The sequence below is a fragment of the Vibrio sp. 10N.222.55.C7 genome, assembly GCF_041473335.1.
Taxonomy (GTDB): Bacteria; Pseudomonadota; Gammaproteobacteria; order Enterobacterales; family Vibrionaceae; genus Vibrio; species Vibrio crassostreae_C.
In genome coordinates, this window is the sequence record NZ_JBFRSC010000003.1 from 55,118 (window position 1) to 108,393 (window position 53,276).

Consider the following 53,276-nt stretch of genomic DNA (forward strand, 5'->3'; position numbering starts at 1 on the left):
TACTGGCCGTATCAATGCGAGAGAGCATGAAACCTTACAGGCTTGGAACGTCTCCTTTGAGTTGCGAGAGCACAACAGTGTGGCAGAGCAAAAAGAGCAACGTGCCAAAGAGCAAACCAAACCAGAACAACGAGAAAATACACGACTAAAACAGGCACTGAATAACGCAGAGGAAGCAACGAAATGAAGCTAGAGAAACGCCTGTTTATCAGTGGTGAAGAAGTTAAATTGGTGAGCAACATGGTGAGCCTAAAGCTATCACTAGGCAGTGTTGCTATCTTCGAAGTTGAAAGCAAGGCAAAGCCAGAGCAGTTTGCGTCTGTACGTTTTGATATTGGTTATGAGAACAAAACCGCCCCTTGGTTTGAAGGGTACATCGACAAAGTTCAACCTGCGGCCAATGGCTACCATAAGATTACGGTTAAAGGATTGGCTGGCATTTTGTCTAAACGTTGGGCTGTCAGCTTAGAGCATCCAACCGCAGAGCAGGTGTTCGACACCCTTTCAGGTTTAACAGGGCTTGAGTTCAACTTGCCTGATGCGGATTACATCAAAACCACCATTCCAAACTTTGTTAGCCAGGGAACGGGCTATCAATGTTTAGAACAAGTCGCCAAGGCGTTCTCTATTCCTGATTGTGTTTGGTTTCAACATACTGATCAGGTGGTTTACTTCGGTTCGTATCAAGATAGTCACTTCCACAATAAACCGATGGCACTACCGGAAGAGTTCACCAGTCGTCAAAGTGGTAACAGTGTCACTTTTATTCCATTCCCAATGCTTAGGCCGGGTAGAGCCATGAACGATAAGCGCGTCAATCGAGTTGATTTAATTCAAGACGAAATGACCGCATATTGGAAGGCTGAGCAATCCGAAGTTCCACCAAAGAAACGTGAAACGCTGCAGAACTTCCCTGAGTTGGCGGCGGGATTTCATTTGCCAAAGTTTGGCCGTGTTGAGGCGGTAAGAGACACCGCAACAGCAGGGCAGGTCACAGACCCATTTCGCCCAAGGTATGCGGTAGATGTTCAGGTGTTAGATGAAGACTTAAATCCAGATAGTAACGTGCCTGTTTATCGCTCTATCCCATTGCCCGTTCACATGAGTGGACATGAATCCGGCTTGATGGCTTACCCACTTGAGGGAACGCTTGTCGAAATCGCCTTTGCATATGGCAGAAACGACAGGCCTATCATTCGTGGTATTTATGGCCGTGAATATGCGTTGCCGTCAATAGAACCTGGGGAACAACTGCAGCAGCAACGTGAAGAGGTTAGCAACCGAATTGATGCAGCAGGAAACACCACCCAGAAAACCGACCAAACGCAAAACCAAAAAGCATTCGAAAAGCTAGACCAAGCGGAGCGCTATCGCGGCGAATTTGGTCAGCAGCATATCTTGGTTGATGAGCACAGCATTGAAGAAGTAGTCGGCAAAAAGCTGATTGAAGCACTCGGCGCAATAAACCTAATTGCTGGTGATGACATCGTTCTCGGCAGCTTGGGCAACATGCAGACAGCTACCGCGGGCGAATTGGTGGAGACGATTGGTAAAGTCCGCCGAAGCATTGCTGCAGAACACCAATGGCTACAAGCGCCCAAAACATGGATTGGCTCAAAAGAAGAGAACGTGCTGATTTTGCTGTCTGAACTTATGCTGGTAGTGAAAGAACTCGCGGACACATTGGCCAGCCATACACATAGTGGTGTAATGGCTGGCCCTGCAACGACCAAAGCCCCAGTTCAAGCGAGTGATATTAGTGGTCATGGCTCGGACAGTTCAGTACTGAAGGGAAGGCTCAACCCAATTACACAAATAAGTTAATCAGTTTCTAGTTGCTTTTTAAGCTCTAGGACTAACTGCTCAATAGGCTTCTTATTGTTACCTTCCAATTTAGGCAAAACCGCTTGCAGTTTATCTATGGTTGTCACATATTTTTGGATAACATAGTCTCTATTACTAAGTTTCTCGAGAACATCAGTGCTTACATCTGGAAAGAATCGAGGTATGCCATCAACAATACTATCTTGAATACGTAGGTGGGCATCGTTTCCAATTTGGTAGACTTTTGAAAAAATGGCTAAGGAGTTTAGAGCACCTAGGTTTGTGTTATATATTGTGTTTTCACCTGTTAATAAGAATAAGTTGATGTAAAGGTCTTCCTTCATGAATATGCAGAATGCATCTCGAGAATCTTGAGTGAGCGGTTGTATGTTAGCAAAACGTCTGAGTTCATCGGTGATATCACATAAAGCTAATATACATGACAGCCCCCGAGATATGTTAAAGAAGCGGTAAGCAGCTATAGTACCCACGCCATAGCTCCCAGGAATATCGTTTTCTTTCAATCGTGAACCTAATGTATTGGCCCAAAGATTAAGGCATGCAGTGAACTTCAGCAAAGCATCTTTCTTATCTACTTTTTCAGTTGATAATACAGTCGCATATTTGACTACATCAGCCATAATTGATTCTATAGTTTGTAAGCTGTTGTGGTTCTCTGTTTGGGATGAAAAATCGAATTCGCAATGAGAAAGGTTATTATTTGGAAATAATGCAGCGTACGTGCGTGTGCGCTCGGGAAATACGTATATACCCCGGAATCGCTCTTCTGTTTCAATTCTGTCTAGTAACTTATTAAAAAGTTCAAAGTGGGCTTCATATTTTTGGAACGTAAGCATTTCATTTTGTTGTGCCCACATTTTTTGCTGCTTCTTTTCATGTTCTTCACGCTTTTTGCTTTCTTCAGCTAGTTCTTTTCGTTGTTTTGATTCTTCAACTTTCCGTTCTTCGTTCTCTTTTTTTTGTTCTGCACGAAGTTGGGTGTGTTGATTAATTAAGAAACCAAGAGTAAGAATGGTACCGGATGCTGCGAACCAAGTTGCTAAATCACCTGACTCATGTGTTTTAAGAATCAGTGCGTCGGCAGCGTGTAGAAGCCAATAACCTAGAAAAACACCTAGGATGCCAGCAGCCATAAAGAGTAAAGAATCTTTTAAGTTCATGGGAATAGAGAGATTGAGTTGAATAATTGGATATTACACTATATGCAACGATATTAAACGTTTGACACCGATCTTTCTCATCGTTAACCTGTAACTGCACTGGCAAAATCCAGTGTCGGGATTGAGACCCCGCTTTTGTATAGGGCACATTCGTGTCAGCTTTTGCTGGCCTTTTTTATGTGCGGCTTCGGCACACTTAAACATAGTGGTTTTGTTTATCTATTAGGCAAAATACTCTGAATTATGGTGGGCTGGGCAAGGCAGCTTCGGCTGGCCGTTCCTATGCGCGGTAGTCTCAACCTTGTTCAGTTCACCACCCGAAGATTGAGACCTTCTTGTGGTGATTTAGAAAATCGCATAGGAGGCCATCATGCCTAATACAACTTCCCTTACCCTGACTGTATCTGATCTTGTCTTTAACCAAGGCGAGCAAATCCGCACGACCTCGTTGAAAATCGCCGAGGCATTTAACAAGCAGCATAAAGACGTTTTAAAGAGGCTTGAATCCCTCGAATGTTCAGATGAATTTAACGGGCGCAATTTTGCGCTGGTTGATTATCGAGATAAAAAAGGGCAGCTTCGTAAAGCATATGAAATGACCAAAGACGGCTTCATGTTCTTGGTTATGGGTTTCACTGGTACAAAAGCTGCGCACATTAAAGAAGCATACATTAACGCATTCAACCAAATGGCTAGCCAACTCTGTAGCGCAATGCCAATACTTCCACCGTCTCAATATCAGCTGCCTGCAAGTCGATTACCAAACTTTTACGACTCGGGTTGGTTACCTGCAAAGTACGAACGCTGCCAATCAGAAACCCATTGGACTTATCACATCAAATTCCAAATTCGACCAACAGGCGGAAAGTACTGCGCTAAATTCGAACTAGGAGTAGGTGGGAAAGGTGAAACCCAACCGTGGTTCTCATCAAGCGGTGCTGAGTTTATTGATAGCGGTTTTTACCTAGAGTATCGAGACATCGAAGAGCTGTGGGAAAACGTAAGGCTAGTATTAGAAAAGTATCGAGCACATAGCCCGTATTGATAATAGGGCGGTCAAGTTCCCCCCGAACTTGACCTATCCAGACGCAGCAAGCAAAGGCGTTTGGGTTACGTGTTACTAATTAATTTACCTATTATGCATTTGCTGTGTAAACACATATTAAAGGGATGGTTATTAACTCGCTCGCAAAAAGTGGCGGCAAAAATGGCGGCATTCATTGTAGAACAACGTTATTTATGGGTATAAATCGCCACTTATTACTGTTTTTATATACATGAAAATTAGGGTAAGCTGTTGATTTGATTCTGATATTGCTTGTTTTTGTTAAGTTCTATGGAATGTCGTCACAGTCGGCTATGGACAAGCACTCAGGTGGTGTTGCTAAGTACCGTGCTGCTGAAGGTAAAACTGTTTTACTTCCGTTCCGTGGCTCTGTTCACAACACAATTTCTGACATCCTTGGTGGTGTACGTTCAACTTGTACATACGTAGGTGCAGCAAAGCTTAAAGAGCTAACTAAGCGTACGACTTTCATCCGTGTACAAGAGCAAGAGAACAACGTATTCGGTAAAGAGTAATCTGAACTGATTCGAATAGTTTGAAAATCAAGAGCCGCTAAAGCGGCTCTTTTTTTACGTGAAATTGATAAAATCAATGTCATTAAACCTGCGCGCTAATAATCTGTCTAATTTTCAGAAGACGCTGGATTTAGAATGTGACTAACAGATTTAATGATCGCAGGAACTATGATGGTTATTAGTACTAACGTGAATAATGATGCCTCAAACCAGTGCCAACCTAATATACTTGTAGTATAAAAGTAAGCGCCTAAAGAGAGTGGCAGCGTCAAATTAAACACGATTAAGACGATTAACGCAGCTCCTGCCCATACCATACCAAACTGATTCTCAAGTCCTGAAAAACCTATAGACAGATAGCACGTACCAGATATTGTAACAAGTAAAGCACTAAGGCAGCCTGATCTCATTTTGTTGCCTAGAATATTAACGAAAAAAGCAAAACTATCAGAACGCCTAATTATTTGAATTAGCATTCAAAAATTAATATTACTTTCAAATGCTATTAGTCTTTGTAAAACTCATTTATCGTCTCTTTAGTTGATTGTCACATGATTGTTTTTTCATTTGGTATCTTGAAAATAAGTTTATGCTTTGTAGTCGAAGTTTAATTCATGCCTAACATATGCTTTACAAATTCGCTGCGATCTAGAGTAACTGATTCAGGACTTTTCCCCGGCACGACCGACAGAGACACCATCGGATGTCGGTAAGGGTTCTTACAATAGCTATATCAATAGTATTGATATTTTAACTAGTGTGGTATAAGTTAATAGAAACAATACTATTGATTTTTAAATAGCTCGCCCAGTAATGAGCTTTCGCTCCACATCGTTTACTTCATGCTGAATTATTCGTTGATTGGGAAATTCGAAGGAAACAGTGCTCGTTTTGCTTCTTCATCACGTTCGGTTTTAAACTCAATGCCTTTGCCGATTTCGCGAGCACGCAGTGCAGCAGGGCGAGTGTTGATTGCGTTAAACCAGCGCTTCAAGTTCGGGTAGGGTTCTAAGCCTTCTTCACCAAGCACGACAGGTGCTTTATCAATCCAGCCCCATGCAGCGACATCGACAATCGTGTACTCATTTCCGACGATAAACTCACGACCTTCCATATGCTTCTCTAACACTTCGTAGTGACGTTGTGCTTCACGTAGGTATCGGTTCACAGCGTAGTCTAAGCCTGCTGGTGCAGCATGGCGGAAGTGTACCGATTGGCCTGAATATGGACCAAGGCCACTCGCGATAAACATCATCCAAGAGAGTAGTTCAGCTCTGTCTTCTGGCTGACCGCCAAGCTTGCCTGTTTTCTCTGAGAGATACAGAAGGATAGCGTTAGAGTCGAATACACGTTGTCCTTCATCTTCAATCGCAGGCGTTTTGCCATTTGGATTGATTAAACGATATTCCGGTGAATGCTGCTCACCCTTTAAGGTATCGACAGGAACAAGTTCAAAATCTAGGCCTGTCTCTTCCAAAAACAGAGCGATCTTCATTGGGTTTGGTGTTTGGTGAAAATAGAACTTAAGCATGGGGTAACTCCTTGTATTGGTCATTTATTAAAGCACCACTTGAACGATCGTTCAAGTGGTTGATTTTGAATTATTTGAAGATCTTCTGACTCGCATTCCAACTCTATGTGTTGAAGACCTCGTTATTTGAGCGAGGGGTAAAATCGCGCGATTCAGTGTGTTGGATTTTAAGTTGTTGAAAAAATGAGCTTAAAGTGGTTTTTTTGATTCGTTGCTTTATGCGGAGTTCGGATTTGTGATGGGTGGTTTTTGGCGGGATAGGGCGTATGAAATCCGCAGTCAGATATTCCAACAAAAACGTTGAGCACTGGTTCAAACCAGAATTATCTGGATGCACAGGCTTATTGGTAAGTTCAAAATCGTGATCTGCTGCCACACCTTATGCAACAAATGAATATAAACGTTAGAGATTAAGGTGTGCTTCACGGTTTTTTAATCTTAGGGACTTACATTGGTGAGCAAATCTGATGTGAACACTTAACGACACAGGATCTTTTCATGAAAAAGAACATTATCGCCCTCGCTCTTGGTGGCATGCTGGCTTTTGGCGCAACACCTTATTCTTTTGCTGCTAACGACGGCGCAGTACAGGCTTCTGCGGATTACGCGCAGTTGGTGACTAAGCGACAAGTTGTCGACCAATTACTTCTTGATGCGTTGCAGGCGTTTAAGTCTCCGGCAAGAATTTCTCACGCGGGCTTCACGGCTAAAATGCCAAGCAACATGGAAATTGTGACTAACCGATTGTTAGAAGCTTACCAACTAGAACCTTACCGTACTGATTTGCTTATCTCGGCAGCGAACGCTCAGATCTACAACAAGAATGCAGAGCGCGCTATTGAGCTGTTTGAGCAAGCGCTGACGGTTGCACCAGACGATGTTGATCTTCATGCTTACCTTGCGGTTTGGCAGCGATTTGAAGGCAATGAAAGTGAATCCAATAAGCACATGGAGAAACTGGAAAGCCTGAACAAAGGTAAAGCAGAAGACATCAAACGCATTTTTGCTACGGTCGACCGCGTGTTAGAAACACCGTTGAAAGAGTCTGCGGATAAAGGCTTGCTTGATCATCATGGCGCGATTGTCACTTTGGGCTATGCGCTTAATCCAGACGGCTCTATGCATCAAATTTTGATTGAGCGTCTTGAGACAACATTGGCGATGGCTAAGGCGAACTCAGATGCGATGATCGTGTTAACGGGTGGCGTGCCCAAGAACCACAAGACTGAAGGTAAGTTAATGGCGGATTGGCTTATCGAGAAAGGGGTAAGCAAAGATCGCATCATCGAAGAGAATTACGCGACCAGCACGGTAGGCAATGCCTTATTCAGTAGCTACGCACTTGCTCGCCATGATATTAAGCACGCGACCATTATTAGCTCGGCAAGCCATGTTCGTCGTGGTCAAACTCTGTTTGAAATCGCTAGCTGGCAAACCGGCCCTCAGGGCATTACTTTTGATACGGTTTCTTACCCAGACAAGCCACTCGCAGATCTTAAGAAGGCGAGCAGTGGTGAGCTACTAGGTATCTACCGAGATGCGCTTAGAACCTATGGTATGTGGAGCTACCGCTCTTACCCATTAGAGTCTCGCTAGGCTTAGGGTTACTTCACAGTAGGCAAAGTATAAGTTGCTAGTACAATCGAGCACAGCTAGATGGTATGCTGTGCTCCTACTTAATTTAGTGTTTCAAAGGCAAAAAAATGAACCCGATTTTAGCAATGTTGAAAGAGAACAATATTAGCGACGAGCAGATCAGCGAGCTATTCAAGACGTTGACCGAGAACCCTCTTGCAGCAATGGCGACGATCAGCCAACTTGGCTTACCACAAGATAAACTTCAAATGCTGATGGGCCAGGTAATGCAAAACCCTGCGCTAATCAAAGAAGCCGTTGAAGAGCTTGGCCTAGATTTCTCTAAGGTTGAAGCGGCTAAAGAACAACTTCAAAAATAAGCGAATTTGAATGAGCTAAGATCGAATTAGCTTAATCAAAATTCAATGAAAAGGTCGTTTAAGTTCAGCAACAGGCTGTCTTAACGGCCTTTTTTGATCTTGGTGGCGATTATTCACTTTGATCAAGTTGCTTTCAATCCCTGCTTCCCATTTTCTACTCAACGACTATTTCAACACAATTGACAGCACTTTTGCCAAACATGCGTTGCTACTGACAATTTACTTACTAGACTTAATTAACCTATGTGCGACTTGATATGTGCACCTTGATGAACAGTGTTTTTTGGATGAGGAATGCCCTGAATAGTAGGGATCATCAAACAATAGCGCTGTTTATTTATGGGTCACAACAAGAAAAAGAATAAGAGGGCACTCAAATAAGCCCTTTATTGAGCAGTGATTTTATAGGAAATGAGTTATGAAATATTTAAAGGAAACGGCTTTAGCTAGCCTTGTGTTGGCCGGGCTTGTTGGTTGTGGCGGAGACTCAGGATCATCAAGCAGTACGACACCCATTACCTTGAGTGTGAGTGATGCGCCCGTCGATGATGTTAAAGATGTGACGGTGACATTCAGCAAGGTAGCTTTACTTCCGATTCAGGGAGGTACAACGCTAGTGTATGACGTGTATAAAACGGACGAAAACGGTGATTACGTTGATGAAAATGGCGACCCGTTGCCAGACGGTGAAGATCCTATTCCATTAAGTGTCAATTTATTGGATTACCAAGGAAGCGATGCACTTCCTTTGATTGAAAACGAGGTAGTTCCAGTAGGTAGCTATAAACTATGTGTGTTTGCGAATGATGGCGATCACCCGACACATCCATCTTATGTTGTAGAAAACGATGACTCGATTCGTGAGTTAACGGTGAAAGGTAATGGCGCGTGCCCGCAAGGTGTTGGTAAAGAAGATAACGCTGGCGTGCTTTACTTTAATGATTCATTTAATGTGAACCAACAGAGTAACGATTTTGTTGTCGAGTTCGATCTTCGACGTGGCCTAAAGAACAGTTCGACTTTCCCTGATTACACTATTCAAAGAACGTCTGTAAGCCTTATCAATACGGTTGAGACAGGAAACATTGAAGGTACTGTTTCGAGTACCACTTTTGAAGCTTGTAACCCTACAAATGATAATACTTATGTTCAGTCGGTGTACTTGTATGAAGGTAATGTCGACAAAGCTGACATGGCGCCTATTGGCGGTTCCGATGAGGTGAAGCCGATTACTTCAGCATCAGTGGCAATGAATGAAGCACAGACTAACTATGAGTTCTCTCTGGGATTTATTGATCCAGGTACTTACTCATTGGGTTATACCTGTACCGCGCAACACGACAGTGATGAAGACAATGCTGATCCGGTTGCTGATGGTTTTGACATTTATGAAGTTCAAAATAGTGTTCAGGTAGTGGTTGGTCAGGATAACCAAGTATCGTTTTAAATCTTTGACGTGATTAAGCATTCGAATAAGAACGGCCTCTCATTTAGAGGCCGTTTTTGATCATGTCACCTAGTTAGCATGAATTTGATGATCATTGAGTGTGACTCTAGGGAAGTGATAATGTAACTTTGTATCTCTTACTTTAACCTAGCGAAATGTACTCCGGCGTTGCTCATGAAATCTAGCCTAAGCATTCGATCTTACACCAAGCAATTTAATACTCATGCCCATGATGGCTACCATCAACTCGTGCTGCCTATTCAAGGGAGTATTAGTATTGAAATGGTGGGATATGTCGGCAAGGTGGCCGTGGGCGAATGCGCGGTGATTCCGGTAACCACAGCGCATGCGTTTAAGGCGGATGAAGCAGCGCGGTTTATTGTCGCAGATATGGCAGAGTTACCGCAGCACTTGTTAGAGCATGAGCTCTCGGTGTTTACTATCACGCCACCCTTAATGAGCTTCTTGCTGTTTGTTGAAAAGCAGTTGGAATACCAAGTGGACAGTGGCATTGAATCATCCATCTTGGATGTGTTTTCACTGTTATTAGAGCAACAAAAAGTCAGCAAGAGCATCGACCCTCGTATTCGAGCGGTCCAAAGGCTCATTGCGGATAATTACGCCCAGCCTCTCTCTATTTCTCAGCTTGCAGAAACGGCTTGCTTGAGCCCCACTCAATTTAAGAAGCGCTTTAAAGAGTGCATTGGAATCAGTGCGCTTAAGTACATCACTCGCTATCGTATGGAGAAAGCTCAAGCCTTGCTTAGCCATACCGATTTACCCGTTCAATTGGTCGCAGAAAATGTGGGTTATAGTGACTTGTCTGCATTCAGTCGACGCTTCTCTCAGCACTTTGGCATGTCTCCAAGGGCGTTTTTGGGCTCGATGAAAGAGAGTCTTCCAAAACAAGAATAGCGTCCTTTTGGCAAACTCAACTTAGTATATGTTCACTATTATCTATTTCAGAAATGAAAATAGACTAGGTAATAGAAATGAATCTTGCCATCAATCGCGTTAACGAATTCCAAACGGGCACTTTAGCCATCGTGTTTGCTTCTGTTTTATGGGGCACGACAGGCACCGCCGCAAGCTTTGCGCCTGATCTCAGCCCATTAGCGATTGGTGCTTTTTCAATGGGCGTCGGCGGCTTAATGCAAGCAGTCTTGGCGTATCGAAAGATCTTATCTTCACTTGATAAGCTTTTGCTCAACAAAAAGTTGTTAGCGGCGAGTGCGCTGGCTTTGGCGATCTATCCTCTGGCTTTTTACTCTTCGATGAAGTTATCGGGTGTCGCAATGGGCACAGTGGTGTCGATAGCTACTGCTCCTTTCTTTTCTGCACTTTTAGAGTGTCTTATTAGCAAAAAGAATAATATCAACAAACGTTGGTTAACGAGCTTTGCCATTGGCGTGGTTGGTATTGGGCTACTGGTATTTTCAGAATCATCATCAGCGAATGATTCTGGTGACGATCTGAAGCTTTTGGGCATTGGATTAGGGTTGATTGCTGGGTTGTGTTACGCCATTTATTCATGGGCGACAAAAGCTCTGATAGACGAAGGCATTAAGTCGCAAGCAGCGATGGGCAGCATATTTGGTTTAGGTGCAATGTTGTTATTACCAACGCTGTGGTTCACTGGTGACAATCTATTCGCTTCAAGTACTAATATATTCGTGGTGAGTTACTTGGTGTTACTTCCTCAATGTTTGGGTTATATCGCGTTCAGTTTCGGGTTAAGACATGTCACGGCAAGTAGTGCGAATTTGATTACTTTGCTTGAGCCAGTTGTTGCCGCTGTATTGGCTGTCTGGATTGTGGGGGAGCGCATACCTTTAGTCGGTTGGATTGGTATGTTGTTGATAGTCATGTGTTTATTCATCCAATCACAACCAAATGTTCAGCGAAACTAAGTGCTTGTTAACAAAGCTAAATTGAATTTTATTCATGCTTGTATCTTATAAATGAATAAAATGAGTATCTCAGTTGCAAGAGTGCTGTTACTATCGTTATCAATAGTCGGGGGGCATCTACCTTAAGTGGTATTTGCTGAGATCGTTATTCGAGACCCGTTGAACCTGATTCAGTTAACACTGGCGTAGGGAACTATGATGACTTTGTCTATGTGGTCTAACAATGATCTCTCATTGGTTTCATTTCCACACTCTCTTTACGGCCAAAGTTCGGTTCTCTTACGTCTTTTAGATAGTAGGAGCGACCATGACGCAGCATTCCAACACTCAAGCGCCACTCAAGAATACTCAAACACCACACAACCAATCTTCGGTGGTCAATACTCCGATTGTTTTAACCATAGCAGGCTCTGACAGTGGCGGCGGCGCTGGTATTCAAGCGGATATTAAAGCCATGTCTGCAACGGGTAGCTTCGCTTGTTCGGTAATTACTGCCATTACCTCTCAGAATACCCAAGGCGTGTCAGCCATTTTTCCAATCCCACTTGAGCATGTTGCCAGCCAATTAGATGCGGTGTTCACCGATCTGAACATAGTGGCAGTAAAAGTTGGTATGTTGGCGGATTCGCAAATCATCGAAGTCGTTGCAGACAAAATAAAACAATACCAGCCAAAACACTTAGTGATTGATCCTGTAATGGTCGCGACAAGTGGCGACCTTCTTCTAGAAAACTCAGCTATCACCACGCTAAAACAAGAGCTGATTCCGCTTGCCGATATCATTACCCCTAACTTGCCGGAAGGCGCAGCACTTACAGGCAAAGCCGTGCCTGAAAGCGAAGCTGAAATGCAGGACATGATTGAAGACCTGCGTGCTTTAGGTGCTAAAGCAGTCCTGCTAAAAGGCGGTCACTTGGAGAAAGATGAAAACAGTAACGATTTACTGATTCTGCCAACCACATCTGCTTTGATTAGCGCGAAGCGTTTCCCTACCAAAAACACCCATGGCACGGGTTGTACGCTATCTTCTGCCATTGCTTCTTTCTTAGCTCAAGGTAATACGCTGTCAGAGGCTGTTGAGCTAGGCAAACAATACATTTCGCGCGCTATTGCTCATGCTGACGAATTGAAAGTCGGTCAAGGTCATGGCCCGGTAAACCACTTCTTCGCTGGACACGGTAATGTCCGTTAATACGGTGGGTGTTCAACTCAGCAATGCCTCCTTACGCTATAACGACAGTGAGCACGCGACCTTGTCTGGGTTGTCGCTTAGCTTAAGCGCAGGTAAGTGGACGGTATTGCTAGGTCGAAGTGGCTGCGGGAAAACCACGGTATTACGTTATCTGGCAGGCTTGTTGGACGACAAGGTGGAGTGGCAGGGAACATTGACAACCTCTGATGGATTGCCTGTAACGGATCGCATCGCTTACATGGCGCAGCAGGATTTGTTACTGCCGTGGCTGTCGGTTATCGACAATGTATGTCTGAGTCATCGTTTTCAAAATTCAGCTTCTGACAAAGCACTGCAAACCAATCAAGCACTCGAGTTGCTCGCTGCGGTTGGTTTGGCTGATTATGCGAATGCGATGCCGGATCAGTTGTCTGGTGGTATGCGTCAACGTGTCGCTTTGGCTCGAACTTTAATGCAAGACAAGCCAGTGGTGCTGATGGATGAGCCGTTCTCTGCGCTGGATGCGGTAACGAGACACAAACTACAGAGCTTAGCGTGTGAGCTGTTGAGAGATAAAACCGTTGTGTTGATCACCCATGACCCACAAGAAGCGGTGCGTTTGGCGGACAATTTGTATGTGTTGCAAGGCTCGCCTGCGAGTGCTCACTCTTTACCTGTGCCTCACACCTCAACGCCACGAGTACTCAATGGTGAGTGTGCCGAGTTGCAACAGGCGATCTTAGATCAGTTGGAGCGTGATTATGAATGATTTAACGCGAAGTGAAGCTGTGGCTCATTCAACTAACGCACAGACTATCACTGCACGCCCTCGTCAGATGAATCCTGTTGTTCGTTTGATTATCAGCAGTGTTGTGATTCTAGGTTTATGGCAGTTAGTTGTGGTTGTCTTCGAGATGCCAAGCTTCATTCTGCCAGCGCCTGCAGAAGTCTTTATTAAGCTAATCGAACGCTACGATGTATTGCTCAAACATACATGGGTGACTGCGCAAGAGATCTTACTTGGTCTATTGCTCGGTTTATCCATGGGGCTGTTTTTCGCCTTGCAGATGTTGATGTTTGATCCGTTGAAACGTTGGCTGTTGCCTATCTTGATTGCTAGCCAAGCGATTCCTGTATTTGCGATCGCGCCAGTACTGATGCTGTGGCTTGGTTATGGCATCGCCTCAAAAGTGGTGATGGCGGCGATCATTATCTTCTTCCCAGTAACCACTTGTTGTTACGACGGTCTGCGCAATACACCGACAGGCTATCTTGACCTTGCCAAGACGATGGGCGCATCGAAATGGCAACTGCTCCGCCACATTCAACTTCCTGCTGCACTGCCAACATTGGCGTCGGGTATTCGTGTGGCTGTGGTTATCGCCCCAATTGGCGCAGTTGTTGGCGAGTGGGTAGGTTCGAGTGAAGGGCTGGGTTATCTAATGCTGCAAGCCAATGCACGAATGATCATTGATGAGATGTTTGCTGCCTTGTTTATCTTGGCGGTGCTCTCTATCTCGCTCTACTTCATCACAGACAAATTACTCAAGAAAGCTATCCCTTGGGAGAACCAGTAATGGCTTGCTCAATAACACTTTGTTTAATAAGGCTTCGCTCAACGCTATTTATCTCAACAATAGCTCGTTAAAAATGAGCTCTATAAACACAATAATAATATTCAAAAGGAAAGGTTAACTATGAAAAATACCAAATTGGTAGGTGCAGTGGCACTGCTTGCTTCGCTAGTTTCAGGTCATGCATTGGCGGATTCTGAACGAAAGAAACTGACATTGATGTTGGATTGGTTTGTGAACCCGAACCACGGCCCAATTGTGATTGCTCAAGAGCGTGGCTACTTCGCTGACCAAGGCTTAGAGGTTGAAATCCAAGAACCAGCAGACCCAAGCACGCCAGCGAAACTTGTCGCAGCAGGTAAGGTCGATTTAGCGGTAACTTACCAACCAAGTTTAACCATGGATGTGGCAGCGGGTCTTCCTTTAGTTCGTGCATCAACCCTTATCGCGACGCCACTAAACACGCTAATGGTACTGGATAACGGCAAGAACGATTCATTAGCGGATCTGAAAGGCAAGAAGATCGGTATTGCGATTGCGGGTAACGAAGAAGCGACCATCGGCACCATGCTAGCTCAAGAAAATGTTGCGTTTACAGACGTGCAAACCATCAATGTCGGTTGGGCACTGTCGTCTTCATTGGCATCAGGCAAGGTAGATGCAATCTGGGGTGGCCTACGTAACTTCGAAACTAACCAGCTAGCCCTTGAAGGCTTTAAAGCCAAAGCATTCTTCCCAGAAGAGCACGGTGTGCCAGCTTACGATGAGCTTATCTTTGTTGCGAACGCAAAGCAGCACGATGATGAAGCGATCAAAGCGTTCAACAAAGCATTGGAACAAGCAACAACTTACATTGTGAACCACCCACAAGAATCATGGAGCGAGTTTGTTGCGTACTCTCCAGATACGTTGAACAACGAACTTAACCAACGAGCATGGAATGACACGCTGACTCGTTTTGCGCTTCGCCCTTCTGCTGTTGACCTAAAACGTTACGACAATTACGCACAGTTCATGTTCGACAAAGGCATTATCAAATCACTACCAAAAGCCGCTGACTACGTACCGACTTTTGATTAAGGGATCTCATGAAATACCAAGACTTAATCCAAGCCTGTCAACAAGATTGGCAAGACTACACAGAGCATGATTTTGTTAAAACGCTAGCAAACGGCACGCTCGCTCAACCATGTTTTCTGCATTATCTGAAGCAAGATTTTCTGTTCTTAAAACAGTATGCTCGCGCTTATGCATTGGCGATTTACAAGGCAAAAACCTTGGCTGATATGCGTCGTGCACTGCCAAGTGTTCATGCTCTGCTAGATTCTGAAATCTCTCACCACGTGACTTACTGTGGTCAGTGGGGTTTAACCGAATCTGACCTAGAAAATGAGCCGGAAGATTTCGGTACAGTTGCTTACACGCGCTACGTTCTGGATGCAGGCATGACGGGTGATCTTGTCGATCTTTATGCGGCACTGGCTCCGTGTTCCATTGGTTACGCTGTGATCGGTAAAGCGTTGTTAGAAAGCAGCGATACTGTTTTAGAAGGCAACCCATACGCGAGCTGGCTTCAGCTTTACGGCGGAGAAGAGTTCCAATCTGGCGTGGCAACGGGCGCAGAATACTTCAATCAGCTGCTTGCTGAAATTGATATCAACAGCGAGCGCGGTCAGAACATCGTTCATATCTTCAAAACCGCAACGCGTATGGAAGTGGCTTTTTGGCAGCAAGGGCTGAATGCACTTAATGACTCAACTTCGGCTTAAAAGCGACTTTTACGAATAAGGATTTATCCATGCTAACTGAACAAATCATCCAATCGTTGCGCGCAGTACGAGAGCAAAAGCCACTGGTTGTGAACATCACTAACTACGTTGTGATGAACAATACGGCCAATGCGTTATTAGCGATTGGCGCTTCGCCTATCATGGCGCACTCACAACAAGAACTGGCTGAGATGATGTCTTTCTCTGGCGCGCTTGTGATTAACATTGGCACGTTAGACAGTGTTTGGACGCCGAGAATGCGTTTCGCGGTTGAACAAGCCAACGCGAACAACAAGGTTGTGGTGCTTGATCCAGTAGGTTGTGGCGCAAGCACGCTGCGTACCGAGACTTCTCGAGAAATTGCACGCTTAGCTGATAAGCTAATCATTCGTGGTAATGCGTCTGAGATTATCGCGTTAGCGGGCGAACAAGCGCAGAGCAAAGGCGTTGATGCGCTTGATAGCAGTGATGCTGCGTTAGGTGCTGCACAGTGCTTAGTGGCTGAATACGGTGCAAATGTGGTGATATCTGGTGAGACAGATTACGTTGTCACCAAAGACAGCGTGGTGACGTTAAACAATGGACACCAAATGATGCCGTATGTGACGGGTATGGGGTGTACTTTAACTGCATTGACGGGTGCTTTCGCGGCTGTTGGTGATGATAGTGGTTTAGCTGCAGCAGCGGTATTAGGCGTGGTTGGTGAAATCGCGGCTGAAAACTCTCGCGGCCCAGGTAGCTTGCAAATTAACTTGCTTGATGAGTTGTATCAGTTAGACGAAGAGACTCTGATTCAACGCTTGAAGATTCAGTAGGGCTAATCTAACTCTAAGCCACAAGTTAGAGTTAGATTAACTTAAAAAAGCCCCCGACACTTATGTGTAGGGGGCTTTTTATTACTGGTTTGGAACTGTGTCAGCTGTGTATAGACTGGCTGGCTAGGTTCTAAATCGGTTAACTTGGCTCTCTAGGTGATGAGCAACCTCGGTTAAGTCGCTCGCTGCACCTGAAATGCTGCTTACCGACTCTTGGTTGCTTTGAGCAATAGTGTTTGCACCTTGCGCGTTTTCACCCAGTGATTTGGTAAGACGATCCTGCTCATCAACCGACACCGCGATTTGGCTGTTGGCTTGGTTCAGATCTTGGATGTGTTGATTAATCACATGTAAGTTCTGAGAAGCTTGCTGCGCCTGCGTTGAAGCGTCTGAAACCGTGCTGTGGCTCTCTTTGATAGACTCTAACGCATCTTTAGCGCCACGTTGTAGTGAGGTGATGAGCTCATCAATCTGGCTAGCAGAGTCTTGGGTACGTTTAGCGAGCGTTCTTACTTCATCGGCTACTACTGCAAATCCGCGACCTTGTTCACCTGCGCGCGCAGCTTCAATAGCCGCATTCAATGCCAACAGGTTGGTCTGCTCAGAAACGCCTTTGATTACTTCAAGAATGGCACCAATGTTCATCGACTCTTTGTGTAGGTCAGTCACTTTCTGGCTGCTGACCTGCATGCTTTCATCGGCGCTGCCAATTTCATGCAGTGTCTTATCTACTTCTTTCAGTCCCATCGCCACATTCTCGGTGGCTTGGTTGGCAACTTGAGACGCGTGGTTAGCACTTGCCGCAATTTCTGATGTGCTGGAAGCTAATTGATCAACGGCAGAAGAGATATTGATCATTTCACTGTTCAATTGTGTTGCGTTGGTCGAGCTGTTATTTGTCACTTGATTGAGTGACTCCGACATCTCACCAATACGCACGCTAGAACGGTTCACTTGGCCAACAATATCGCGCAGAGATTCAATGGTGATCTCCATATTAGTCAGCAGTTCGCCAATCTCATTTTTGCTCTCAATGTTCACTTCCACATTCAGGTTGCCCTGAGAAAGCTCGTTGGTGATCTGTTTAACTTGTGCGATGCCTTTAGTAATAGAGCGAGTCACCAACACGGCGCTCGTCATGCCAATAACTAAAGCCACACCCGTCAGCAATATGATGATTTGAATCGAGCGCTTTTCGCTGGCTTGCAGTTCTGGTGTTAATGCTTGTTTCTGTTGTTCTAGAATGCTCTGAGCATCAGCTACCGAAATCGCTAAGCTGTCACCAATAGAGGCGAGGGTAGCGGTTCTTTGCGTGTTCTCAATCATCTGTTGATGAACTTGCTCAAAGCCTTTCGCGTACGCTTCCCGTTGGTTAGAGAAATCTTCAATCAATTCACTTTGATAAGGAGATGATTTAAGAGATTCAATATCGCCTTCTATACCTGGCAGAGCATATTCAAAAATGTCTTTACCAGCTTCATAGGTTTTGAGGTCGTTGTTGTTTGAGTAACTCAGCACTGTGATCTTGGCTGCGAGGAAGTTCTCCATCAACATGCCTGCGTATAAGCTCGCGTTTGGATCATTGTTATTGTAAGACTCATACAATAAGCTCTGAGCCGCTTTCAGTGCGTTGGTTTCTCGTGTGACCATCTCCACGTTCACTAACTGGTCAATGAGCAGTTGGCTCTGTTTCATTGATCCATAAGCCGCATCAAAAGCTGCAACGCTGTCTTGCACTAATTGCAGGCTCGACAAGCTATCAGTATTGGTGGTGGTTTGGATTAAGTTGTTCAGCAGTTCATCAATCGCAAGTTTGCTCGATTGATAATTCGCTTCGTATTGATCATCCAATGACTCTAAGTAACGTTCAGAAGCTAAACGCATCTGAAGAAAGTGCACTTGAATGTTGCCTGACAATGTCGCCTTGTGGCTGAGGTCACTGTACTGGCTAAAGCCGTTCGACAAGGTTTGAATACCTTTGTAACTCACAAGGCCTGAAATGACGAAAAAGAGCAAGCAGATGGCATAACCCAGCTTGATCTTGAGCGCTATAGAAAGGTGGCGCATAACTATCCCTATATTTACCTGATTCCTTCATAGGGGAGTATTTCATAAAACAGCATTCTGGGCATGCTAAAGCGAATAGTTTGTGTAATAAGTAACGCTTTTGTTAGAAAAATCGGGTTTTTCGACATGCTTTCAACGAGTTGCGTATTTGAATTCAACCGCCTAACTTAAGGAATTAAGTGCTAACTTCCATGCATAGGATGTGATTTGTCGGTAAAATGGCAGAAAACCAATTTTAGAAATCGACTTCAAAGGTACGCGATGAACCCTTATAAACTTTATCTGGTGACTGACGACCAACAAGATCTAGAAACGCTTAAATTCGTGGTTGAACAAGCGGTTGCTGGTGGCGTCACTATGGTTCAAGTAAGAGAAAAACATGGGGACGTAAGAGCCTTCATTGAACGAGCACAAGCGGTTAAGTCGATTCTGGCTGGCTCAGGTGTTCCGCTGATCATCAATGACCGAGTGGACGTTGCATTGACTGTCGACGCCGATGGTTTGCATCTGGGGCAATCGGATATGCCTGCAGAGTTAGCACGCCAGTTGATTGGTCCAGATAAGATTCTTGGGTTATCAATTGAAACTGAACAGCAGCTACAACAAGCCGATAGTTTGCCGATTGATTACATTGGCCTCAGTGCGCTTTTTGCCACACCAACCAAGACGAATCTAAAGAAACATTGGGGTTATGAAGGCATTCAAATGGCTTTGGAGACAACGAAGTTGCCGATTGTGGGTATCGGTGGAATTAACGAGTCGAACATTCCGCAGTTGGTCAAGACAGGTATTCATGGGTTGGCTTTGGTGTCAGCGATATGTCACGCTGAAAGCCCAAAACAAGCGACGCAGGATTTGCTATCTCTAATGGGAGAGTGAGTGTAGAGAAGCTAGAAAACAAATGAAATGAGTCATTTGTTTTCTAGTTAGAGCGCATTAAAGCACTCGCAGTAGTAGCCAATAAAATACGTGCCTATCTTACTGAATACAAAGAGTAACCGTGCCGATAATCATCAGAGCGATCGCAGCGTACCAACCGTATTGTGCGGTCTTATCAGCAACAAACACCTTAATATAGTTGAGCTCTTCATGCGCCATTGCAATGAAGTCTGTGTAGTTAATCGATAACTCACGGCTCGCTTCTTTCAAGTCATGCTGAAGTTTGTTGAAAGCCTCATCGATGAAGCCTTTTGTTTCTGAAACAGACGGAGTAGCAACCAAAGTTAAGCTATTCCAAACTGCCATACGCGATTCATACTCGCTTTCACTGACACAATTAAGTACGCGTAAATCATACTCTCGTTTGTTACGCTCTTTACCCATTTTCTCAGGGCAAATATTTCTTAAAACGTTCACGACAAATTTTCCAAAAGGTTCATTTAGATATAAAAAAGCACTCGAAGAGCGCTCATAAACTGGGTACGAATCAATATTCAAAAGTGATCTATTTGAAACCGGCATAAGCGACTGCAAGACAGAGCGTTTATCTGGGAGATTTGAAGTTGGGTCAGTGGTGTTAAAGAGCGATTTGGGTCTGTCTAAATTCGTTTGAAAAGACACACCCGGTTGGGATCGCAGTGTAGTTAGGTCACTTTTGGACATCAACTAAGGTGTTTTATCCACACGACAAAGATATTTATCGGCACGACAAGCGGAAATGAGGTAGTGCTGGAGAAAACACCACCGTCATTGACTTAGGATTCAGTTGCTAAAATAGGCTGAACTCAAGAATTGGGGGAGATTAGTTGGCTTGCCATTGATTGTTCTCTAATGAGTGGCCTTTTAGTTTTTCAAGTAAACTTGTTAACACTGGGCCATTGATATGGCTGCGAGACACTAAGCAACCCACTGGAGTAATCCAACCACCATGCTCGTGTGCCACTGGCAGTGCTACGAGATCGCCTTTCTGAATCCCTTCCAGCACCATCATTTCAGGCACATTTGCCCACCCTACGTTCTGTTCAACGAGATCGATGATCGTTTTGTGGTTGTTGGCATACCAAAGCATCGAGCTAATACCGTAGGTGAACCACAGTTCGCGCTGCTTTGAACTGCGATGCACACATTGGCGATAACGCTTTAGATCTGAGTCTTGTACTACCGACATTTGGCTGAGTTCGTGAGTGGCGGAGCTAACTGTAAGAAAGCGGGCTTGGCCCAGTAAGAAGAAGTCCATATCCACTTTAAGTTCACCATCCGCATAGATGATGCCAATCTGCGCTTTGCCGCGTCTTACGAGGTCTTCCACATCGAAGGTTGAGGCCGTAATAATATCGAAGTGCGTGATTGGGAACTGATCGGCCAGTGAGCTGATTATCTTAATGAAATTCTTATCTATGATGCTTTCATCAACCGCAATGATCAGTTCGTGCTCATCTTCTTGTGTGAGCGATTCTACTTTTTGGTCGAAGTACTTTTGTTGGTCGAGAATCGACTTAGCGACAGGTAATAACGCTTTACCTGTGTTGGTCAAAACGGGGATGTTTTTCTCTCGGTTAAATAGCTCTTGGTCGATGGCAATTTCTAGGTTGGCGATCGACTGGCTGACTCCAGACTGAGCGCGTTTCAGTTTGCGAGCGGCGGCAGAGAAAGAGCCACTTTCACACACAGTGACGAAGACTTTTAATTGCTCAAAACTGTACATGTTATCTCTCGCTCAATACCAAAGGGGGTACTTATACTTAAGCTATCACTAAACGTGATGGCTGTTAACTTTCTCTTATTGTTTTCGGTGACATAATTTCGGTAAGTCCACCATGTTATAAATTGCTATAGGAATGTATGAGTACGTTAGAGAGAGTTTTCCACTCGGTGTTGTTTGAAGTATTGGCCGTCACACTGTCAATTATAGGTTTAGCGATATTTACTGATCACGATGTGAATGCCTTATCAGGAACCATGATAGTTGTTGCGACTATCGCGATGATTTGGAACTACTGTTTCAACCGCATTTTTGATCGCTACTTCACGGGTGAAAAATCAAAGCGTTCGCTCAAGTTACGTGTTTTTCATGTCGTGCTATTTGAGGCAGGCTTGCTGGTGGCGACGATCCCAGTTATGGCTTACTTACTTGATGTGGGGATTTGGCAGGCATTCTTAATGGATATCGGCGTGACCATTTTTATTACCATTTACGCGTTTGTGTTTAATCTGATTTATGATCATATACGAGCATTCTGGGTACGCAGAGCGGACTTAGCCGTTCAGTAATCTACCAAGTCAGTAAACACGAGTTTGGCTACTAACCGTTTGTTTATTAGTTATTTTGACGGAGACATCCGGTTAGTAGGTCTAGGTAACGCGGCGTTTGTTCTGCTATCTTAAAAAAGGTGATAATTTGAGTTCGTGAACGAATAGATAAGGGAAAGGATGCCAAATACCCCTCAGATAATGACAGTTGTCGATAAGAAAGAAGTCGAATTGTTCGCGGAACTGTTCAAACATATTGATGGTGAAATCTACACCTTACTACGCAGTGCCCAAATCCCTAATGATATTCTCACCAGTAATGACCATTACGATTATCTCCCTGAGACAACGGTTAAGAACGTGGTCAAGATTATGGGGGAATCTGCGTCGAGAGAAGAGTTTTCGCTGTTTATGTGGAGTTTTTGCAAGCAAACCTATGTGCCAAGGTTTGTGGCTAAGCTAAGCCAGCAGGATTCATTGAAAAACGCGCTAGACCAATTTGGTGAGCAATTGAAGCTCGTATCCAATGGTGCGAATGTCTATACCAAGCAATCCGGAGGCAAGTGGTGGTTGGTTCGCGAGAAGCCGTTTACTAACGCACCGTGGTTTAAGTTCGCTGAACTGTTCTCTGTTATTTTCATCAACGAGCTACTTTCAGTATTAACACAAGGTCGTTGGAAGCCGTCTGAGGTCGGAATTCAAAATGGCGATCTCGAATGTTTTCAATCTCTACCACAAATGGGCAGTGCTCAGTTTTATACGCATAGACCGGTCACTGCCTTTGAGATCCCTGAAGACATCATGCTTGCACCGATTGTTTTACCCAAAATTGCTCAAGTATCAGATCTCACTAAGCCTTTACCTAGCTCATTCTTGAGCGCTTTTAAGCTTGTTATTAAACCTTATCTCACGATGGGGAAACTCCCAATTAGCTTAGCTTCTGAGATTCTGAATATTCATATCAGAACAATCCAGCGTCGGTTGGAAAGTGAAGGGGTGGTCTACAAAACCTTGATTGAAGAGATGGTTCTTGAGCAGGTTTTAGAATTGCTTAAGCAGTCAGATCTATCGATCACGCAAGTAGGTGCGAAAATGGGCTATTCCGATTCTTCCCACTTTACCCGAGCCTTTAAACGACAGATGAACATGACGCCAAGACAGTATCGAAAAGAGCACAGCTAACCTCGGTAAGCAGCAGTACAAAGCTACCAGTAAGAGCTTCGGCAATAACAGCTCCGCAGCGAAACTCTAGCCAGTAAGTAAAAACTCCAGCCAGTAAGCAGAAACCGGAGCCTGAACGCATAATTATTTATTGTCACCAAATGGCCATTTATCAACCTTGAACACTGGCAGTATCACTACTAAGTTATTGAATGTTGATGAGTTGTTTTTGCCTCGATTTTTTCCCGGAATTTTGATTAGATTTTTGTGATTATCGCGGCTGACAAAAACACCTTTGAAACCTCATGACACTCATTAGTAGTTACGGAATCGTTATGGGAAGTGGACTCCACTCATAAACGGAATCAAGGTGTATAAATGAAAAATGCAGGCTTAAAACTCTCTGTTGTTGCTCTTTCGTGTTCATTTGCTCTTTCTGCAAATGCTGCATCAACGCTATTTACTAACGTCGATGTATTCAATGGTACTGAAAACAAATTGTACGAAGACCATCATGTATTAGTCGAAGATAATCTTATCAAACAAATCTCTGCAAGCCCGATAGAGGCTGGTGATGCTGTAGTGATTGACGGCGAAGGCAAAACGTTAATGCCGGGTTTAATCGAAGGCCATGGTCACTTGTTGCTGAATGGCGGTAATCTAAGTGACCACGAAAACAACCGTACGATTGAAGAACTGGCTGCTCGAGCAACAGTGAACGCGAACGCCGCGTTTCAATCAGGTTTCACCACGTGGCGTGATGCTGGTGGCTTGAATACTGGCTTACGTAAAACAATCGATTCTGGCATGTTGCCGGGCCCACGACTTTACACATCAGGCGCATTTATTGGCCCGACGGGTTCGCATGCCGATTTCAGTAACCTAACCACGGCTAACCAACACTTCTTTGGTTCATCGACCAGTATGGCTCGAAATAGCGTGAGCTTTAATGCCGATGGTATTACAGAAATCAAAGCCGCTGCTCGTCAAAACTTCAAGCAAGGCAATACTCAAATTAAGATCATGTCTTCGGGTGGTGTGGCTTCAACATTTGACCCTTGGCAGCTGAATGCGATGTCTGCGGAAGAAATTGAAGCTGCCGTGGAAATTGCTGATGCGTATGGCTCTTACGTGATGTCGCACGCCTACAGTAAAAAAGCGATCATGCGTAACTTGGATGCGGGTGTTAAAACAATCGAACACGGTTTCATGTTCGATGGCGATATCGCCGACAAGATGGAAGATAAAGACGCTTACATCACAACTAACATGACCGCGTTTTCACCTTACCTGACGCAGATCGAAGCGATCAACTCGAACCCTGCCTCTAAGCGTAAAGCGGAGTCGGCAACCAAAGCATTCAAAGACTACATCTCGAATGTAAACAAGTACCAACCGAAATGGGGTTTCCACACAGACTGTGTCGGTGACGTGGTTTCTTGTATCAAACAAACCGACCACACGATCTTCCTTGCAGGTAAAGAGTTAGGCAACTTCTTCACTTTGAAAGGGATGACATCGGTAAACGGTGAGATCGTTAAGTTATCTGGCGTGATGGACCCATACCCAGAGGGTAAGTTAGGCGTGATTGAAGCGGGCGCATACGCCGATATCATTATTGTTGAAGGCAACCCACTTGAAGACTTGTCAGTGATTGGGGCAAACGAAAAATGGTTTGATGCAGAGCCGCGCAGCCCTGAAATCGATACCATCAAAGTCATCATGAAAGACGGCAAAGTCTACAAAAACACGCTGTAACTCAGTTCGACAACTCAGTTAAAAATTAAGCTTTAATGGGTGACCTATTTGGGTAGGTCACCCCTCTTCAAGGTGTTCTATATGCAAAAAATGCTATCTCTTATCCTGTCGGTGGCATCACTTACGGCCGTTGCTTTACCTACTTTTGCTGAAACAGCGATGAATCTTGAGTGGCAAGATCTGAACTCAGAGTCTCACGAAATGAAAGTAGAAATGCCGGATCTAACCGATCAACAAATGCGTCTATTACAAGGTGTGATAGCAATGAGTGCATCAGAGGAAGAGCAAGCTCAACAACAGGCTTTATTATTTAAACAAACGCTAAAAGAGCAAGGCGTGGACGCAGACGAAATGATCGCACTGCGTGATGAATACATGCAAACCATGAAAGCAAACGCCGAAGCTATTACGACAGAGTTTGATGGCAAGAAAGTACGAGTTCCCGGTTTCATCGTTCCACTGGAATTCTCAGAGGGAATGACAGCAACAGAGTTTCTGTTAGTGCCTGTGGCGGGTGCGTGCATCCACATGCCACCGCCTCCTGCAAACCAGATTGTGCGCGTGTCTTTTCCTGAAGGCTTTCAGGTACAGAACGTTCAGTATCCAGTGTGGGTAGAAGGTGACTTTAGCTCCAACAAAGTGACTGAAGAGGTCTTCCTAGTCGATGGTAAAAGTAACCTCACCATGGGTTATGAAATGAAAGCTTCGATGATCGAAGACTATTATGAAAAAGAAAATTAATGGTTGTCATCAAATGACAATTTTCAATGTGAGTAATAACTAAAATAAAACTAACTTAAAAAGCACTGGTGACATGATGAACTCAAGATTTTCTAAAGTAAGTATCGCAATTGTGATGGCGGCTAGCCCAATGAGCGGCGTTGTTTACGGCGCTAACTTTGAAGGCCCAGATTCTGTTGAAAATACAATTGCAGAGCAGAAAGCACAAAAGAAATCTTGGAGGGAGTCATTAGCTGAGGATGGTTTTACATTTGGTGCAGATTACTTTGCTTTGGGGCTGACCTCAGGAGATGGGGTTGGCGGCGATAGCGTTGATGCATCGTCGGGTGTGGCTCGATTATACGGTTCATGGCATCTATACGGAAAGGACACACAGAACTCAGGTAGCTTAGTTTGGAAGGTGGAACATAGACATGCCTATGGTGATACTGCGCCAAAAGACTATTCATTCGGCCCACTTGGCTATGTCGGTTCAATTGGCCCTGCATACAGTGACCAAGGGTTTCGTGTTACGGACTTAAATTGGAAGCAAAAAATTAACGATGGCAAAGGCACTATTGTTGTCGGTTGGCAGGATGTAACTAACTATGCGGATGTTTACGCTCTAGCAAGCCCATGGTCTGGCTTTACTAATTTGGCATTCTCGACAGGCTCTGGTGCGATGGGCTTACCTGATGATGGTGTACTTGCGCTTTCTGCTGGTCATATGTTGGGTGAGAATTTTTATGTGGTCGGTGGTATCGCGGACGCAAAGGGTAAATCAGATGACATTTTTGATGGCTTTGATACCGCTTTTGGCAGCGATGCCTCTTACTTCACCACACTGGAGTTAGGCTGGACGGCTTCGCAAGAGCAGATCTACACCGATAACTTCCATGTGACTTTCTGGGACTTTGGTGACGATACTCGTCATAGTAATAGCCTTGCTGCGGAAGGTGGCTCGGGCGTTAACTTCTCATGGAGCCAGTTCATGACTGATCAAGTGATGCCGTTTGTGCGAGGTGGTTTCTCTGAAGGGGATGTTGCCCTTTACGATAAGTCGATTTCTGTTGGTATGGGGTACTTTGGATTAGGAAAACCGACCAACAACCTTGGTGTAGCGCTAAACTGGGCGGAAGTGAATGGTGATTCTTTTGCAGCTGATGCGAAAGCTATAAGCGGTAGTACAGAGCAGTGGACAGCAGAGATCTACTACAACATGCAGTTTGGTGACCATTTCCAAGTAACGCCTGACATCCAGTACATAAAGGATCCTGCATTCTCCAATGAAAGCAGCGCTTGGGTATTCGGTGTTAGAGCGAGAGTCTTTATCTAACAGCTCTGCTTGTTAATCGCTGAAACGTAAAGAATAGATGTAAAAAGTGAGCCTTGATAGGCTCACTTTTTTGTCTTAGATGTGAAAGAAAAGCGGCTATGCTTTTTCGGCTTTGGGCGTATCATCGAGTGCGAAGTAGATCTTTGAAACAACAATCTCTGCGACCAAAATCGTGAATACCACAGCGAAGAACGCTACCACACCATTCCATGGGCCTGTGAAATCTACCTTGTCTCCAAATAAGATATTGATGGCTTCCAACATCACAAACTTAGAGCCCACCAAAATCACGTAACTGGATAAACCGCGATAAATCTTAGGTGCAGTCCCCGGTTTAGATTTGAAGTAATCCGCCAGCTTATGTTCTAAGCCTATAGACAATTTGAGTAATAGCTGCAGCAAAATCGCAGCTGCAAATGAGATGGTGAATGACTCGATATTGACGAAGTCCCAGTATTCATCAAAAAAATTAAGAACGGTTAAATCGACGAGTACCGCAAGGGTGTATCCGACAAAGAGTCGTTGGGGCGTATTAAATCCATATACTTTTTCTATATTGCTCATCTACTTCTTCCTGAGTAAAGGGTTATAAAAAACTTAGGAGTTAATCTTATAATTTTCAAACGCTTATTGTTTTATATGCGAAACAGGTCTTAAAGTCGGCTTGGCGTATTATGGTAAGTAAGGGTTTTAAGAATGATCCAAGATAAGACTCCAATTTAGACAGAGGCACATATGATTATTCATTTTAGAATCCAAGACGTAGAAGAGCTTTGGGGAGCCATCGATTTGGCAACGCTCTTGCAGTTGGAACTGAGAGCAGTATCAACCACACCGTTAACTCTCTGATTGAAATAGTTAAGTTACCAATTACACTTGAAGCATAAGTTTGAATGGAGTCAACTTAATGCTTTCACCCCAATCGCTGTATTCCTCTTCTATTGCTCTGATCTTAACTGGCCTTTTTTCATCCTCGGCCTATGCCTCAAATGAAGCGATTCAAAATCGTTTAGAGAAGATATTCGCGGCTTCTATAGCGTTGACTGACAGTGATGCGGTTTCTATTGGCTTTGTTGATTTTGACCCAAATTCATTTATCAATTTGAACGACAATGGTTTTGGCTCCGATAAAACCATCGATACTCGAAGCCAAGTGAGTGTGGGCTCCATTCCTTATTCTTCGGTGATTAACACCGATGATCCTGATCTTGACCTTATTTGGTCTGTGCGAGGGTCTTATGCGCTTTCTGAACAGGATATTGAAATCTCACCGGAAGTGACCTCTGACCGTCGTGTGAATCCGAATAAAGACTCAGTATTGGGCCTGTATGGCTTTTTCGGGGTTCAAAACCATTTAACCCAACGTTGGTCTATCGCGTATGGCTTAGGCACTCACTTGCTCTATTACCGCAATAAATATAAATACAACAACAGCTACTCTCAAGCATTTCAGTCTCAGCTAGACGGCTACGCGCTAAATACCTCAGCATGGGCATTGGTAGGTGAGCCGTCGGTCAAACTCAAGTATTTAAAGCAGCAAGAGTGGGGAAGCTGGAATGTCTCTTCTAGAGTGCGTTATTTTTATGGGGCTGGATGGGGTGAAGCGAACGATGGTGATATCGGTAACCCTGAAGGGATGCGATTTATTAATGAACTAGAGTTTAGGCAAAATGTCGCGCTCGATGCTTGGTCGTTAAACAACCCTCAGGTCCACTATAACTTTAGAAGAATCGATATAGCGGGGGATTTAACGGATCCTTTAGACACACACTATTACTATGAATTCGGCGCTGGGTTGGTGTTCGATGTCCCTTACGACTCTTACTTCTTTGATAACTTCGGTGTCGGGATTAACTTCAATTATGGCAGCTCACTCAGCGGTGGTAGTTTGCTCTTCTTACTCAATAATTAGCATAAGTTGTTGATCTTCAAAGTACCCATATAATTTGAATTTGTATGTGTCGTAAAATGGTAAATATCTTAATCAAAACTTAGCCATCATAGTCATTCGCCCATCACCAGAGCAAACTATGAACAAGTTAAGTTATGACCGAAAAATGCCGCTATACGTGGTGTCTGCACTTGTCCTCAATATGGCATTTAGCTTGTGGTTGCTGAGTATTGCTTCTACGCCAGCCATGTTTTTTTCGGTGTGTGCGTTGTTTTTACTTAGCACTCTTATTACCGCACGCCTTTATCGACATGAAATGGCTCAAAGCAAGAATAACTTGTCGGAAGCGATCATTGATGGTGTCGCAGGTTTTATTGTCCTCGATAGTCAATTGAGGGTCATACAAGTGAATCAACAATTCTCTCGGGTTTCAGGTTATGCCTTTGACCAAGTCGAATCTCGTCCGATTTCTGATCTCTGTTTTATGAATAACAGCAGCCTAATCACGACCATTACTCGCTCACTGAAGGAAAACCAGAGATGGAAAGGTGAGTTGAGTGGCGTCAGTCGACTTGGTGAGCAGTTTACCGTAAACGTTGTGGTGGAAAAGCTAACTGAAATTCTGCCGCACAATAACAAGTACGTGGTGACCTTTACGGATATTAGCCGACGCAAGATATTGGAGCGTCGATTAAGAATGCTGGTGGAAACGGATTCACTGACAGGGTGCTGGAATCGACGCCGCTTTGATAACGACTTAAAACATTATTCTAACCTGGCAGAGCGTTATGGTTACACACATTCCTGTTTGGCGTTGATCGATTTAGATCACTTCAAGGCTATCAATGATAATCACGGTCATGACCAAGGTGATTCAGCGCTGAAAGAGGTCGCTGAACTGTTGAGAAACAACAGCCGAGACACTGATATCGTCGCGCGAGTAGGCGGAGAAGAGTTCGCTATCTTGATGCCTGAAACCAATTTGGCAGAAGCGTTTGAGGCGATGTATCGACTGAAAGAAGTGATTACCAAAGGGACAACATTGAACCTGACCGTGAGCAGTGGTGTGTCTGAAATACAGGCGCAAGCCGAAGCGACCTATCGCAGTGCAGATAAGGCACTTTACCGCGCTAAAGGTAACGGGCGAAATAGAGTGTGTAGCTCTAGCCCAGGCTGTGCTACTCCAATTGCCCTTGGTTAGATGTAGGCCGTGCTTGGTTAATCAATCGAGCGAAGCCTAAGCCGAGATTGAGCGTTGGTAAATCTTCGGCGTAAGGCCAGACACACGCTTAAACGCACGAGAAAAATGCGAGATGTTGGTGTAACCGAGTTGGCTAGAAATGTAGGTCAGTGTGTGGCCTTCTTCCATCAGTTCACAGGCGACAGAAAACATCAGGTTCTCTTTGACCTTTCGGTAGGTGGTATTTTCGTTTTTAAGCTTACGTTGAAACGTTCTCACTGAAAAATTAAGCAGCTCTGCGGCCTCTTCAAGTGAGAGGTCTTGCTCTTTCATGTAGGGCTTGAGTAACTCGTAGACGCTATCAGTAAAGCTAGTGTGCCATTCAATAAGCGCAGGTTTTGCGCTTAGATCTTTAGAAGATAAGCGTATTGGTTGTTGCAAAATCTCATTTGGAATAAGTACGGCAGTGGACGGTTGGTCGATGAACAGTTGGCAGTTGCTTGGAAGGATCGTTTTGATTACATCGATGTCGTGACCTTGCAAGCGCACTTTATTGGGCTGCCAAGGTGATTGAGTCAAAATTGACATCAATTCAACGATATACGTTACAGCAAAGGCTTCACCCCATTGGAACATTGGTGATGAATCTTCTGGTGCAGTTCGGCAAAACCAGCTTTGACCATGCTCTTGAATGAACTCAACTTTACTCCCCGGAGAGTCGTAGGAAAAAATCTTATCGATATGTTTGAGCGAATCTCCAATAGTTTCAAACTCGGTAAATTGATGCAAGACATGTGGGATTATTCGACGTCTAAATGCGAGACCAAGGACATCGGTAAACCGAGAGACACCCAGTTGAGATGAGGTCAAATAAATCAAACGCTTAATCGATTCTGATGGTACGAAATCGCTTTCTGATTCGATGAGATCGGGCGGCAAACCAGAATCTTTGAGCAAAAGGTGAAGGTCGAGACCATAGTCAGAAAAAACCTGAACCAGAATTTTGGCGTAGTTCGTTTGAATTACCGGGACTTGGTAGTGACTAGAGCTCATTAGAATACAATCCTGTATATATTGTCGCATTATTAGACGTGCATATCATTTGCAACGTTTTGTTTACTAAATCTAACCCTATTTACTTGAGTTTTCCATTACCGGGTTTATTTTTAAAGTATTAATTTTGTTGATGTTAGTTATCTAGAAGGGAGTCCCATGTCAGAAGTCAACGGGAATACGCAAGAAGCCAAGGAAGAAGTTGGCCAGCAAGAAAATGGAAAAGACAAAGTAAGAAAGGTCACCAACTACTTACTGTTGTTCGTGGCGTTCATGTTGATCTTCAGTATTATTTCAGACCGCATCATTCCTATTACTGATAATGCTCGTGTAAAAGGTTATATCGTTCCAATCAAGCCTGAGGTGTCGGGTAAAGTACTCGATATTCTTGTTCAACCTAACCAACTCGTTAATCAGGGCGACAAGTTAGCCATTTTAGACGAGTCTGATTACCAAATAGCCGTCCAACAAGCCGAGCAAAATTTAGAGATTGCAGGCCAAAATGTTGGTGCGCAAACCGCGAGCATTGCTTCAGCCCAAGCGAAACTCACTTCAGCGATTGTTGAAAGACAAAACACCAAACTGCAAGCTAAGCGTGTTTTAGAGATGGCCGATAAAGGTGTCGTTTCTAAATCAGATGCAGATAAAGCGCGAGCAGCATTAGCAACGTCTCGTGCAGCGGTTGTGAATGCAGAAGCTGACCTTGACCGTGCTAAGAAACAAATGGGTAAAGAAGGCGAAGAAAATAGCCAAGTGAAAGCGGCGTTGCTGGCACTTGAACAAGCTCAATTGAATCTAGAACGCACCGTGATTACTGCACCGACACAAGGTGGTGTCTCTAACTTTAGCCTGTCTGAAGGTTTCTATGCATCAGCAGGGCAAGCAATCATGACCTTTGTTTCAACCGAAGATATTTGGATTGAAGCTTATTATCGAGAGAACAGCCTAGGTAATGTAACGGTCGGTGATGAAGTTGAAGTGGCGTTAGATTTCGCACCGGGCAAAGTGGTAAAAGGGCGCGTAAGTAGTATCGATTGGGGTGTTGATTGGGGGCAAAATGACCAAGCAGGTAAGCTTGCTCAAGCTAGCCAACAAACGGGTTGGTTGCGCCAAACACAGATGCTTCCCATAACCATTGAATTTGATAATGAAGAAGTGACAGGCATGCTCCGAGTGGGTGGCCAAGCGGATGTGATTGTTTATAGCGGCGATAACTTTGTATTCAACGCGATAGGCAAATTGTGGATTCGATTTATAAGCGTATTGTCTTATGTCCGATAAGCCCATTCTCGACCAACAAACAGAGCAACGGATCCTGCGTTACACGGTCGGGGTTACGTTGGCTGTATTTTTGGCGGCGTGGATAAACTGGCCGCTTGCGTTTGTGGCGCCAGTGTTCACAGCTAAGTTCTTAATTGATAAACCAAATTTCCATAAAGAAACGGTCTACGAATTGCTCTTGGCCGTTGTGGTGACAATGGGGTTAGGTTTATTACTGTCGCGAGGAATTACCCATTATCCAATCCCATTGCTGATTTTAGTGGGGTTAATGATGCTGTGGGGTTACTACTTGTTTGTCGACCCTAAATGGAACTTGTTCGCGACGATTCTGTTGATCGCAGTGCTCATGTTGCCGTTCATGGCCATTTCTAATCCGGGTGTTTCCGTATTATTAGCGTCGGGCTTGGCAACATCAGGTGTGGTTTCGGTGACGATTTTTGCACTCGTACATTTCTTTTTTCCGGAACCTAAATCTGAATTCTCAGGGTTCGCCGCTGCTCCCCTAGAAAAGAAACAGCGTTGGTATGCGGCCTTTAGGGCGATGATTATCTCTTATCCAGTAGTTTGTTTTTTCTTTATTTTTCAAATATCTGAAGCTTTACTGACAATGATGTTCATTGCGTTGTTATCGTTGATGATTACGTCAGAGAAGTCGATAAAGTTGAGCGCTTTTCTGGTGATAAGTAACGGTATCGGAGGATTGCTGGCGATTGCTGCTTTTTCAATTCTTTCCATAGTACCCAACATTGTCTTCTATTCTTTGTTTATAGGACTTATTGCCATTCTTATGGCTACCAAGATCTACACGGTTCCCGAAAAAGCACCTATTTTCGCCACTGCATTTAGTACGTTGCTCGTACTTGTTGGTAGCACATTGATGAGCTCCGGTGACATCGATAGCAACACCCTTATACGCATATTCCAATTAGTGTTAATTGGCATATATATGATTTTGGCTTCTCTATTCCTAGAAACACGGAATTGGAAGTTCCTACAAAATCAGCCTTAATTTTGTTTAACAAGGACGTCTCATGAAGTTAACCGATGATTTTTCAAAACAGGCGATAGACGCTGCCATCAAGATCGCAGCGATTGCCATGCTCGTGTATTGGTGTTTTTCGATTTTGCGCCCATTCATTCTTTTGGTGATATGGGGGGCGATCATTGCGACTGCGTTGTATCCAGTGGCGGTCGCAATTTCAAATAAAACCGGGATGTCGAAAGGTAAAGCCAGTGCATTGCTGAGCTTTATTGGTGTGATTCTTCTATTTATTCCTTTGGCGGCGCTTTCTTCTGGTATCTACACCAGCGCGACTGACCTGATGACAGGGCTTCAAGATGGCACATTGTCATTGCCTAAACCGAAAGAGTCCTTACAAGATATTCCATTCATAGGTGAGAAGGTTTATTCAACCTTGGTTGCCGCCTCCAACAATATTGAAGGCACTTTCATAAAGTATGCGGATGAACTTAAACAGTTTGCGACGAAAGCGGCTTCTGTTCTTGGCTCGTTAGGTGGCGGCTTTATTCAGTTCATCATCTCTACCATCATTGCGGGTGCATTCATGAGTAATGCCGATAAATGCAAAACCGGCGTGACTCACTTAGTGGCGCGTTTAACGGGCGGTAAAGGTGAAGAGTTGGTAGAGCTCTCTAAATCGACCGTGCGAAGCGTTGTGCAAGGAGTGATTGGTGTGGCTGTGATTCAATCCATGATGTCGGCAATCGGTTTGGTGATTGCAGGCGTTCCAGCAGCTGCGTTTTGGGCGCTAGCTGTGCTGCTCATTGCGATAATCCAACTTCCACCGATTCTCGCTCTATTACCGGCGATCATCTACATGTTCAGCGTTGAATCGACACTGGCGGCGAGCTTGTTCTTAGTGTGGTGTATTTTGGTGAGCGGCAGTGACGCTATCTTAAAGCCAGTATTGCTGAGCCGTGGCTCTCACATTCCAATGTTGGTAATTCTATTGGGTGCACTGGGCGGAATGGCGATGTCAGGCATCGTCGGTCTGTTTGTCGGTGCTGTGATACTGAGTTTAAGCTATGAGCTGATGATGGCGTGGCTTGGACTTGAAGAGAAAAACCAACAAGAAACTGAGAAAAAACCTGCAGAGGTCGAGGGAAAATAGATGAAGCCAGTCTCTAAAGACGACAACTTCTACTTCTTATTCTATGCACTGTTGGTGTTGTTTCTTGGTTGCGCGGTGATGCAGCAGTTTTATCCGCAAGGCCAGAAAACAATCCTATTTCTTATCATTATTACGTTGGCGAGTTCAATTGCCGGTATTCATAAAGAGCGAGCCTTGTATCGCTCTTGGTATGGGCTGTTATTGATTACGGCGCTCGTGTCTGGCGTGTTTTCATTTTTGGAAGGCTATAACCTGTCGATAGTGACGCTATCGGCGTTGGCTGTGTTCTTGTTTTCACACATTTACTCGGCGTTGAAGCAGGTGATGAAAGCCAAAACGGTGACACCCAATCACATCATCGGCTCCATCTGTATTTACTTGTTGCTAGGGTTTGCTTGGTCGACCATCTACTTGTTAATTTTAGAGATATTTCCTAATGCCTTTAACGGGTTAGAAGAGCAAGTCTGGCTGACGAACTTGTTTAATGCGATGTACTTTAGCTTTATCACCTTGACTACGGTTGGTTACGGCGACATATCACCAGCTCTGCCTATTGCTCAATTCTTTGTGTTTATGGAATCCATTATCGGCAGCTTTTACTTAGCTATCATGGTGGCGAGTTTGGTGAGCATTCGACTTGCACAGTCTCAGTCCCAATAGAGCATTTACAAATAATAGAGCACATACAAACAAGCCCGGCAATCGCCGGGCTTGTTCTATTTTATGAGCTCAAAAGTCTCTTTAAGTTTGAACTCTGTGTGGGCGATGAACCTTAAGCTTCAGTGCCTTGAATCTTCTCTAATTCAGCGATAGTTGTTTGCGATACAAGCTGACCATCCATGTAATAGGTAACGTTTTGACCGTCTTTGATGCCCGTTAGAGTCGCTGTTTCACCAGATGTATAGACGATGTCCATTTGAATCGTGTTTTCGTCGATCTTAATCATCTCACCCGTTTCAATGGTGCGATTGTTAGAAATTGGGCCGACAGGGGCTTCTTTCAGGCTTGGGTCCAGATCATCGTTCACTTTGAAGTGCGTGTCTGTTTTTGTATCAAATACGTGTGGTGAACCGCTGATAGGGTTTTTACCTGTCCAGAATTCAAGTGAGTTGAATACCACATAGTCTGCTGCGGTAGTAATACCGTATACAGGCGCTAATAAGAAGTTTACACCTGCACGGGCATAGCGGTTATCGACAACTTCAACGTTAAATTTCATCACTTTCCCTGTTACGGCGTTGCTGCCGATACAACCAGTTAGCGCAGAAGCCAAAACCGTTAGTCCTACAATTTTAAGTGCAATCTTTTTCATTTTAGTACCTGTATAAGTTAGAAGTCTGTTTCGTTGGAACAGGTGTAGTATGGTTTTTATTCGATGGTCAGTTTTACCATTTAGCGCCACTGACGATATAAAATGCACTCGGACTTTTGGCATCAAGCTAGGTATAAAACTGGGCACAAAAAAAGCGCGACCTAATAGGGCGCGCTTTGGGGTATTTAGATAAGTCGTAATGAAAACAACGACTCCCATATAGAATTACTTCATCACGTAGGTATAAGCCGATACGACAAGCCAGCGGAAAAATCGAAATAAAAGGGTAGTGGCTTTAAAGGCAAACTTGGCAATGGATACCATTGCTTCTGAACCAATGCTCACGCACTTATGCAAATCGGATTCTTTGTATTCTGAATAGGTCATCTGTTTTCTCATTTCTCGCGCTGGTCTTTCATATGTAAGTAACGACTCCTGTCTGGCGATATCCCCTGAGCGCGTAATGTACGAACTTTCGCCGATAGAGATTTACCATTTTATGCCAAGTGGGTTAATAACTAGCCAAAAGAGAAAGGGCTGAGAGAATTTAACGGCATAGCGAGGTGTAACTGATCAAGTTACCGAAAAAACGAGGGTAATAATGGTATGATCGCGGGCTCAGCACCATAAGTGATAAAGAATAGGAAACAGAATGACTCACCTTACCGAACAGCAAGAAGCTGCAATGGCGACGTTTAAAGAAAACTTACACCTTCCAAATGGTGGTTTTCATAAACTGATTATCGAGCTAAGTAAGGAGTATCAGCTGCCTTTCCAAAAGGTGCGTGCGGTTTTAAAGAAAGCTCAAAAAGATGTTGAACGACAAATACGAGAAGACTTTACCAGCGTTGATGACACAGTACTGAGCCAAGCGAATTGGGTAAACATCATTAAGTCGAAGCTTGTTGACTTAGCGGAAGAAAACCAAACGGTCATGGATAAGCTGCAACAAAACCTGAAGTATCAAAAAGTGTTGTCGGCAACCGAGGGTTCAATCGCAAGCGAAGACGAACGTGACGAGTTGATTGAAGAGTTGATTCAAGCTTATGAGAAAGAGGTGTTCAAACCGTTACTGGCGATGTTGCATACAACGAAGCTGTATTGGAAGTTAATGCTGGTGGATGAGACATGTAAGATGAATGAGGAGAATCGTGAGAAGTTCAGTGATTACCCTCAACACATGCAAGCTGCAGAACACTTATATACTCTTGATCAGAAGTTAAGGTCGATGCCGTTAACTTATTAGTCCATGAATGCACTGATAATGACTCAATGGTGATTTAGAGTTTGATATAAGTTGGTTTCAATAGAAGTACGATAACCTAGCTAGCGTTAGCCGCGTGTGAAATGCAAAAAGGGCTAGGTTTCAGATCTGTTTTACTTCTACTCTATTTTGTTCTGCTAGAGCGAATTGAGGGTGACATCTTTTACATCTTTGGGACTAGATGGTGTTTCTTTTGTAGCCTTTGGGAAATGCTATAGGAGTGTGAAATGTCCTAGGGTGTTTCCGTTGCCTGAAACGATAGTTCCGATGCTTTCTCGTTCATTAAATTCAAAGTCGATGAGATAGCTGTGATGTTGTAGCTTGGGCAATATGTGGCGGTGGAGTATATCGCTATTGAGCTGTCGAATCTCGGTGACCCATGAAATCTCTTCTTTGTGTAAATCTATTTTAATCTTGAGCATTTATTACCTTTTAGTTTATTGACTGTTTTTTCGCGTGATAGTTGGTACCAATGGGTTTGTCGTGTTGTTCTGCGTGACATAACTGTGCCTTGTGTTTATTACATTTGTATTTAAGTGCTCGATCTATTCTGACTTCGCTGACAAAAGAGCAAATGACGATAGATCGGTAGTAGGATCGAATTTAAAAGCTATTGAATGACTATCTGGGTGAAAGCTGACGCAGAGATGGTGTAACGAGGGAATCGAGAACTGTCTATGTGGAACTTGGACTTACTTTAGCATTAACAGCTCTATAGATTAGAGCCAGGTGGCGAACTATACGCCTAGTTTTCAAAATTACAACCCTATTTTCAATTAAATTCAAAAATATTTTTGGGTGATTTACCATCGGTTACTGAAGGTTAAATGAGCGAAGGTCAGGGATTTGACCATGATATCTGACTGAGTCTTGGCTTTTCAGCTGTTCGTATTCGTTGTCATTAGTGGGTTTAATTGATCAGCTAATTTGGTGATGATTAAGTCTCTGTTGTATATGATCTTTACATTGTAAATTACAATCCATGATTTTGGGGTTCAGCGTTGTAATTACAGGGTTTTTGGGTGCTTTCCCCATCTGTTTTTTTCTTCAGGTTGATGAGTATTTTCCTCTTCGCGTCTTTTTGATATTTCTGATTCCTAATACCTCTCCTGACTACGCAAAATATGAATACTCACTTTTACGTTTCTGAATAATAAAGTTGTTGTATCGCCAATTTAGTGCAAATATAATTGATAATAGTTCTCACTTGCGTTACAAGTTTGTTGTCAATCCAATGACAGACTTTAAATTATCGTTATTTAGCAGTTGTGTACGCCCCATGCTCGTCTATGAGTAATGTGACTTTCATTGTCATGAGTGGTGGTTTGTATCAATGGCAAAGGAAGAAACATGAAGAAAACAATCAATTCAGTTCGCCAGTTATTGAGCGGGCTTGCCATCGTTCTAGCATCATCATTCATGATGACCGCGCATGCGGAAACCGTCACCATTGAGCATGTGAAAGGCACAGCGCAGTTTACTGAAGTACCACAGCGAGTGGTGGTTCTAGGCCACGGTAGCTTAGACGTGCTCGATAAAATTGGTGTACAGCCAGTTGGCGCGCCTCATAGCTTGCTGCCTGATTACCTAGCTTCGTACAAAGATACGACGGTAAATACAGGCTCTTTAAGCGAACCTGATTTTGAAGCTATCTACATGTTGAAGCCTGACATCATCATCGCGGAAAACCGCATGCTTAAGGTTTACGACAAACTGGCACAAATTGCTCCTACTGTCATGTTTTCTATTGAAGGCGACAAGTACTGGGCTGATGCTCAGCAAAACTGGCGTGTGCTAGGCGACATCTTTGGTAAGCAAGCTGAAGTCGAAGCGATCATTAAAGAGACTCAAGCTTCTATCACAGCGGTAAACGACAAAGTAGCGTCTGACGAAACTTCAGCAATGATGCTAATGAACAACGGTAACAACATTGCGATGTTCAACAAAGGCAGCCGTTTCTCAATCATCTTTGATGACTTTGGTTTCGTGGAATCAAAGAGTGCAACCGTGGCTCCGATTAAAGGAACACACGGCAACCTAATCTCTTTTGAATACATAGCTGATGCAAAACCTGAAGTGCTTTACGTGCTTGACCGCGAAAAAGCGATTGGTAAATCAGAAGGACGCGCACAACAACTGTTTGATAACCCACTGGTTGCGGCAACACCTGCAGCGCAGCACGGCAATATCGTTTACCTTGATTCAAGTGCTTGGTATTTGGCTGGTGGCGGTGTGACAGCGATTCATAGAATGCTTAGTGACATTGAACGTACGATTCAATAGTTACTAACCATCAGATTTTCGGGCTTATAAGAGTGTTCTTATAAGCCCTTTTTCACTTTTTTATACGGGCTACCCGAGACCTATCTTTAGTATTATTCCTATGTTGAAACCCATTGCAGCTGCTGTATTTCTTGTTGTGTTATGCGTTGCGTCATTGATGATTGGAGTCGCTGAAATCAGTTTTAGTGACTTCTTCAATGGCAACCAACACGCCAATTCTATTTATATTGTTAGTCGGATTCCTCGACTACTCGCGATCGTGCTTGCCGGAGCAGGATTGAGTGTTTCTGGCTTGATCATGCAGCAAATCGTACAGAACAAGTTTGCCGCGCCTTCGACGATGGGCACAATTGACTGTGCGATGTTGGGTTACATTGTCGGCATTCTAGTGCTAGGCAATGCTGCGCAATGGAGCTACTTAGGCTTTATCTTCGCGTTTGCAGTGTTTGGCACCATGCTATTGGTTCGCTTCCTACAACACCTCAAGTTTAAGAACGCGGTATTGGTGCCTTTGATTGGCATTATGTATGGCAACGTTGTTTCGTCTCTAACAACCTTTATTGCTTATAAGTACGACTTAGTACAAACCATGTCGGCATGGACTATGGCGAACTTTGCGAGCGTGTTGCAGGGCAGCTATGAAATCCTTTATCTCGCGGTGCCTGCTTGTGTATTGGCTTACTATTTCGCGAGCCAGTTCAGTGCGGCGAGCATCGGTGAGAGCTTCGCGAAAAACATCGGTTTGAATTATCAGAAGATCGTCTTCATTGGTGTTGCGTTAGTGGCTATCAGTGCCTCCTCTGTGGTGATGATCGTTGGTGTTATCCCATTCCTTGGCCTTATCGTGCCGAATATCGTGTCGCTGATAATGGGCGATAACATGAAGAAGATTCTGCCTTGGACTGCCTACTGGGGGGTGATCTTAGTGTTGGCTTGTGACCTGCTAGCTCGAATCGTCATCTTCCCTTATGAGATTCCAATCTCGATGGTAATCAGCATCTTTGGTGGCATGATTTTTATTTACCTAATCATGAGAGACAAGTCGAATGCGTGATTCAGTAAAAATTGCGATTCTGGCTATCGCGTCTTTGGGTATGACAGCGCTATTCATCGGGCAGGGGCTGACGTGGGATAACTACGAGTTCTTCTTGTCTCTGCGCCTACCAAAATTGCTGTCGATTGTGTTGGCGGCGGTAGCGATCTCGGCGTCGTCATTGGTTTTCCAAACCATTACTAATAACCGAATTCTAACCCCCTCCATCTTGGGCTTTGACAGCTTGTATATGCTGGTACAAACGGTACTTCTGTTTGTGTTTGGCAGTGCTAGCTTCTGGGTGATTGACTCGATCGCAAACTTTTCGATGTCTGTGACTGTGATGATCTTGTTCTCGTTTGCTCTGTTCCATTTCTACTTTAAGAGCAAGCGAAACAACGTATTCACACTGCTGTTGATAGGCATCGTATGTGGCAGCGTATTCTCGAGTTTGTCTAACTTCTTGGCGATGTTGATTGACCCCAATGAATTTGCGGTGCTGCAGAATGTGATGTTCGCAAGTTTCAATAACGTGAAAGGCGAGTTGGTTTACCTCAGCCTTATTCCTTTGGGTTTGAGCTTGCTTGGCCTTTGGTTGTTGGCGCCTAAGCTTGATGTACTTTGGCTTGGTGTCGATAACGCGACAAGCCTGGGTGTGAACACCAAGCGATTGACTCAGATTACCTTGGTGATTGTGTCAGTGATGGTCGCGGTGTCTACGGCTCTGGTTGGCCCTGTGCTGTTCTTTGGCTTGATCACCGTAAGCTTAGCTCGCCAGATATTCCGATCTTATCAGCATCGTGTGCTTATCATCGCAAGCAGCTTACTAGCGATCGTGCTATTGGTTTCTGGCCAATGGTTTATCGAAAAAGTGATGGCGTTTGAAACCACTGTGAGTGTGATTATTAACTTGGTCGGCGGTTTGTATTTTATGTTCTTGTTGTTACGCACCAGAATTCAGTAAAGGTAGTAAGTAGTGATTAAATTAACAGGTTTAAGTAAGAAGTATGGCAAGTCACTCGTGGTTGATGATGCCAGTGCTATGTTCCCGAAAGGCGAAGTGACTTCTATCATTGGCCCAAATGGTGCGGGTAAAAGTACACTGCTTTCAATGGCGAGCCGCTTAACAGACAGCGACGCGGGTGAAGTGGTCATTGGCGATAAGTTACTGGCTGAGTGGGATACCAAAGAGCTAGCGAAGCACCTTGCCGTGTTAAGACAATCAAATAACATCAACATGCGATTTACGATTCGTGAATTGGTCTGTTTTGGTCGTTTCCCACACTCTCAAGGTCGCTTGAAAGACGAAGATCATAAGATCGTCGATACAGCACTAGAACACCTTGGCATTACTGACATCCAAAACAAATACCTTGATGAGTTGAGTGGCGGTCAGCGTCAAATGGCGTTTATCGCGATGGTTGTGGCGCAAGATACGGATTATGTGTTCTTAGATGAGCCTCTGAACAATCTTGATATTAAACACTCGGTCGAAATTATGCAGACGTTGCGTCGTTTAGCGCATGAGTTCAATAAAGCGGTCGTTATCGTGATTCATGACATCAACTTCGCTTCTTGTTACTCAGATAACATTGTTGCGATGAAGAAAGGCAAAGTGGTTAAGTCGGGTAAGGTTTCGGAAGTGGTTGAAAAATCAGTGATGGAGTCTATCTACGAGATCCCATTTGAGATTCGTGAGTTCGATGGTGTTCGAATCTGTATGTATTATTCTGGTCGTTAGATTACTGAATAACTCGGTTGTTTTGCTTTCTAGCCGTTGAACGAAAAGAGCTCCCATATGAGGAGCTCTTTTTGTTTTCGGATAGTATCTGTGTTGTTAGTGAAATGTTGCAATGCAAAGGTAATTCCCCTTGTATAATAATAACTTAACTGACGTAATATTGACTGGTCGTACTTCTAATAACGCCAGTTTGAAGTCACTCACAGATCTACTCTTCATTTTTGAAAATCAATTGTTTTTTTTCTACTTAACCTCTGGAAACCGTTCTACACTAGGGTTATAACTGTTTGATTTGTATACGAGGTATCAATGAGTCGGAAACCTATAGTGTTAGTCGTGGATGACACCCCAAGTAACTTGGATGTGTTAACGGCAATACTCAAAGATACTTATCAAGTGAAAGTAGCGATTAACGGCACAATTGGTATCAAAATTGCGAAGATGGTGCCGCAGCCAGACCTTATCCTCCTTGATATCATGATGCCTGACATCGATGGTTACGAGGTGTGCCGCCAACTTAAAGCTCAGCCGAATACGGCTCACATTCCTATCATTTTCGTGACCGCCACAATTGGTCCAGAAGCCGAAGTAAAAGGGCTCTCCTTGGGGGCTGTCGATTACCTAACCAAGCCGATAACCCCTGCAATTGCACTCCAGCGTGTGAAAACGCATATCGCACTTTATGACCAACAACGCGCGTTGTTTAGTCAGGTAAAAGAGAAAACTCAAGAGATCAATCTCGGTAAGCTAGAAACACTGAACATACTGGGTAGAGCTGCTGAATTTAAAGACAATGAAACAGGCATGCACGTTAAGCGTATGAGTCACTACTGTGAAGTGCTAGCTAAAGCCTTGGGAATGACTGACGAAGATGCCGAGACGTTGCGTGATGCAGCACCAATGCATGATATTGGCAAGATCGGTATTCCTGATAGCGTATTACTCAAGCCGGGTAAATTGGACGCCGACGAGTGGACAATTATGCAAAAGCATGTCGAATATGGTGTTGATATACTTGGTAGGCAGAGTGATTCCAAACTGATGCGTATGGCTATTCAGGTGGCGCAATATCATCACGAAAAATGGGATGGCAGTGGTTATCCAAACCAGATAGCTGGTGAAGGTATCCCATTGGTTGGAAGAATTGCGGCTGTTGCTGATGTGTTTGATGCCCTGACCGCAGAGCGCCCTTATAAAAAAGCTTGGAGTATTGATGAGGCGCTGAACTTGTTTGAAGAACAGAAAGGCAAACATTTTGATCCAACTATCGTTGATGTGTTTTTTCTGAAGTTACCTGAGATTCTAGCAATTAAAGAGAAATTTAGAGATGAGTGATGGCTTGATGTTGTCGCTAAATCGTTTGGTTGTTTTTCTGGTCATTACACTTGTGGTGTGGTCGCTGCTAATGCGATCTACGAATGCTGCTGAGGTAACAGATACTGAGTTAAATCAGTGGTTGGGAAACCAACCAACGGTAACTTTTGTTGTCTTGGCCAACCATTATCCTTACTCATTCATCGATGATGATGGGCAGGTTTCTGGGATCATCAAAGATTGGACATTAGATCTTGAACAGCGTTTTGGTGTTCATGTTCGGTTTGTCACAGTTAACTCGCGTGTCGAGGCTAAAGCCGCGTTAGTCGACGGGCGAGGCGATGTATTTCCATTCCAACAGTTCGGCCCAAGTGAAGGTGGCCGTTTTCTTGCGAGTGCTCCCTATATTCCTTATCAGGTCGCAGTGATTGTTCCCATCGACAACAAACTCGATGGAAACCTAGATCAAAATAATAAACGCCGTATTGCGATGGTTAACGAAAATATCGATTTGGAGCGAGCCGGTGTCAAATTGAGTTCTATTGAGCGAGTGAATTTTGATAACGTTATTGATGCAGTACGTGCGTTAGGGGCCGGGGATGTCGAAGGCATGGTCGGTGAACCTATCACCACTATGGATCTTGCGAAAAAGATTGGCGTTCATGATTTAGCGGTAAATTATGTTCTGGAGCATTGGAAAAGGTTTGAAGCATCAATGGTGATTCGAACCGATGAACCAGAACTGCTGACGCTAATCAACAAACAGATTGAAACCTTCGACGTTGATAACAAGAACCAGATTTTATCGAAGTGGCTAGACAGTTCCCCCTATCGAGTGCCGCTAAAAGGCGTGTTTGGCTTTGGTAACCCTCCGTATATTTACCCAGACAGCACCGCAGTCGGGCTACAGTACGACATTCTTCAGCGTGCACTGAATGACATGGGATATAAACTAGGTGACGTTGTCACACTTCCACCTAGCGCCGCTAAAAAAGCCATCGATAACAATAATTCTATAGCCTTTTTTTCTGGTGTTCAGTTTGATGATCCTAATGCGCACTTTTTAAGTGATAACGTTTTTAATGTTGAGTTTGTTCCTGTTTCACTAACTCGCCGCAAACTCCAACTTCAATCCCCAAAAGACCTATCATTAGGGGCGTTATTGTTCGACGAAACATCCACAATTAAAAACTCTGTTGAAGTTCTGAAGAGTAAGTTAGACATTGATCGTATTGAAGATTACGAAGATCTTGAATCAGCATTCTCGCAGTTGAGGGCTCAAAATGTTGACCTGCTAATGGTTGAACGAAGAGTGCTAGAGTGGTTTATCACCAACACTCGTTTTATTGAAATGGCAGAGCTAACGCTACATGACGAGTATAAAGTTGAGTATCCGATCTATGTGGACTTTAAGAGTGAAGAAATCAGAGATAGCTTCAATGCCGCAATTAAAAGGCTTAAACAGGAGGATGACGGCTTAAACCAAATTATCGAGATGCAGGTTCAGAGTGATTTAAGCCTAGTCCTTAAAAAAGCGAATATTATCGCGCAAATATCTGCGTATTTTATCGTCAACGACCGCTTTGAAGAGTTGACGGAAGTGTTTGAAATTTTCGACACGGACAGTTCTTTTCAGGTGATCACCGCACAAGCGGATAACAATAGTCGCCCGATCAAATCTTGGTACATAGGCAACCTAGTTGATCAATATGGAGAGAAGAAAAATACCTCTCACTTTTCATCAGTCACCAAGGTGGCGAATTATAGGACCAAGGGAGGGAGTATCAACTCTGGTTCGATGACTTTCTACTTTGATGTTAATTCGTTAGAGCGGAACTATGTTTATTTTCCATCTGTCGAACAATTTAGTTCATTCGGAGATGCGGCGAAACGCTATATTGCGGATGTTTATCAAGCGAGTAACTTGACTGGAGAGATCCTAAATCTAAGCCAAAAAGAGAGGGCGTGGATTAAAGATAATCCGGATGTACGTATAGGTATCGATCCGAATTCGTTACCTTATGAAGCGGTATCCAATACCGGTGAATACATCGGGATGATTGATGATTATCTAACGCTGATTGAACAAAAAACAGGGCTAAGTATTCAGCATGTTGACGTGGCGAATTGGTCTGAGACCCGAAGCTTGGTTGATCATCATGAAGTGGAACTGGTCTCAGCAGCTCAAGAGAATCGTTCGTTAGGAGATAACGTCAAAGCAGCTAAAAGCTTGTTTTCAAGTCGTTTGGCCATTGCATCGAGAAGAGACGTTAGTAGCTTGGTACTTGAAGAAGCTGATGGTTGGAAAATCGGTATATTGAAGAATGCGGCAAATACTAACGCGATTTTATATAAGTACCCGAACGTTGAGTGGGTAGAGGTAGAATCCACGGCCGATGGGCTCAACCGATTGGATGATAAAACCTTAGACGGCATGGTCGACACTGTTGATGTCCTCAATTACCTCATTGATTCATTTGGTCATCGAGGGGTTGGTATCATCGGCCGGTTAGACTTCTTCCTGTCGCCAACTCTGCATGTCATCAAATCTGAACCTTTGCTGTTGTCTATTGTGAACAAAGCGATAGGCAGTATCTCGGCTGAAGAACACCAGAAGATCTCAGCAAAGTGGGCGGCGCCCAAAGCGATAGAAAGAGTTGATTATCAATTGGTTTACACTATTTCGGTTTTTTCTCTGGTGATCCTTCTTCTTATTATTTTCTGGAATCGTAAATTAGCGAAGCAGATCAGTATTGCTAAGGAAGCGACCGAAGCTCTGGAAAAGGCGCAGAACCAACTCTACAACATGCTAAATAGCTCTCCAATTGCAGCTAGTGTGGTATTTGAAGAAGAGGTTCGTTACGCGAACGATACGGCAAAACGTTTGTTTGGCGTGGAAGATCAGGCGTTGTCTTCTATCGACGTTGCCGCTATCCATGACTCGCTGAGCGTTCGTGATGGCGTGCATGAAGAGCTCGACCTTAACGGTAAAGTTGAAAATAGGGAGTTAGTACTCAGAAAGTCTGATGGAACCCGATTTGTTGCTTTGGTCAGTTACTATCTTTTTGAGATTGATGGTGAAGTCGCCACACTATTTTGGGCATTCGATATTTCAGAAATGAAGCGCCTTAACGAACAATTGGAAGAAGAGAAACAGAGAGCCGATTTGGCGAGCCAAGCTAAATCGGAATTCTTAGCCAATATGAGCCATGAGATAAGAACCCCAATGAACGCCATTATTGGCTTGTCTTATCTGGCGATTGGCGAAATATCTAATCCTGTCGCTCGAAATTACATTGAGAAAGTGCACCGTTCTGGCCATTCGTTACTCGGTATCATCAATGACATCCTTGATTTCTCAAAGATAGAAGCTGGACAACTTGTTATTGATAACGTCCCGTTTGATCCCGTAACGACCTTTAAAGATGTGATTGAACTAATGGAGTCGAAAGCAGCTGAGAAACAACTCAATTTGTCGATGGTCATCGACCCAGAGTTAGACACGCCACTGCAAGGCGATCCCTTGAGGTTGTTCCAAGTCATACTCAACCTTGTGGGCAACGCGATTAAGTTTACGGAACAAGGCAGCGTAGCATTAACGGTGGAGCATGTTGACTCGAACGACAGCAGCCTAACCATGAGAGTGAGTGTGATGGATACCGGGATAGGCATTTTGGATGAGAACCGTCACAAGCTGTTTGAAGCCTTTAGCCAAGCGGATACCACAACGACACGTCGGTTTGGCGGTACAGGGCTTGGGCTCAACATTAGCCAGAAATTAGTTCATGCGATGGGCAGTCAAATTACGGTAGAGAGTGTTTACGGGCAAGGCAGTGAGTTCTCCTTTGTACTGACATTGCCACGCTCAAGCTCGGATGCGTTAGCCGACTTCAAAGCTCAAGAGTTGCAACTGGATTATCAGATAGAGTTCAAAGGGCAAAGAGTGCTATTGGTTGAAGACAATGAGCTGAACCAAGATCTCGCCTTAGCATTTTTCAGTCGCTCTAAATTAAATGCCGATCTTGCTGAAAACGGAAAGGAAGCGCTGGAGTTAGCTAAAAACAACGACTACGAAATAATCTTCATGGATCTTCAAATGCCGATTATGGACGGCTTTGAAGCTACCCGTTTGATTCGTGAATTCGATATAGATGTACCGATTATTGCAATGTCAGCCAATGTTTTTGCTGATGCGAAACAACGAGCGAGGGCGTCGGGCATCACGGACTTCTTGGATAAGCCTATTGTTATTGATAAAGCGATGTCTTTGATTACTCGATACATTGTTCCTGAGGTCTTAGTTGAAGGTCGAGCGCCATCAGACACGTCTTCAGATACGATACTGGCCAGTGATTCTGATAATAGTTCGGAATTGCACTCCGATCCCCAAATTGAGCCGCCTGTTTTCTCTCAGTCGAGGTTTGAGCAACTGACTTATCATGATGTGAAGCTGCAAGCCAAAATGCTTGATAGGTTCTGCCAAGGATCGCCAGACATTATGTCGGATGCTTTTGATAACTTAGTACAAGGCGACTGGGAGACGTTAGAGCGTAATCTACATACCTTAAAAAGCATGGCAGCTTCGATTGGTGGATTGCGATTGGCAGAGTTACTCAGTGATTTAGAAAGCAAAGCGCATAACAAGGCGTGTGATGAAGCAGATCTTAAGCAAGGCGAACTTGGGTTAATCGAACTGATTAAAGCAGTTGAGATCAGCTTTGATGTGTCTGGTGTTGGGGGATTCAATACGACAAGTACTGAAGAAGCCGATGCGAGTCTTGCTGATACCTCTGATTCACCGAGCATCACGTCAGAACAGCATGCTCAGTTGCTATCACTGCTGGATGCTTATGATAACGATGCAACTCAATATGTGACTGAGTTACTGGCACAGTATCCACATTCTGTTGTTCTCAAAGATGTTCGAAGTGCGTTAGATAATTATGACTTTGAACGAGCAAAAGAGGGGCTTGGCGCTTCTGAGTAGTTGTCTTTTATAAATATCACTTCAACATTAAAGCCTTTAGCTCTTATAGCGAAATAACTAGCTAGCTAAAGGCTTTAAATCTATCTATACCGAACTAACGACTCACGTTCTGTTTGATTAGCTCAACAACCGTATCGTATCGGTGCGGCAGTTTTCGGTTTCGTTTTTGAACCAGATACAGCGTTTCCTCTACTTCTACCTTTGGCGGCACAACGTGTAGCTTGTCTCTATCTGGGAAGTGTTCAACCGCGCCAGCCGGTAACACGGTAAAACCTAATCCTTTTGATACGGGTAGCAAGATCTGGTGAAGCTGATTGATGTAGCCAGATCTTGGTATCTCATTAACGTTGATGTTCGCTAAGTCTTTATCTCCGCAAAGGTCGAAATACAAAGACAGATAATGTGCAGAATCTGGGTGGGCAATCAGGCCAATGTCATTCAATACTTGCGGCGTTATCTCTAAATCAGCAAGGCTGTGGTGAACAATAAGACACAGTGCTTCTTTGCCGATGACTTGGCTTTGGTAGTAGCTGTCGTTCGGGGAATGCCTAACAATGCCGATATCGGTAGTGCCTTCGCTTAGGTCATTCAATATCTTTTTGTTTGGAGCGGCTTCTAAGTTAATGCTGAGCTCTTGGTGTTGCTGTTGAAGTTCAAGAAGCTTGGGATACAGACGCAAAGAGAGTGAGCCAGAGCAAGACAAGTGACATTGCCCAGCATAAGGGTTATCAAAACTCAGAGACTCAAAAAGATCTTCTTGGTCTTTCTCTAGTTTGATCGCATAGCGATACATAATCCGACCCTGTTCGGTCAGTTCGAAGCTCTTGTTTTCTCGAGATAGCAGGTCACAATTACAAGCTTGTTCAAGCTTCTTGATGTGTTGGCTGACTCCAGGTTGTGTCATATACAACTTTTCTGCCGTTTGGGTGAAATGGCCAACTTCAACCAGAGTCTTAAACGTATTGAGCCAAAGTGGATTAATCATACTCACCTTCAAATACTAAAGCCTATAAATAACAAAGCCAATAAATAACAGAAAATTATTATTATCTTAAGTAATGATAATTTCAACTCTAGCGTCTTAAGTAACGCTAATCAAAGTCATGTGGTGGTAGCACTTTATATTGGTCTATTGGTCGCTTTGTAGAGTTGCTATGAGTAACAAAGTGTTGCGACTTTGTTGAATTTTTGGTCTATTGACCAACTGTGCTCATATTTAGGAACGAAGATGAATAGAAATGTTTGGCTGCTTTCACTGTGTCAGGCCTTGTTGATGACGGGTAACATATTACTGATCTCTGTGATTGGTTTGATCGGTAAGCAGATTGCACCCAGTGTCAGCATGATCACCTTGCCGGTTGCACTGCAGTTTTTGGGTTTAATGGCAGCCACTATTCCAGCATCTTTAATTTCAGGCAAGTTAGGGAGAAAGCGAGGATTTAGCATTGGTAATGTGGTTGGCATTACAGGAGCTAGTCTTGCCACCTACGCACTGTCTCAACAACATTTCTATTTGTTTTGTTTCGCTACGTTCTTACTTGGGATAGGCATAGGTTTTGGCACGCTTTATCGTTTTGCTGCAATCGAGGTGTGTGATGAAAATGCCCGTCACCGAGCGATCTCTATCTCGATGGCTGGTGGCGTTTTAGCCGCGGTATTAGGACCAAATTTGGCGATTATGTCGCAACAGTGGTCGCAAGATGGCTTGTACATTGGTGCTTTTGCTTCTTTGATTGGATTGAACATTCTTGCGTTACTCATCTTACAAACTATTCAGTTTCCAAAAGTCTCTTTTAATAGTCAGGCACCTAAATCCGATCCTCTCAGTGTGATAGTAAAAGCGCCTAACTTTATTGGCGCAGTGTTTGCTGCCATGGTCGCTTATGCGGTGATGAATATCCTGATGACAGCAACGCCATTGGCAATGATTGGTTGTGGCTTTGACTTTACCAAAGCAGCGGGCGTCATTGAGTGGCACGTATTGGGGATGTTTGTTCCTGCATTCTTTACTGGTTCACTTATCGAGAAGTTTGGCTCAAGAATGATGATCTTGGCAGGCGGGGTTCTGTTCGTCGTCTGTATCGCGATTAACATTCATGGCGAATCTATCTGGCACTTCAGAGCGGCTCTAGTTGTGCTTGGTGTCGGTTGGAACTTTATGTTTATCGCGGCAACAGGTTTGTTTAGTCAGTCCTACCAATCGCAGAATAAAGCTAAGGCACAAGCGTTTAATGAATTTATTGTCTTTGGCTGTGTGACGATTACAGCGATGCTCTCTGGCTGGCTAGAATCGACAGCAGGGTGGCAGAACCTCAATATCTACGTATTACCATTCGTGTTAGCTGTTATCTTGCTGTTCGCATTCAGTGCTCGTAAATCGCGTATTCAAAAGCAGCCTGTGTAATGGCTCATCGAATGGTGGTTCAGTAAATTTGTTACTGTGATTAAAACCCTAGTATCTCGAACTGCGACCAATAAAAAGCCCTACCAAATCGGTAGGGCCTTTGCTTACGGCTTAAATAATAACGTTTTCTTAAAACTGCTGTCGTGGCTTATATCCTGTGACAACAGTACTTAAGCTTGTGTTGTAAATACGCATGACAGAGCCAGCGATGATTTACAGGTCGACCAAAATTGTCTTAGTGGTAATCCCACCTTGGTCATCGATTATCTTCAGTGTCACCTCGTGCTTTCCGTATGAAGGGAAGATTGACGTGAATGTGCGACCTCGTTTCACCTTTCCGTTTGGAAGTGTCCACTCGGTATCAACAATACGACCATCGCTGTCTGAACTTGTAGACCACATGGTTACCCAGCGGCCCAAGTGAATGTACTTCGCGCTCGCTTCTGGAAGGGCGTTTGGAGATTCAACACTCACTACGGAGCTAAATGAAGCGGTAGCGCCTTTGTCGTCGACAACAGTCAAGTTCACCGTGTATTCGCCCGCTTGCTCGTAAGACCAAGTTGGTGCCACTTCGTTACTTGTTGTGCCGTTCCCAAAGTCCCATAGGTAACGGGCGATCTCACCGTCTTGGTCTGAGCTGAAGTTGTTTGCAGAAACAGTCAGACCAGTCACATTAAGCTCGAAGTTCGCAGTAGGAACGATGTTGTGTTGGCTTACTTTAGATAAGCGAACCACACCGTATTCGTTGTTATCACTCTGATTCACAATATCGACCGCTAAACCAAACTCCGTCAGGATGCGTCCTGAATCTGGTGCTTGAGGCGATGTGTAATCTTGGTCATCCGAGAAGCTAGCATTGCCAACCAAACTGGTATCTTCGAGTACATCGTTGTCGCTGTTTACAAGACGCATTGGAGTATGATCTTTGAGTGAAAACGCTGCGTCTCGAACTTGGTAGCGTGTTTGAGCCGCTTCACCAGAGTTTGCCCACACCATGGCATTTTGGTCTGCATCGACCACGCCTAACCAACCTTCACCAGGGTGTTTACCTACCCAGTTGTCGGTTAGTGATTCGTCGACGTACCAAATGATCAAGCCAGGGTCGAATGACATCAGTTGTCCCATGCGTTTGATGTTCGCTAGGCCTTCATCAACATCCATGTGGCTGCGCCATTGCAATAGATAGTAGTGCTGCGCTTGATGGAATCCATTACTCAGCTTGTAACCATTAAGGGCGAAGGTGGAGTTGCTTTCACCATCGTCTATTGAGGTCACTTCACCATCGACAACAACAGCAAGGTTATCTAAATAGAAGCCTTCCATTGCTAAGCCGCCATCGGTGATGTATTCAAAAGACAGTTCCACTTCTTGGCCTGCCCATTGTGAAACGTCGAACTCAGCGTCGACCCATCCGCCAGATTCGCCGCCAATAGCAGGAACGAGGTCCGTGTTGTATGGATCGTCCATTGAGGTAATGTTTCCTGCAATGGCTTGTCCGTTGATTAGCACGCGCGCAAAGTCGTAGTCTTTTTCAATCTCATACCAAGTTTTGAAAGACAACAGTGCAGAATCACCCGCTGGGATCATCAACTTGCGAGTCATACTGTTTTTCAGATCATCGCCTTTTTGAGAGTGGAATGAATACTCGCCCTCAAAGGGTTTCAGACTTTCAATCTGCTTTTCAGGAAGATCCACTTTGATCATGTTAGGACGACTGTTATCCGTTGTTTGGAACAGCGTATACACTTGTGGATTGTCTTCTAGGTCATCAATCGAGAGCTGATCATCGTTAACCCAACGTCCGCCAATCGATTTCTGTAGGAAGTGTTTTGCCCAAGAGCTGAATGCCGTTGGTTGTGTACCACCAATTTGACCAGCCCAACTGCCCGAAGACATGATTGACCAGTCATAGACAGGATCTTAAGAGCTAACTTGTTTATTTAGATAGAAAAAAGGCTTCATTTATGATCAGATAATCGTCGCCAAACAAACTACCTACATCAATAGTGAAGCCGATGACGATTATCTCCTTACAGAAGCAATTTAAGCAATTCTTTAATGCTGACACCCTCCAAAAAATGGCGAAAAGTACAGGCCTGATGAAACGGTGTCGGGCGATATTACCCGAGCAGCTAGTCATTAGCTTAGTGGCCGCGTTAAGCAAAGGAAACTGCACTTCCATTGCGGATTTACTGCGACAATTCAATGGGATGTGCTTGAGCCCTGAAGGTGCCGTGGCATACAAGCCTTACCATAACCAGTTGAGGAAAAATGAGTTTCCTAATTTCATGCGGCAACTTGTTATGCGAGCAATAGCTCAATTTGCTCGCCAGCAGAATGTCGGTCTACCAAATAAGCTCGACACCTTTGATGATGTACTGCTTCAAGATGGCAGCTCTTTCCACATCCATC

At 44.1% G+C, this 53,276-nt stretch carries 45 protein-coding genes, 3 pseudogenes and 1 riboswitch (1 of these 49 cut by a window edge); of the genes and pseudogenes, 36 read left to right on the forward strand and 12 right to left on the reverse strand.

Annotated elements, in window-relative coordinates; genetic code table 11:
* Both AB4482_RS00525 and AB4482_RS00530 read left to right on the forward strand, forming a co-directional pair.
* A protein-coding gene (locus AB4482_RS00525; RefSeq protein WP_372180373.1) for a DNA-binding protein crosses the window boundary here: on the forward strand, positions 1 to 187 show its 3' portion. It extends 287 nt beyond the left edge of the window; only the last 187 of its 474 coding nucleotides appear in the window; its start codon lies beyond the left edge, outside the window; it ends in the stop codon at positions 185 to 187.
* The gene (locus AB4482_RS00530) at positions 184 to 1,824 is read left to right on the forward strand and encodes a hypothetical protein (protein ID WP_372180374.1); all 1,641 of its coding nucleotides are present in this window, start codon (positions 184 to 186) and stop codon (positions 1,822 to 1,824) included. Before AB4482_RS00525 ends, AB4482_RS00530 begins: the two co-directional genes overlap by 4 nt.
* Here AB4482_RS00530 and AB4482_RS00535 read toward each other — a convergent pair.
* Positions 1,821 to 2,978, reverse strand: a complete 1,158-nt coding sequence (locus AB4482_RS00535) for a hypothetical protein (RefSeq protein WP_372180375.1) — start codon at positions 2,976 to 2,978, stop codon at positions 1,821 to 1,823. The two genes, AB4482_RS00530 and AB4482_RS00535, sit on opposite strands and share 4 nt — an antisense overlap.
* Before the next feature lie 397 nt (positions 2,979 to 3,375).
* Here AB4482_RS00535 and AB4482_RS00540 point away from each other — a divergent pair, with 397 nt between their 5' ends.
* Positions 3,376 to 4,050 (forward strand): Rha family transcriptional regulator, encoded by a 675-nt coding sequence (locus AB4482_RS00540; RefSeq protein WP_372180376.1) that lies wholly within the window; start codon positions 3,376 to 3,378, stop codon positions 4,048 to 4,050.
* Between the two features lie 278 nt (positions 4,051 to 4,328).
* Positions 4,329 to 4,586: pseudogene (locus AB4482_RS00545) on the forward strand (IMP dehydrogenase); the annotation flags it as partial.
* An 850-nt stretch (positions 4,587 to 5,436) separates the two neighbouring features.
* Here AB4482_RS00545 and AB4482_RS00550 read toward each other — a convergent pair.
* Positions 5,437 to 6,117, reverse strand: coding sequence for a glutathione S-transferase family protein (locus AB4482_RS00550; RefSeq protein ID WP_017061920.1), 681 nt, complete (start codon positions 6,115 to 6,117; stop codon positions 5,437 to 5,439).
* A 498-nt stretch (positions 6,118 to 6,615) separates the two neighbouring features.
* On the opposite strand from AB4482_RS00550, the gene AB4482_RS00555 reads away from it, so the two are divergent.
* From AB4482_RS00555 to thiM, 11 genes are all read left to right on the forward strand, one after another.
* A complete protein-coding gene (locus tag AB4482_RS00555) occupies positions 6,616 to 7,713 on the forward strand; it encodes a YdcF family protein (protein WP_102394460.1) in 1,098 nt (365 codons plus the stop codon).
* A 107-nt stretch (positions 7,714 to 7,820) separates the two neighbouring features.
* On the forward strand, positions 7,821 to 8,072 hold the full coding sequence (locus AB4482_RS00560) for a DUF2999 family protein (RefSeq protein ID WP_004731647.1): 252 nt from the start codon (positions 7,821 to 7,823) through the stop codon (positions 8,070 to 8,072).
* A gap of 418 nt (positions 8,073 to 8,490) precedes the next feature.
* The gene (locus AB4482_RS00565) at positions 8,491 to 9,519 is read left to right on the forward strand and encodes a DUF4382 domain-containing protein (protein WP_136974469.1); all 1,029 of its coding nucleotides are present in this window, start codon (positions 8,491 to 8,493) and stop codon (positions 9,517 to 9,519) included.
* Positions 9,520 to 9,693: 174 nt separating this feature from the next.
* Positions 9,694 to 10,434 (forward strand): helix-turn-helix domain-containing protein, encoded by a 741-nt coding sequence (locus tag AB4482_RS00570; protein ID WP_372164521.1) that lies wholly within the window; start codon positions 9,694 to 9,696, stop codon positions 10,432 to 10,434.
* 77 nt (positions 10,435 to 10,511) lie between these two features.
* A complete protein-coding gene (locus AB4482_RS00575; protein ID WP_372180377.1) occupies positions 10,512 to 11,429 on the forward strand; it encodes a DMT family transporter in 918 nt (305 codons plus the stop codon).
* A 97-nt stretch (positions 11,430 to 11,526) separates the two neighbouring features.
* A riboswitch (TPP riboswitch) is annotated at positions 11,527 to 11,638 on the forward strand.
* Positions 11,639 to 11,736: 98 nt separating this feature from the next.
* The gene (thiD, locus tag AB4482_RS00580; RefSeq protein WP_372180379.1) at positions 11,737 to 12,621 is read left to right on the forward strand and encodes a bifunctional hydroxymethylpyrimidine kinase/phosphomethylpyrimidine kinase; all 885 of its coding nucleotides are present in this window, start codon (positions 11,737 to 11,739) and stop codon (positions 12,619 to 12,621) included.
* On the forward strand, positions 12,611 to 13,369 hold the full coding sequence (locus tag AB4482_RS00585) for an ABC transporter ATP-binding protein (protein WP_372180380.1): 759 nt from the start codon (positions 12,611 to 12,613) through the stop codon (positions 13,367 to 13,369). Before thiD ends, AB4482_RS00585 begins: the two co-directional genes overlap by 11 nt.
* Positions 13,362 to 14,177, forward strand: a complete 816-nt coding sequence (locus AB4482_RS00590) for an ABC transporter permease (protein WP_372180382.1) — start codon at positions 13,362 to 13,364, stop codon at positions 14,175 to 14,177. Before AB4482_RS00585 ends, AB4482_RS00590 begins: the two co-directional genes overlap by 8 nt.
* A gap of 120 nt (positions 14,178 to 14,297) precedes the next feature.
* The gene (locus AB4482_RS00595; RefSeq protein WP_372180384.1) at positions 14,298 to 15,254 is read left to right on the forward strand and encodes an ABC transporter substrate-binding protein; all 957 of its coding nucleotides are present in this window, start codon (positions 14,298 to 14,300) and stop codon (positions 15,252 to 15,254) included.
* Between the two features lie 8 nt (positions 15,255 to 15,262).
* Positions 15,263 to 15,943 carry a thiaminase II gene (tenA, locus tag AB4482_RS00600; protein ID WP_017077477.1) on the forward strand — a complete coding sequence of 227 codons (681 nt, stop codon included), beginning with the start codon at positions 15,263 to 15,265 and terminating at the stop codon, positions 15,941 to 15,943.
* 29 nt (positions 15,944 to 15,972) lie between these two features.
* On the forward strand, positions 15,973 to 16,758 hold the full coding sequence (thiM, locus tag AB4482_RS00605) for a hydroxyethylthiazole kinase (protein WP_372116108.1): 786 nt from the start codon (positions 15,973 to 15,975) through the stop codon (positions 16,756 to 16,758).
* A 123-nt stretch (positions 16,759 to 16,881) separates the two neighbouring features.
* Here the strand turns inward: thiM and AB4482_RS00610 are convergent, their stop codons facing one another.
* Positions 16,882 to 18,825, reverse strand: a complete 1,944-nt coding sequence (locus tag AB4482_RS00610; protein WP_017071986.1) for a methyl-accepting chemotaxis protein — start codon at positions 18,823 to 18,825, stop codon at positions 16,882 to 16,884.
* Between the two features lie 261 nt (positions 18,826 to 19,086).
* Here AB4482_RS00610 and thiE point away from each other — a divergent pair, with 261 nt between their 5' ends.
* The gene (gene thiE / locus AB4482_RS00615; RefSeq protein WP_372180385.1) at positions 19,087 to 19,704 is read left to right on the forward strand and encodes a thiamine phosphate synthase; all 618 of its coding nucleotides are present in this window, start codon (positions 19,087 to 19,089) and stop codon (positions 19,702 to 19,704) included.
* A gap of 99 nt (positions 19,705 to 19,803) precedes the next feature.
* On the opposite strand, the gene AB4482_RS00620 is transcribed toward thiE, so the two are convergent.
* A complete protein-coding gene (locus tag AB4482_RS00620; RefSeq protein WP_372180393.1) occupies positions 19,804 to 20,148 on the reverse strand; it encodes a thiamine-phosphate diphosphorylase in 345 nt (114 codons plus the stop codon).
* A 418-nt stretch (positions 20,149 to 20,566) separates the two neighbouring features.
* Positions 20,567 to 21,469, reverse strand: coding sequence for a LysR family transcriptional regulator (locus AB4482_RS00625; RefSeq protein ID WP_102483004.1), 903 nt, complete (start codon positions 21,467 to 21,469; stop codon positions 20,567 to 20,569).
* A 137-nt stretch (positions 21,470 to 21,606) separates the two neighbouring features.
* Between AB4482_RS00625 and AB4482_RS00630 the strand changes: the two genes are divergently transcribed.
* From AB4482_RS00630 to AB4482_RS00650, 5 genes are all read left to right on the forward strand, one after another.
* Positions 21,607 to 22,035, forward strand: coding sequence for a PACE efflux transporter (locus tag AB4482_RS00630; RefSeq protein WP_017077482.1), 429 nt, complete (start codon positions 21,607 to 21,609; stop codon positions 22,033 to 22,035).
* Between the two features lie 180 nt (positions 22,036 to 22,215).
* Positions 22,216 to 23,196: a helix-turn-helix domain-containing protein gene (locus tag AB4482_RS00635; protein WP_371694162.1), complete on the forward strand. Its 981-nt coding sequence runs from the start codon at positions 22,216 to 22,218 to the stop codon at positions 23,194 to 23,196.
* 357 nt (positions 23,197 to 23,553) lie between these two features.
* A complete protein-coding gene (locus tag AB4482_RS00640) occupies positions 23,554 to 24,933 on the forward strand; it encodes an amidohydrolase family protein (protein ID WP_017071981.1) in 1,380 nt (459 codons plus the stop codon).
* A gap of 81 nt (positions 24,934 to 25,014) precedes the next feature.
* On the forward strand, positions 25,015 to 25,674 hold the full coding sequence (locus AB4482_RS00645; protein WP_102393604.1) for a DUF3299 domain-containing protein: 660 nt from the start codon (positions 25,015 to 25,017) through the stop codon (positions 25,672 to 25,674).
* Between the two features lie 115 nt (positions 25,675 to 25,789).
* A complete protein-coding gene (locus AB4482_RS00650) occupies positions 25,790 to 26,989 on the forward strand; it encodes a carbohydrate porin (RefSeq protein ID WP_102393623.1) in 1,200 nt (399 codons plus the stop codon).
* Between the two features lie 96 nt (positions 26,990 to 27,085).
* Here the strand turns inward: AB4482_RS00650 and AB4482_RS00655 are convergent, their stop codons facing one another.
* The gene (locus AB4482_RS00655) at positions 27,086 to 27,553 is read right to left on the reverse strand and encodes a hypothetical protein (RefSeq protein WP_019821783.1); all 468 of its coding nucleotides are present in this window, start codon (positions 27,551 to 27,553) and stop codon (positions 27,086 to 27,088) included.
* 343 nt (positions 27,554 to 27,896) lie between these two features.
* On the opposite strand from AB4482_RS00655, the gene AB4482_RS00660 reads away from it, so the two are divergent.
* Positions 27,897 to 28,901: a Solitary outer membrane autotransporter beta-barrel domain gene (locus tag AB4482_RS00660; RefSeq protein ID WP_102393605.1), complete on the forward strand. Its 1,005-nt coding sequence runs from the start codon at positions 27,897 to 27,899 to the stop codon at positions 28,899 to 28,901.
* 118 nt (positions 28,902 to 29,019) lie between these two features.
* Entirely contained in the window at positions 29,020 to 30,081 is a 1,062-nt protein-coding gene (locus tag AB4482_RS00665; RefSeq protein WP_017061905.1) for a sensor domain-containing diguanylate cyclase, read from the forward strand.
* Positions 30,082 to 30,117: 36 nt separating this feature from the next.
* Here AB4482_RS00665 and AB4482_RS00670 read toward each other — a convergent pair whose 3' ends face one another.
* Positions 30,118 to 31,113, reverse strand: a complete 996-nt coding sequence (locus AB4482_RS00670; protein WP_372180386.1) for a helix-turn-helix domain-containing protein — start codon at positions 31,111 to 31,113, stop codon at positions 30,118 to 30,120.
* A 159-nt stretch (positions 31,114 to 31,272) separates the two neighbouring features.
* On the opposite strand from AB4482_RS00670, the gene AB4482_RS00675 reads away from it, so the two are divergent.
* Genes AB4482_RS00675 through AB4482_RS00690 form a run of 4 tightly spaced genes read left to right on the forward strand, consistent with a single transcriptional unit; the run spans position 31,273 to position 35,186 of the window.
* Positions 31,273 to 32,394, forward strand: a complete 1,122-nt coding sequence (locus AB4482_RS00675) for an HlyD family secretion protein (protein ID WP_372180387.1) — start codon at positions 31,273 to 31,275, stop codon at positions 32,392 to 32,394.
* Complete coding sequence (locus AB4482_RS00680; RefSeq protein WP_372180389.1) at positions 32,384 to 33,403, forward strand: DUF2955 domain-containing protein; 1,020 nt, start codon at positions 32,384 to 32,386, stop codon at positions 33,401 to 33,403. The genes AB4482_RS00675 and AB4482_RS00680 overlap by 11 nt, the downstream gene beginning before the upstream one ends.
* Positions 33,404 to 33,425: 22 nt before the next feature.
* A complete protein-coding gene (locus AB4482_RS00685; protein WP_017068458.1) occupies positions 33,426 to 34,526 on the forward strand; it encodes an AI-2E family transporter in 1,101 nt (366 codons plus the stop codon).
* Positions 34,527 to 35,186: a potassium channel family protein gene (locus AB4482_RS00690; protein WP_017061900.1), complete on the forward strand. Its 660-nt coding sequence runs from the start codon at positions 34,527 to 34,529 to the stop codon at positions 35,184 to 35,186. It begins immediately after the preceding gene.
* A 112-nt stretch (positions 35,187 to 35,298) separates the two neighbouring features.
* Here AB4482_RS00690 and AB4482_RS00695 read toward each other — a convergent pair whose 3' ends face one another.
* Positions 35,299 to 35,838 (reverse strand): DUF3332 domain-containing protein, encoded by a 540-nt coding sequence (locus AB4482_RS00695; RefSeq protein WP_059020739.1) that lies wholly within the window; start codon positions 35,836 to 35,838, stop codon positions 35,299 to 35,301.
* 225 nt (positions 35,839 to 36,063) lie between these two features.
* Positions 36,064 to 36,225, reverse strand: coding sequence for a hypothetical protein (locus tag AB4482_RS00700; RefSeq protein WP_170962358.1), 162 nt, complete (start codon positions 36,223 to 36,225; stop codon positions 36,064 to 36,066).
* A 265-nt stretch (positions 36,226 to 36,490) separates the two neighbouring features.
* Here AB4482_RS00700 and AB4482_RS00705 point away from each other — a divergent pair, with 265 nt between their 5' ends.
* The gene (locus AB4482_RS00705) at positions 36,491 to 37,084 is read left to right on the forward strand and encodes a hypothetical protein (protein ID WP_017061898.1); all 594 of its coding nucleotides are present in this window, start codon (positions 36,491 to 36,493) and stop codon (positions 37,082 to 37,084) included.
* A 230-nt stretch (positions 37,085 to 37,314) separates the two neighbouring features.
* On the opposite strand, the gene AB4482_RS00710 is transcribed toward AB4482_RS00705, so the two are convergent.
* Complete coding sequence (locus tag AB4482_RS00710) at positions 37,315 to 37,524, reverse strand: hypothetical protein (protein WP_004731601.1); 210 nt, start codon at positions 37,522 to 37,524, stop codon at positions 37,315 to 37,317.
* 928 nt (positions 37,525 to 38,452) lie between these two features.
* On the opposite strand from AB4482_RS00710, the gene AB4482_RS00715 reads away from it, so the two are divergent.
* The 6 genes from AB4482_RS00715 (at position 38,453) to AB4482_RS00740 (ending at position 48,460) form a co-directional block, all read left to right on the forward strand.
* Positions 38,453 to 39,385, forward strand: coding sequence for a siderophore ABC transporter substrate-binding protein (locus AB4482_RS00715; RefSeq protein ID WP_372056878.1), 933 nt, complete (start codon positions 38,453 to 38,455; stop codon positions 39,383 to 39,385).
* A gap of 100 nt (positions 39,386 to 39,485) precedes the next feature.
* The gene (locus AB4482_RS00720) at positions 39,486 to 40,439 is read left to right on the forward strand and encodes an ABC transporter permease (RefSeq protein WP_372056876.1); all 954 of its coding nucleotides are present in this window, start codon (positions 39,486 to 39,488) and stop codon (positions 40,437 to 40,439) included.
* Positions 40,432 to 41,382 (forward strand): iron chelate uptake ABC transporter family permease subunit, encoded by a 951-nt coding sequence (locus tag AB4482_RS00725; protein WP_136978264.1) that lies wholly within the window; start codon positions 40,432 to 40,434, stop codon positions 41,380 to 41,382. Before AB4482_RS00720 ends, AB4482_RS00725 begins: the two co-directional genes overlap by 8 nt.
* A gap of 12 nt (positions 41,383 to 41,394) precedes the next feature.
* Positions 41,395 to 42,159: an ABC transporter ATP-binding protein gene (locus AB4482_RS00730; RefSeq protein ID WP_017061894.1), complete on the forward strand. Its 765-nt coding sequence runs from the start codon at positions 41,395 to 41,397 to the stop codon at positions 42,157 to 42,159.
* Between the two features lie 309 nt (positions 42,160 to 42,468).
* Positions 42,469 to 43,494, forward strand: a complete 1,026-nt coding sequence (locus AB4482_RS00735) for an HD-GYP domain-containing protein (RefSeq protein WP_029235511.1) — start codon at positions 42,469 to 42,471, stop codon at positions 43,492 to 43,494.
* 70 nt (positions 43,495 to 43,564) lie between these two features.
* Positions 43,565 to 48,460 carry an ATP-binding protein gene (locus AB4482_RS00740; RefSeq protein ID WP_372180390.1) on the forward strand — a complete coding sequence of 1,632 codons (4,896 nt, stop codon included), beginning with the start codon at positions 43,565 to 43,567 and terminating at the stop codon, positions 48,458 to 48,460.
* 94 nt (positions 48,461 to 48,554) lie between these two features.
* Here the strand turns inward: AB4482_RS00740 and AB4482_RS00745 are convergent, their stop codons facing one another.
* Complete coding sequence (locus AB4482_RS00745) at positions 48,555 to 49,445, reverse strand: LysR family transcriptional regulator (RefSeq protein WP_017061891.1); 891 nt, start codon at positions 49,443 to 49,445, stop codon at positions 48,555 to 48,557.
* Positions 49,446 to 49,688: 243 nt separating this feature from the next.
* On the opposite strand from AB4482_RS00745, the gene AB4482_RS00750 reads away from it, so the two are divergent.
* A complete protein-coding gene (locus tag AB4482_RS00750) occupies positions 49,689 to 50,864 on the forward strand; it encodes an MFS transporter (protein WP_017061890.1) in 1,176 nt (391 codons plus the stop codon).
* A 213-nt stretch (positions 50,865 to 51,077) separates the two neighbouring features.
* Here the strand turns inward: AB4482_RS00750 and AB4482_RS00755 are convergent.
* A pseudogene (locus AB4482_RS00755) lies at positions 51,078 to 52,784 on the reverse strand (PKD domain-containing protein); the annotation flags it as partial.
* Between the two features lie 95 nt (positions 52,785 to 52,879).
* Here AB4482_RS00755 and AB4482_RS00760 point away from each other — a divergent pair.
* Positions 52,880 to 53,276, forward strand: a pseudogene (locus AB4482_RS00760) (IS4 family transposase); the annotation flags it as partial.

Bases quoted from the DNA above. Each gene is read 5' to 3' on its own strand.
- AB4482_RS00530 (WP_372180374.1), top strand. From the start codon at position 184: ATGAAGCTAGAGAAACGCCTGTTTATCAGTGGTGAAGAAGTTAAATTG.
- AB4482_RS00535 (WP_372180375.1), bottom strand. From the start codon at position 2,978: ATGGCTGCTGGCATCCTAGGTGTTTTTCTAGGTTATTGGCTTCTACAC.
- AB4482_RS00540 (WP_372180376.1), top strand. From the start codon at position 3,376: ATGCCTAATACAACTTCCCTTACCCTGACTGTATCTGATCTTGTCTTT.
- AB4482_RS00550 (WP_017061920.1), bottom strand. From the start codon at position 6,117: ATGCTTAAGTTCTATTTTCACCAAACACCAAACCCAATGAAGATCGCT.
- AB4482_RS00555 (WP_102394460.1), top strand. From the start codon at position 6,616: ATGAAAAAGAACATTATCGCCCTCGCTCTTGGTGGCATGCTGGCTTTT.
- AB4482_RS00560 (WP_004731647.1), top strand. From the start codon at position 7,821: ATGAACCCGATTTTAGCAATGTTGAAAGAGAACAATATTAGCGACGAG.
- AB4482_RS00565 (WP_136974469.1), top strand. From the start codon at position 8,491: ATGAAATATTTAAAGGAAACGGCTTTAGCTAGCCTTGTGTTGGCCGGG.
- AB4482_RS00570 (WP_372164521.1), top strand. From the start codon at position 9,694: ATGAAATCTAGCCTAAGCATTCGATCTTACACCAAGCAATTTAATACT.
- AB4482_RS00575 (WP_372180377.1), top strand. From the start codon at position 10,512: ATGAATCTTGCCATCAATCGCGTTAACGAATTCCAAACGGGCACTTTA.
- thiD (WP_372180379.1), top strand. From the start codon at position 11,737: ATGACGCAGCATTCCAACACTCAAGCGCCACTCAAGAATACTCAAACA.
- AB4482_RS00585 (WP_372180380.1), top strand. From the start codon at position 12,611: ATGTCCGTTAATACGGTGGGTGTTCAACTCAGCAATGCCTCCTTACGC.
- AB4482_RS00590 (WP_372180382.1), top strand. From the start codon at position 13,362: ATGAATGATTTAACGCGAAGTGAAGCTGTGGCTCATTCAACTAACGCA.
- AB4482_RS00595 (WP_372180384.1), top strand. From the start codon at position 14,298: ATGAAAAATACCAAATTGGTAGGTGCAGTGGCACTGCTTGCTTCGCTA.
- tenA (WP_017077477.1), top strand. From the start codon at position 15,263: ATGAAATACCAAGACTTAATCCAAGCCTGTCAACAAGATTGGCAAGAC.
- thiM (WP_372116108.1), top strand. From the start codon at position 15,973: ATGCTAACTGAACAAATCATCCAATCGTTGCGCGCAGTACGAGAGCAA.
- AB4482_RS00610 (WP_017071986.1), bottom strand. From the start codon at position 18,825: ATGCGCCACCTTTCTATAGCGCTCAAGATCAAGCTGGGTTATGCCATC.
- thiE (WP_372180385.1), top strand. From the start codon at position 19,087: ATGAACCCTTATAAACTTTATCTGGTGACTGACGACCAACAAGATCTA.
- AB4482_RS00620 (WP_372180393.1), bottom strand. From the start codon at position 20,148: ATGGGTAAAGAGCGTAACAAACGAGAGTATGATTTACGCGTACTTAAT.
- AB4482_RS00625 (WP_102483004.1), bottom strand. From the start codon at position 21,469: ATGTACAGTTTTGAGCAATTAAAAGTCTTCGTCACTGTGTGTGAAAGT.
- AB4482_RS00630 (WP_017077482.1), top strand. From the start codon at position 21,607: ATGAGTACGTTAGAGAGAGTTTTCCACTCGGTGTTGTTTGAAGTATTG.
- AB4482_RS00635 (WP_371694162.1), top strand. From the start codon at position 22,216: ATGACAGTTGTCGATAAGAAAGAAGTCGAATTGTTCGCGGAACTGTTC.
- AB4482_RS00640 (WP_017071981.1), top strand. From the start codon at position 23,554: ATGAAAAATGCAGGCTTAAAACTCTCTGTTGTTGCTCTTTCGTGTTCA.
- AB4482_RS00645 (WP_102393604.1), top strand. From the start codon at position 25,015: ATGCAAAAAATGCTATCTCTTATCCTGTCGGTGGCATCACTTACGGCC.
- AB4482_RS00650 (WP_102393623.1), top strand. From the start codon at position 25,790: ATGGCGGCTAGCCCAATGAGCGGCGTTGTTTACGGCGCTAACTTTGAA.
- AB4482_RS00655 (WP_019821783.1), bottom strand. From the start codon at position 27,553: ATGAGCAATATAGAAAAAGTATATGGATTTAATACGCCCCAACGACTC.
- AB4482_RS00660 (WP_102393605.1), top strand. From the start codon at position 27,897: ATGCTTTCACCCCAATCGCTGTATTCCTCTTCTATTGCTCTGATCTTA.
- AB4482_RS00665 (WP_017061905.1), top strand. From the start codon at position 29,020: ATGAACAAGTTAAGTTATGACCGAAAAATGCCGCTATACGTGGTGTCT.
- AB4482_RS00670 (WP_372180386.1), bottom strand. From the start codon at position 31,113: ATGAGCTCTAGTCACTACCAAGTCCCGGTAATTCAAACGAACTACGCC.
- AB4482_RS00675 (WP_372180387.1), top strand. From the start codon at position 31,273: ATGTCAGAAGTCAACGGGAATACGCAAGAAGCCAAGGAAGAAGTTGGC.
- AB4482_RS00680 (WP_372180389.1), top strand. From the start codon at position 32,384: ATGTCCGATAAGCCCATTCTCGACCAACAAACAGAGCAACGGATCCTG.
- AB4482_RS00685 (WP_017068458.1), top strand. From the start codon at position 33,426: ATGAAGTTAACCGATGATTTTTCAAAACAGGCGATAGACGCTGCCATC.
- AB4482_RS00690 (WP_017061900.1), top strand. From the start codon at position 34,527: ATGAAGCCAGTCTCTAAAGACGACAACTTCTACTTCTTATTCTATGCA.
- AB4482_RS00695 (WP_059020739.1), bottom strand. From the start codon at position 35,838: ATGAAAAAGATTGCACTTAAAATTGTAGGACTAACGGTTTTGGCTTCT.
- AB4482_RS00700 (WP_170962358.1), bottom strand. From the start codon at position 36,225: ATGACCTATTCAGAATACAAAGAATCCGATTTGCATAAGTGCGTGAGC.
- AB4482_RS00705 (WP_017061898.1), top strand. From the start codon at position 36,491: ATGACTCACCTTACCGAACAGCAAGAAGCTGCAATGGCGACGTTTAAA.
- AB4482_RS00710 (WP_004731601.1), bottom strand. From the start codon at position 37,524: ATGCTCAAGATTAAAATAGATTTACACAAAGAAGAGATTTCATGGGTC.
- AB4482_RS00715 (WP_372056878.1), top strand. From the start codon at position 38,453: ATGAAGAAAACAATCAATTCAGTTCGCCAGTTATTGAGCGGGCTTGCC.
- AB4482_RS00720 (WP_372056876.1), top strand. From the start codon at position 39,486: ATGTTGAAACCCATTGCAGCTGCTGTATTTCTTGTTGTGTTATGCGTT.
- AB4482_RS00725 (WP_136978264.1), top strand. From the start codon at position 40,432: ATGCGTGATTCAGTAAAAATTGCGATTCTGGCTATCGCGTCTTTGGGT.
- AB4482_RS00735 (WP_029235511.1), top strand. From the start codon at position 42,469: ATGAGTCGGAAACCTATAGTGTTAGTCGTGGATGACACCCCAAGTAAC.
- AB4482_RS00740 (WP_372180390.1), top strand. From the start codon at position 43,565: ATGCGATCTACGAATGCTGCTGAGGTAACAGATACTGAGTTAAATCAG.
- AB4482_RS00745 (WP_017061891.1), bottom strand. From the start codon at position 49,445: ATGATTAATCCACTTTGGCTCAATACGTTTAAGACTCTGGTTGAAGTT.
- AB4482_RS00750 (WP_017061890.1), top strand. From the start codon at position 49,689: ATGAATAGAAATGTTTGGCTGCTTTCACTGTGTCAGGCCTTGTTGATG.